The sequence below is a fragment of the Desulfobulbus elongatus DSM 2908 genome (assembly GCF_000621145.1).
Lineage (GTDB): Bacteria > Desulfobacterota > Desulfobulbia > Desulfobulbales > Desulfobulbaceae > Desulfobulbus > Desulfobulbus elongatus.
Map to the genome: position 1 here is coordinate 1 of NZ_KK211216.1, position 57,671 is coordinate 57,671.

50 protein-coding genes (1 of these 50 running past the window's edge) are annotated in these 57,671 nt (G+C 62.3%); 14 read left to right on the top strand and 36 right to left on the bottom strand.

Annotated elements, in window-relative coordinates:
* The first annotated feature begins 224 nt into the window (after positions 1–224).
* Complete coding sequence (locus Q362_RS0117850) at positions 225–1,370, top strand: DUF362 domain-containing protein (protein WP_028319708.1); 1,146 nt, start codon at positions 225–227, stop codon at positions 1,368–1,370.
* A gap of 171 nt (positions 1,371–1,541) precedes the next feature.
* A complete protein-coding gene (locus Q362_RS23965) occupies positions 1,542–1,709 on the top strand; it encodes a hypothetical protein (RefSeq protein ID WP_157470355.1) in 168 nt (55 codons plus the stop codon).
* A gap of 150 nt (positions 1,710–1,859) precedes the next feature.
* Here the strand turns inward: Q362_RS23965 and Q362_RS0117860 are convergent, their stop codons facing one another.
* The 14 genes from Q362_RS0117860 to Q362_RS0117925 form a co-directional block, all read right to left on the bottom strand.
* A complete protein-coding gene (locus Q362_RS0117860; RefSeq protein ID WP_028319709.1) occupies positions 1,860–4,220 on the bottom strand; it encodes an FAD-dependent oxidoreductase in 2,361 nt (786 codons plus the stop codon).
* Positions 4,221–4,250: 30 nt separating this feature from the next.
* Entirely contained in the window at positions 4,251–5,891 is a 1,641-nt protein-coding gene (locus Q362_RS0117865; protein WP_028319710.1) for a glutamate synthase-related protein, read from the bottom strand.
* On the bottom strand, positions 5,849–6,991 hold the full coding sequence (locus Q362_RS0117870; RefSeq protein ID WP_028319711.1) for a class II glutamine amidotransferase domain-containing protein: 1,143 nt from the start codon (positions 6,989–6,991) through the stop codon (positions 5,849–5,851). The genes Q362_RS0117865 and Q362_RS0117870 overlap by 43 nt, the downstream gene beginning before the upstream one ends.
* Before the next feature lie 236 nt (positions 6,992–7,227).
* On the bottom strand, positions 7,228–7,476 hold the full coding sequence (locus tag Q362_RS0117875; protein WP_028319712.1) for a Sec-independent protein translocase subunit TatA/TatB: 249 nt from the start codon (positions 7,474–7,476) through the stop codon (positions 7,228–7,230).
* Positions 7,477–7,521: 45 nt separating this feature from the next.
* On the bottom strand, positions 7,522–7,701 hold the full coding sequence (tatA, locus tag Q362_RS0117880) for a twin-arginine translocase TatA/TatE family subunit (RefSeq protein ID WP_028319713.1): 180 nt from the start codon (positions 7,699–7,701) through the stop codon (positions 7,522–7,524).
* Positions 7,702–7,773: 72 nt separating this feature from the next.
* Entirely contained in the window at positions 7,774–9,105 is a 1,332-nt protein-coding gene (locus Q362_RS0117885) for an amidohydrolase (RefSeq protein WP_028319714.1), read from the bottom strand.
* Positions 9,102–9,941, bottom strand: coding sequence for a purine-nucleoside phosphorylase (locus tag Q362_RS0117890; RefSeq protein ID WP_028319715.1), 840 nt, complete (start codon positions 9,939–9,941; stop codon positions 9,102–9,104). Before Q362_RS0117890 ends, Q362_RS0117885 begins: the two co-directional genes overlap by 4 nt.
* Before the next feature lie 30 nt (positions 9,942–9,971).
* Positions 9,972–11,363: a threonine synthase gene (thrC, locus tag Q362_RS0117895; protein WP_028319716.1), complete on the bottom strand. Its 1,392-nt coding sequence runs from the start codon at positions 11,361–11,363 to the stop codon at positions 9,972–9,974.
* A gap of 23 nt (positions 11,364–11,386) precedes the next feature.
* Positions 11,387–12,946: a 2,3-bisphosphoglycerate-independent phosphoglycerate mutase gene (gene gpmI / locus Q362_RS0117900; RefSeq protein ID WP_028319717.1), complete on the bottom strand. Its 1,560-nt coding sequence runs from the start codon at positions 12,944–12,946 to the stop codon at positions 11,387–11,389.
* Between the two features lie 18 nt (positions 12,947–12,964).
* The gene (rsfS, locus tag Q362_RS0117905) at positions 12,965–13,363 is read right to left on the bottom strand and encodes a ribosome silencing factor (protein WP_028319718.1); all 399 of its coding nucleotides are present in this window, start codon (positions 13,361–13,363) and stop codon (positions 12,965–12,967) included.
* Between the two features lie 61 nt (positions 13,364–13,424).
* Complete coding sequence (locus tag Q362_RS0117910) at positions 13,425–15,914, bottom strand: DNA topoisomerase III (protein WP_028319719.1); 2,490 nt, start codon at positions 15,912–15,914, stop codon at positions 13,425–13,427.
* A gap of 16 nt (positions 15,915–15,930) precedes the next feature.
* The gene (locus Q362_RS0117915; protein ID WP_028319720.1) at positions 15,931–16,530 is read right to left on the bottom strand and encodes an alpha/beta fold hydrolase; all 600 of its coding nucleotides are present in this window, start codon (positions 16,528–16,530) and stop codon (positions 15,931–15,933) included.
* Positions 16,531–16,760: 230 nt separating this feature from the next.
* Positions 16,761–18,455: a hypothetical protein gene (locus Q362_RS0117920; RefSeq protein WP_157470358.1), complete on the bottom strand. Its 1,695-nt coding sequence runs from the start codon at positions 18,453–18,455 to the stop codon at positions 16,761–16,763.
* A 298-nt stretch (positions 18,456–18,753) separates the two neighbouring features.
* The gene (locus tag Q362_RS0117925; RefSeq protein WP_028319722.1) at positions 18,754–22,029 is read right to left on the bottom strand and encodes a transglycosylase domain-containing protein; all 3,276 of its coding nucleotides are present in this window, start codon (positions 22,027–22,029) and stop codon (positions 18,754–18,756) included.
* Positions 22,030–22,772: 743 nt separating this feature from the next.
* Between Q362_RS0117925 and Q362_RS21725 the strand changes: the two genes are divergently transcribed.
* The 4 genes from Q362_RS21725 (at position 22,773) to Q362_RS21735 (ending at position 26,575) form a co-directional block, all read left to right on the top strand.
* A complete protein-coding gene (locus Q362_RS21725; RefSeq protein ID WP_051554476.1) occupies positions 22,773–24,455 on the top strand; it encodes a LysM peptidoglycan-binding domain-containing protein in 1,683 nt (560 codons plus the stop codon).
* Between the two features lie 215 nt (positions 24,456–24,670).
* Entirely contained in the window at positions 24,671–25,099 is a 429-nt protein-coding gene (locus Q362_RS24660) for an NAD(P)H-binding protein (RefSeq protein WP_245590276.1), read from the top strand.
* A 23-nt stretch (positions 25,100–25,122) separates the two neighbouring features.
* Entirely contained in the window at positions 25,123–26,160 is a 1,038-nt protein-coding gene (locus Q362_RS21730; RefSeq protein WP_245590272.1) for an SDR family oxidoreductase, read from the top strand.
* 31 nt (positions 26,161–26,191) lie between these two features.
* Complete coding sequence (locus tag Q362_RS21735) at positions 26,192–26,575, top strand: YhbY family RNA-binding protein (protein ID WP_051554477.1); 384 nt, start codon at positions 26,192–26,194, stop codon at positions 26,573–26,575.
* Between the two features lie 81 nt (positions 26,576–26,656).
* Here the strand turns inward: Q362_RS21735 and Q362_RS21740 are convergent, their stop codons facing one another.
* Positions 26,657–27,097 (bottom strand): gamma-glutamylcyclotransferase family protein, encoded by a 441-nt coding sequence (locus tag Q362_RS21740; RefSeq protein WP_084313000.1) that lies wholly within the window; start codon positions 27,095–27,097, stop codon positions 26,657–26,659.
* A gap of 594 nt (positions 27,098–27,691) precedes the next feature.
* Here Q362_RS21740 and Q362_RS0117950 point away from each other — a divergent pair.
* Complete coding sequence (locus Q362_RS0117950) at positions 27,692–28,942, top strand: serine hydroxymethyltransferase (protein ID WP_028319723.1); 1,251 nt, start codon at positions 27,692–27,694, stop codon at positions 28,940–28,942.
* Between the two features lie 73 nt (positions 28,943–29,015).
* On the opposite strand, the gene Q362_RS0117955 is transcribed toward Q362_RS0117950, so the two are convergent.
* From Q362_RS0117955 to Q362_RS0118015, 13 genes are all read right to left on the bottom strand, one after another.
* Entirely contained in the window at positions 29,016–30,431 is a 1,416-nt protein-coding gene (locus Q362_RS0117955; RefSeq protein ID WP_028319724.1) for an NADH-quinone oxidoreductase subunit N, read from the bottom strand.
* Between the two features lie 87 nt (positions 30,432–30,518).
* Entirely contained in the window at positions 30,519–32,036 is a 1,518-nt protein-coding gene (locus Q362_RS0117960; protein WP_028319725.1) for a complex I subunit 4 family protein, read from the bottom strand.
* Between the two features lie 12 nt (positions 32,037–32,048).
* Positions 32,049–33,839 carry a Na(+)/H(+) antiporter subunit D gene (locus tag Q362_RS0117965; protein WP_028319726.1) on the bottom strand — a complete coding sequence of 597 codons (1,791 nt, stop codon included), beginning with the start codon at positions 33,837–33,839 and terminating at the stop codon, positions 32,049–32,051.
* Positions 33,836–34,111, bottom strand: a complete 276-nt coding sequence (locus Q362_RS0117970; RefSeq protein WP_028319727.1) for a hypothetical protein — start codon at positions 34,109–34,111, stop codon at positions 33,836–33,838. Before Q362_RS0117970 ends, Q362_RS0117965 begins: the two co-directional genes overlap by 4 nt.
* Positions 34,108–35,604, bottom strand: coding sequence for a monovalent cation/H+ antiporter subunit D family protein (locus tag Q362_RS0117975; protein ID WP_028319728.1), 1,497 nt, complete (start codon positions 35,602–35,604; stop codon positions 34,108–34,110). Before Q362_RS0117975 ends, Q362_RS0117970 begins: the two co-directional genes overlap by 4 nt.
* Before the next feature lie 15 nt (positions 35,605–35,619).
* Entirely contained in the window at positions 35,620–35,946 is a 327-nt protein-coding gene (gene nuoK / locus Q362_RS0117980; protein ID WP_028319729.1) for an NADH-quinone oxidoreductase subunit NuoK, read from the bottom strand.
* Between the two features lie 3 nt (positions 35,947–35,949).
* Positions 35,950–36,504, bottom strand: coding sequence for an NADH-quinone oxidoreductase subunit J family protein (locus Q362_RS0117985; RefSeq protein WP_051554478.1), 555 nt, complete (start codon positions 36,502–36,504; stop codon positions 35,950–35,952).
* Positions 36,492–36,944 (bottom strand): NuoI/complex I 23 kDa subunit family protein, encoded by a 453-nt coding sequence (locus Q362_RS0117990; RefSeq protein WP_028319731.1) that lies wholly within the window; start codon positions 36,942–36,944, stop codon positions 36,492–36,494. Before Q362_RS0117990 ends, Q362_RS0117985 begins: the two co-directional genes overlap by 13 nt.
* A gap of 2 nt (positions 36,945–36,946) precedes the next feature.
* Complete coding sequence (nuoH, locus tag Q362_RS0117995; protein WP_028319732.1) at positions 36,947–37,939, bottom strand: NADH-quinone oxidoreductase subunit NuoH; 993 nt, start codon at positions 37,937–37,939, stop codon at positions 36,947–36,949.
* A gap of 15 nt (positions 37,940–37,954) precedes the next feature.
* Complete coding sequence (locus tag Q362_RS0118000) at positions 37,955–39,073, bottom strand: NADH-quinone oxidoreductase subunit D (RefSeq protein ID WP_028319733.1); 1,119 nt, start codon at positions 39,071–39,073, stop codon at positions 37,955–37,957.
* Positions 39,070–39,576, bottom strand: coding sequence for an NADH-quinone oxidoreductase subunit C (locus Q362_RS0118005; RefSeq protein ID WP_028319734.1), 507 nt, complete (start codon positions 39,574–39,576; stop codon positions 39,070–39,072). The genes Q362_RS0118000 and Q362_RS0118005 overlap by 4 nt, the downstream gene beginning before the upstream one ends.
* Before the next feature lie 19 nt (positions 39,577–39,595).
* Positions 39,596–40,093 carry an NADH-quinone oxidoreductase subunit B gene (locus Q362_RS0118010; RefSeq protein ID WP_028319735.1) on the bottom strand — a complete coding sequence of 166 codons (498 nt, stop codon included), beginning with the start codon at positions 40,091–40,093 and terminating at the stop codon, positions 39,596–39,598.
* Positions 40,063–40,470: an NADH-quinone oxidoreductase subunit A gene (locus tag Q362_RS0118015; protein ID WP_028319736.1), complete on the bottom strand. Its 408-nt coding sequence runs from the start codon at positions 40,468–40,470 to the stop codon at positions 40,063–40,065. The genes Q362_RS0118010 and Q362_RS0118015 overlap by 31 nt, the downstream gene beginning before the upstream one ends.
* A gap of 282 nt (positions 40,471–40,752) precedes the next feature.
* On the opposite strand from Q362_RS0118015, the gene Q362_RS21745 reads away from it, so the two are divergent.
* The gene (locus Q362_RS21745) at positions 40,753–41,757 is read left to right on the top strand and encodes a LysR substrate-binding domain-containing protein (protein ID WP_051554479.1); all 1,005 of its coding nucleotides are present in this window, start codon (positions 40,753–40,755) and stop codon (positions 41,755–41,757) included.
* 112 nt (positions 41,758–41,869) lie between these two features.
* On the opposite strand, the gene Q362_RS0118025 is transcribed toward Q362_RS21745, so the two are convergent.
* The 6 genes from Q362_RS0118025 to lon form a co-directional block, all read right to left on the bottom strand.
* Positions 41,870–43,078: a pyridoxal phosphate-dependent aminotransferase gene (locus Q362_RS0118025; protein ID WP_028319737.1), complete on the bottom strand. Its 1,209-nt coding sequence runs from the start codon at positions 43,076–43,078 to the stop codon at positions 41,870–41,872.
* 118 nt (positions 43,079–43,196) lie between these two features.
* Complete coding sequence (locus tag Q362_RS0118030) at positions 43,197–44,969, bottom strand: hypothetical protein (RefSeq protein ID WP_028319738.1); 1,773 nt, start codon at positions 44,967–44,969, stop codon at positions 43,197–43,199.
* A gap of 122 nt (positions 44,970–45,091) precedes the next feature.
* Positions 45,092–46,717 (bottom strand): NAD+ synthase, encoded by a 1,626-nt coding sequence (locus Q362_RS0118035; RefSeq protein WP_028319739.1) that lies wholly within the window; start codon positions 46,715–46,717, stop codon positions 45,092–45,094.
* A gap of 194 nt (positions 46,718–46,911) precedes the next feature.
* The gene (locus Q362_RS0118040) at positions 46,912–47,112 is read right to left on the bottom strand and encodes a cold-shock protein (RefSeq protein ID WP_028319740.1); all 201 of its coding nucleotides are present in this window, start codon (positions 47,110–47,112) and stop codon (positions 46,912–46,914) included.
* 276 nt (positions 47,113–47,388) lie between these two features.
* A complete protein-coding gene (gene mltG, locus Q362_RS21750) occupies positions 47,389–48,378 on the bottom strand; it encodes an endolytic transglycosylase MltG (protein WP_051554480.1) in 990 nt (329 codons plus the stop codon).
* A gap of 98 nt (positions 48,379–48,476) precedes the next feature.
* The gene (gene lon, locus Q362_RS0118050) at positions 48,477–50,903 is read right to left on the bottom strand and encodes an endopeptidase La (RefSeq protein WP_028319741.1); all 2,427 of its coding nucleotides are present in this window, start codon (positions 50,901–50,903) and stop codon (positions 48,477–48,479) included.
* A 199-nt stretch (positions 50,904–51,102) separates the two neighbouring features.
* On the opposite strand from lon, the gene Q362_RS0118055 reads away from it, so the two are divergent.
* Entirely contained in the window at positions 51,103–51,903 is an 801-nt protein-coding gene (locus Q362_RS0118055; protein ID WP_028319742.1) for an LbetaH domain-containing protein, read from the top strand.
* On the opposite strand, the gene Q362_RS0118060 is transcribed toward Q362_RS0118055, so the two are convergent.
* The gene (locus tag Q362_RS0118060; protein ID WP_028319743.1) at positions 51,857–52,222 is read right to left on the bottom strand and encodes a hypothetical protein; all 366 of its coding nucleotides are present in this window, start codon (positions 52,220–52,222) and stop codon (positions 51,857–51,859) included. The genes Q362_RS0118055 and Q362_RS0118060 overlap by 47 nt on opposite strands.
* A gap of 3 nt (positions 52,223–52,225) precedes the next feature.
* Between Q362_RS0118060 and Q362_RS0118065 the strand changes: the two genes are divergently transcribed.
* Positions 52,226–53,314, top strand: a complete 1,089-nt coding sequence (locus Q362_RS0118065; protein WP_028319744.1) for a hypothetical protein — start codon at positions 52,226–52,228, stop codon at positions 53,312–53,314.
* 46 nt (positions 53,315–53,360) lie between these two features.
* Here the strand turns inward: Q362_RS0118065 and Q362_RS0118070 are convergent, their stop codons facing one another.
* Entirely contained in the window at positions 53,361–53,846 is a 486-nt protein-coding gene (locus Q362_RS0118070; protein ID WP_028319745.1) for a universal stress protein, read from the bottom strand.
* Between the two features lie 300 nt (positions 53,847–54,146).
* On the opposite strand from Q362_RS0118070, the gene Q362_RS0118075 reads away from it, so the two are divergent.
* The 4 genes from Q362_RS0118075 to Q362_RS0118090 form a co-directional block, all read left to right on the top strand.
* On the top strand, positions 54,147–55,199 hold the full coding sequence (locus Q362_RS0118075; protein WP_028319746.1) for a radical SAM/SPASM domain-containing protein: 1,053 nt from the start codon (positions 54,147–54,149) through the stop codon (positions 55,197–55,199).
* A 64-nt stretch (positions 55,200–55,263) separates the two neighbouring features.
* Positions 55,264–56,289 carry a uroporphyrinogen decarboxylase gene (gene hemE, locus Q362_RS0118080; RefSeq protein ID WP_028319747.1) on the top strand — a complete coding sequence of 342 codons (1,026 nt, stop codon included), beginning with the start codon at positions 55,264–55,266 and terminating at the stop codon, positions 56,287–56,289.
* Positions 56,290–56,311: 22 nt separating this feature from the next.
* Complete coding sequence (locus Q362_RS0118085) at positions 56,312–56,887, top strand: HDIG domain-containing metalloprotein (RefSeq protein WP_028319748.1); 576 nt, start codon at positions 56,312–56,314, stop codon at positions 56,885–56,887.
* Between the two features lie 119 nt (positions 56,888–57,006).
* On the top strand, positions 57,007–57,671 hold the 5' portion of the coding sequence (locus tag Q362_RS0118090; RefSeq protein ID WP_028319749.1) for an MBL fold metallo-hydrolase RNA specificity domain-containing protein. Its footprint extends 724 nt past the window's final position; only the first 665 of its 1,389 coding nucleotides appear in the window; its start codon is at positions 57,007–57,009; its stop codon lies off the right edge, out of view.

Below are 57,671 nucleotides of genomic sequence, written 5' to 3' on the forward strand. Positions count from 1 at the left end.
CCGTTGCTTGGTTTCAACGGATATTAGCTGGAGGTGGGAAAATTGCGAGCAAATTATTTGTGGATAATCACTAAAGCTACTCAATCCGCAAGGACTGGAGTAGATTTTTCAAAGAGCGTGAAAATTCCGGGGATATGGCTGTCCCCGGCGCCATCGGTCGCGGCACGCTCGTCTGGACAATCTCTTTTTATCTCAAGCGTGAAGCGGCAAAGGAGAAGACACGCATGGCACCGGTACCCGTCTATTCCATGGATTTGAACGCGAAGCGGTCCCAGGGGATGCTTCCCAGGCTCCGCACCCTGATGCGCAAGGCCGGGCTGGAACACATCATCGCCAAGGACGACCTGACCGCCATCAAGCTGCACTTCGGCGAGTTGGGCAACACCGCCTTCGTGCGCCCCCTCTTTGTCCGCCCCGTGGTGGAGGCGATCAAAAAAACGGGCGGCAAACCCTTTCTGACCGATGCCGGCACCCTTTACGTGGGCGAGCGGGGCAACGCGGTGGATCATCTCAACACCGCCGTCTACAACGGTTTCGGCTACTCCTCGATCGGCGCGCCGTTGATCATCGCCGACGGCTTGCACGGCAGGGACGAGGTCGAGGTACCGATAGAGTCGGCCCATTTCGACACGGCCTATATCGGCGCGGCCCTGGTCCACGCCAATGTCCTTGTCTCGGTCGCCCATTTCAAGCTGCACGAGATGGCCGGCTTCGGCGGCGCCATGAAGAACGTCGGCATGGGCGGCGGCTCGCGACGGGGCAAGATGGCCCAGCACAGCACCGTCTCGCCGGTGGTCGCGGCGGAAAAATGCATCGGCTGCGGCCTGTGCCTGCGTCAGTGCATCCACGGTGCGCTCAGCCTCGTGGACCGGACCGAAGCGGAACGATCCCCCAATCCGAAAATCACCCGCCTGGCCCGCGTCGACAAGGAAAAATGCGTGGGCTGCGCCATGTGCCTGCACGCCTGCAAGCAGGGCGCCCTGAACGTGGACTGGTCCGGCGACATCCTTGGATTCCTGGAACGGATGGTCGATTATACCGCCGCCGTGCTCCACGGTAAGCGGGAGAAGTCGCTGTTCATCAATTTCCTCACCCAGATTTCTCCGGCCTGTGACTGCCATTCCTACGCCGACGCGCCCATTGTCGGCGATATCGGCATCCTGGCCGCCACCGACCCTGTCGCCCTCGACAAGGCCTCGGTGGACCTCATGAACAAACAGCCGGTCCTGTCGACCTCCTGTCTGGCGCGGGCCGCGGACACCACGGACAAGATCCGCGCCGTCTATCCCCATATCCCCTGGGAGCACCAGTTTGCCTATGCCGAGAAGATCGGCCTGGGGACGACGGACTATGTGATCGAGGCCATCTGACATCGGGGCACAGACACTCCGTTCGATTTGCGGCGGTGTGCGTCGAGGCGGTCACAAGAGCGTTGGCGCCGGACCGGGAAATGAATATGGCATGGCATCCGGAAACTGCGAGCACGAAACGATTTGTCAGGCCGTCAGGCTCATTTATTCTTTCTTTGCAAGGAGAACACCATGATGGAGGACAAGAACATCACCGTCACCTGCCCCAAATGCGGCATCAGGATGAACAACACCGCCGGTTGGTTCAAAAAGCCCGGTAACTGCTGCCCCGGCTGCCAGTTGCGCTTCTCGACCGAGCGTTTCAAACGCTCCATCGAGGAGGCCGAAAAGCTGGTCTGACCGGGCCTGCAGCTACCCCTGCCCCGAATTTTCGCTGAACCGCCCATTATTTTTTGGAAGCCACGGGCGGGAAAATCCGTTCGCTCAAAAAAAAACGCCCCCTGACCGCGATGCGATCAGGGGGCGTCGATTTTTAAGAATCAGACTGAATTAAAACGGTCGCATCACCCAGATGCCGCAGGGGCAGGTATCGGCGCAAAAGCCGCAGGCGATGCATTTGTCGTCGTCCGAGACATACTCGTAATCCACCTTGTCCGGACCGGGAACGACGTCCCGGCGGGAGATGGCGCCGGTCGGACAGACGGTCTCGCAGAGATGGCAATCACGGCAGGAGCCGCAGCTCAGGCAGCGGGCCGCCTGCTGGTCCTCGGTAAGCCCCCGATCGGCGACCGGATCGTAGTGGGCCAGGGTCAGATCCTCGTAGTTGATCAACCGCTGGCGGAAGGGCATCCAGGTCTCGCCCTTGAAGGTGGCCAACAGGTATTCGGCGGTGCGCTTGCCGGCCCCCAGGGCGTTGGTCGCCAGACCGGGCTTCTCGACGTCGCCCACCGCCAGGATTTTGGCATCGCTAGTCCGGCCGGCTTCGTCGGTCTTGATCCAGGCAGAACCCGCGACCTTGACCACTTCCACCGACTCCGGCAGGAAAGGCAGGCTGGGGATATCGCCGATGGAGATGATCACGGTCTGGGCGGGCAGCACGGTGCCGTCGGCCCCGACCACGCCCGCGGCGGTGACCTCGCGGGTCATGAACGGCCACTTGAAGGTGGCGCCCAGGGTTTCGGCCGCGGCGCGTTCCTTGCCAAAGGCCAGCGGTTTCTGGATATCGACCAGGGTCACCTGATCGGCGCCCAGGCGATAGGCCTCGGCAGCGACGTCGCAGCCAACGTTGCCGGCGCCGATGATCACCACCTGCTTGCCGGTGGCCAGCGGCTGCTCGCTCTTGGCCGCCTTGAGGTAGGTGAGCGCAGGGATGACCCGCTCATGGCCGGGAAACGAAAGCGTGCGCGGCTGATGGGTGCCCACCGCCACCACCACGTAATCGAACGCCTTTTTCAGTTCCTCGACCTTGTCCCTGCTCATGTCCACGCCCAGGTTGACATGCAGGTTCTTCGTCTTGAGGAAACGCTCGATCTCCACGTCCCACACGGCCTGGGACAGGCGTTCCCAGGGAATGGTCTGGGCCAGCTTGCCGCCCAGCCTGGTGTCGCGCTCGAAGATATGGGCCTCGACGCCGTTCAGCGCCAGATGCCAGGCCACGGCCATGCCCGCCGGACCGCCGCCGATGATCGCCACTTTCCTGCCGATGGCCGGTTTCGCCTCCGGCGGCGCCACCGCCTGCACCGAGCGGCCGAGCACCGAGGCGTCGATGGAATAGTCGATCTTCTCGCGGGAGCAGTTCTGAATGCAGAGATTGGGGCAGATGGTGCCGCACACCGAGGCCGGGAACGGGGTGTAGCGCAGCAGCATCTCGTAGGCCTCGTCGGTGCGGCCCTCGCGGATCAGACGCAGGCGGTCGATGGTCGGGATGTGGATCGGGCAGAAGAAGGTGCAGGGCGCGGCCGCGTCGCGGTTAGCCCAAAACGGCTTGCGCCGCCGGAATTCGCCGGTCTCGATCACGCCGATGGCATCGCGCTCCAGACCGGGGGCGATATCGCGCAGGGGATCGCCGCCGCCGAAGCCCTGGTCCCAGATGCGGCGGCGGAATTCGGCCATGGGCATGGGGCCGGCAAACATCAGCGCCCGCTCCTGCGGGGTGATGGCCGCCAGCACCTGCCATTCCTCGCGCACCGACAGCGCCGGCAGCAGCTCGCTCCGGTCGATGCCCGCCAGGAATTCGGGCAGCCGCTCGATCAGCCACTGCCATTCCTCGTCGTTCGGCGGCCCCAGCTTGGCGTTGTTTTGGGAATAGGAGCCGTCGGTCTCGCCGCGGAAATAGATCCTGCCGCCCACCATGCCGACGCAGGGCCGGTAGCCGAGCACGCTCCCCGGATTCTTGGGATCGACCCCGCACACCACGCCGATGCCGCCGCAGTTGAATTCGGCGAAGGTGTCGCCCACCGAACCGAGCACCCACATCTGCGGCCGGTCGTAGTCCGGGTTCCACTTGGTCATGGTAAGGCCGCGGGCGCCGATGGAGCCGCCGATCATCACCCGGCCGCCGGCCATGGCGTTGCAGACGCCGTTGGTGGCATCGCCCTTGACGATGACGTCGGCGCCGATGTTGAGGTAGCCGACATCGTCCGAGGCCGAGCCCTCGCAGATGATGGTCGCGCCGTGCATGCCCATGCAGCCGAGCCGCTGGCCGGCCGGCCCCTTGACCCGGATGGTCAGCGGCCGTTCCTTGGAACCGAGCCGCAGGCCGATGTTGTGCTGGCCGTAGGATTCGAGAATCAATTCGTCGGCAACGGCCGCCGCCGCCCGGACCTCTTCCTCGAAAATCTTGGACGAAATCCGCTTGTTATTGGCGTCGCGGCCGCGGACAGTGCGTGTGGTGGGTTGTGTTTCGCTCATAATGTCAAAAAGTCCTGTTGAAGACCTGGATCAGCAAACGTAGTTGATCTGCAACCGTTCCGCGATAGCCTTGTCGTCGATGCCCAACGCGTCTGACATGCCGATGGGCAGACTCTGGGAGCGGCCGAGCGGCGCCATGATCTTCTTGATTTCGGTGCGGATCGTCATGAACACGTCGACCACCCGCTGGGCGACCTCGTCCGGGTCGAGGCGGCGGTAGAGCTTGGGGTTCTGGCTGGTGATGCCCTTGGGGCACAGGCCGACGTTGCAGACGTTGCAGCGCCCCATCTCGTTGCCCAGACAACCGGCGCAGGACTGCATGATGTATTTGCCGATATGGACGCCGGAGGCGCCGAGCATGACTAGGGCCATGCCATTCTGGGCGACGTTGCCGTTCTTGCCGATGCCGCCGGCAGCGAACAGCGGGATCTCGTTCTGCCGGCCCTGGCGGACCAGATCGAGGTAGCACTCGCGCAGGTTGGAGGCGATCGGGTGGCCGGTGGCGTCCATACTGACGTTGTAGGCGGCGCCGGTGCCGCCGTCGATGCCGTCGATCAGCAGGCCGCCGGCATAGGGGTTGCGCACCAGGTTGTTGAGCACGGCTTTGGCCGAGGTCGAACCGGAAATCTTGGGATAGACCGGCACCCGGAAACCAAAGGCCATGGACATGGTCTGGATCATCTTCATGACGCTCTCCTCGATGGAGTAGAGCGTCTGGTGCACCGGCGGCGACGGCAGATCGACCCCTTCGGGCACGCCGCGCAGCCGGGCGATCAGTTTGCTGACCTTGAACCACATCAGCAGGCCGCCGTCGCCGGGCTTGGCGCCCTGGCCGTACTTGATCTCGATGGCGGCCGGATCGCACTGCATCTCGGGGATGGCGCGGATAATCTCGTCCCAGCCGAAGTAGCCCGAGGCGATCTGCAGGATGATGTATTTGAGGAAGGGGCTCTTCAGCACCCAGGGTGGGCAGCCGCCCTCGCCGGTGGCCATGACCACGGGGATGCCCAGCACCTCGTTGCAGTAGGCCACGCCCTGGAGCAGGCCGAGCCACATATTGGGCGACAGGGCACCGAACGACATCGAGCCGATGATGAACGGAAAAATTTCCCGGGTCGGCGGAATCCACTCGCCGGCCAGCTTGCGGCGGAGGAATTCCTCCGGCGGCAGCACCCGGCCAAGGATGGTGTTGATGTTGAACTCGTGCCGGCCGGCATCGAGCGCCGGATCGGTCAGCATGGATATGCGACCGAACTGCATCCGGTCGAGCACGGTCCTGCCGGGGGCATTGCGCCGACCGCCGCGCTTGTAGGCATCGCCCTTCTGGTTGATGTGGAAGACCGACCGGTGTTCGTTGTCGTTGGCGTGCGGGCCGATGGCCTCGTTGGGACACACCGAGGCGCACATGCCGCAGCCGATGCACCGCTTCTCAATCGCCGTGTTCTGGTGGATGCCGGTGAAATGACGGTATTCGTTGCCCCGCCTCTTCTGGAGAACGTCGAGTTTGGGCACCCGCTGACGGAAATGGGACAGTGAGATGGCCCCCACCGGACACACGGAGGTGCAGCGGCCGCAGAGCGTGCAGCGATCCTCCCGGTGCTCGATGATCCAGGGAAGATCGTGGTAGGTCAGGCTGCTTGGGGAAGTGTAAATTGATCGAACTGAGACCATACTATAAGTTCCTTGCGTTCGGGTGGAATGATAACGGTGTGCTCGCGCATGGGCTGGAAGTCGAGGGAGGGATCGCGGTCCGGCACCATGGCGTCGACCCCGCACATCTCCGAGGCGATGGCCCAGGCACCCGGCCGGCCGCCGACCGTGGACGGTCGCATCTTCTTCTGATCCATCACCAACAGGCAGGTTTCATCGGGCAGGGTGCCGATGACCGCGTTGGGGCCGTCGATGATCAGACGGCGGCAGGCAGTGCGCAGGCCTTTAAGGAAATCGCCGTTGGGGTGCGCGTCCAGCTCTTCGGTCTTCAGCGGGGTGATGACGTGTTTGTACAGCTCCAGCGGCAGCTTCAGCTTCCTGGTCACGTAGTGAAGAATATGGGTGAAGGTCTCGGAATCGGAATGATAGCCGAGATAACCGGGGATATTCTTGCCCAGCAGCCATTCCTTGATCGGCACGAAGGCGGTGTTCTCGCCGTTGGTCATGGTGGCGATGCCCTGGATGAAGAAGGGATGGCAGGCGTAGAGATTGATGCCGTAGTTGGTGTTCTGCCGCCCCTGGGCCATGACCACCCGCGCCTTGATGCGCCCGTCCGCAAGGCCGAGCGCGTCGCCGACTTCCAGCGGCCAGCCGACCTCCTTGATCATCACCACGTCGCGATACAGGGAAAACACGGTGACATCGCCGCCATGGGCATCGCCGTCCCGACGGATGGCCAGGCGGGTTTCGAGCAGCTTGTCGTCGATCTGCTCCGGGGTCAGGCTTGCCCAGGCCTCGGGCATCCGATAGACCCGGACCAGGTAGTTGAACCGGTCCTTGGCCTCGATCAACTGGGGTTTGCGGTCGAATTCGTGGGCATACTTGACCTGGAACCCCTGCGCCCCCATCCAGTCGGTGAGCCGGTGGAAGGCCGCCTCGGTGTGGGCAATGCCGGAGAGAACCACATGGTGCGGCTTGAGCTTGAATTCCTCGAACTCCACGCCCCGCAGCAGCAGGCCGAGGCCGCTGCCGTCATAGCCCTCCTGCATGGCCTCCATGGCGGTGAGCACTTCGTAGGGGGAAAAAGGGGTGTCTGCGCTTTTGAGAGCTAATCGGCACATGAACGGCTCCTGAACGGTCATTCGTGATCAGGGCATGACAATCACGAAGAGATATTAACAAAAATGTAAAATTAAATACATTTTTGCAACTACTGATTCACAGATTTGACAATTGGTGCGGAGAAAAGCATTTACTGAAAAGGGGGGTGGTTGTCAAGCGCTAAAGGAAAGGGTTTTCCGGGAAACCGGCGGGATTTCGCCGGGCCGGTCTCATGGTGCCGGGGGAACGCCGACGATCACTTGTCGGAAACGCCGGTGATTTTCCCGGCCTGGTCCAGCGATTTCTTAACCTCGGTGATTTCCTTGACTACGGGCAGGCTCTTGGCGAGGTCGTCCTTGGCCTCTTCAACCTCGTTCAGCCCCTTTTTGAAGGAGCCGATAGCCTTGCCGAGACCGGCACCGATTTCCGGCAGTTTTCTGCTGCCGAAAAGAAGAAAGGCAATCAACAGGATGACAATCAACTCAGGGGTTCCAAGTCCAAACATGGCGACACCGGGTGTGGAGAGAGGGGGGAAGGTGGGCGGGACGGTTCACGCCTCCTTGTCTTTGTCGTTGTCCAGAGATTTGGGCTCGTCTTTCTTGACCGATTCCTTGAAATTGCGGATGCCCTTGCCGATTCCGCTGCCGATTTCCGGCAGTTTGCCGGCCCCGAAGATAATGACGATAATAACCAGAATAATGATCAGTTCAGGCATTCCGAGTCCGAACATGGCGACACCTCATAGAAAAAGAAGCAAAGAAGAGCGAAAGAACCTGATAATAGCACTCCGGCCGTTCCCCTGTCAACCGCCATCGCGGCCCGGATGAAACCCGGCCCCGATCTCGGCGGCACGGGCCAGGATAGCCGGCTCGTCGAGGGTGAGCAGGCGGCGGTTTCGCATGACCAAGCGGCCGTTGATCACCGAATGGATGACATCGCTGCCCCGGGCGGCATAGACCAGATGGGATACAGGGTGGTAGAGGGGGATCAGGTGCGGCTGGTCGAGGTCGAGGACGATGCAGTCGGCCTTCTTGCCCGGCTCGATGCTGCCGATCAGGCGGTCGGCGCCCAGCACCCCGGCGCCGCCCAAGGTGGCGGCATGCAGCGTGGTCGCGGCACTCATCACCGTGGGGTCCATCCGGTCCACCTTGTGGATCTTGGCGGCAGTGTTCATCTCGCCGAACAGGTCGACATCGTTGTTGGAGCCGCTGCCGTCGGTGCCCAAGCCCACGCAGATCCCCGCCTCCAGCATCTGCACCACCGGGGCGATGCCGGAAGCCAGCTTCAGGTTCGATTCCGGGCAATGGGCCACCTTGACGCCCCGTTCTGCCAAAAGGGCGATCTCACCGGGCGTGAGCATGACGCAGTGATCGGCCACCAGCCGCGGTCCGAGCAGGCCAAGCGCCTCCAGATGCGCCACCGGGGTGCGGCCGTAGCGTTCGCGGCAGGTCCGCACCTCCTCCTCGTTTTCGCTGAGATGGATCACATAGAGCGCGCCCTCGTCCCCGGCCATGGTTCCCAGGCGGGTCAGCAGGTCGGGCGAGCAGGTGTAGACCGCATGCGGGTCCACGGTGACGGTGACCAGCGGATGGTCGCGGTAGCGGTCGAGCAGGTCCTTCGTGTAGGCGAAGCCGTTTGCCAGCTCGCCGTAGTTGGGTGAGGGGAAATCGTAGAGGACCTCGCCGATCCAGGCCCGCATGCCCGCCTTCTCGGCGGCCCTGGCCACATCCCCGGCAAAGAGGTACATGTCGCAGAACGAGGTGGTCCCGGACTTGATCATCTCGCAGATCGACAGCAGGGTGCCCTGATAGACCACCTCGCCGGTGAGGCCGGCCTCCACCGGAAAGATGTAGTCGTGCAGCCAGCGCATCAGGGGCAGGTCGTCGGCCAGCCCGCGGAACAGGGACATGGCCGCATGGGTGTGGACGTTGACCAGTCCGGGCATGATCAGCCCGTGCGGCTCGGCGATCACCTGCGCCCCCGGAAAGCGGGCCGTCAACTCGGCGGCCTTGCCCGCCGCCAGGATGGTGTCGCCGCCGATGGCCACGCCGCCCTCCTCGATGAGGGACTGCCCCTCGTCCATGGTCAGCAGATAGCGTCCAGTAAGAATGAGGTCCGCCGCGGTCTCGTTCATGGGGTCAACTCCGCCAGGGTCTGGATGATCAACTGCTGCAACCGCGGCTCGGCCCTGCGGGCCGCGGCAATGATGTCGTCGAGCAGGATCGGCTGAAAATGATCGGGGTCGTTGACGTTGGCCACCACCGACAGGCCCAGCACCCGCATGCCCGCATGCAGCGCCACCAGGATTTCGGGCACCGACGACATGCCCACGGCATCGGCGCCGATCATCCGCAAAAATCGGGTCTCGGCCGGCGTTTCCAGGCTCGGGCCGGGGATGCAGCCATAGGTGCCGCTGACCACCTCGTCGAGTCCCAGGCGTTTGGCCAGCCGGAGAACGAGTTGGCGGAGGCCGGGCTCGTACGGGGTGGACAGGTCGGGAAAACGCGGACCCCATGAGTCGATGTTGGGGCCGCGCAGGGGATTGTCGCCCAGCAGGTTGAGATGGTCGGCCAGCACCATGATGTGGCCGGGCCGGAAGGCCGGATTGAGGCCGCCGCTGGCGTTGGTGACGATGGCGGTGTGCGCCCCCAGCAGGGCCAGCACCCGGATGGGAAAAGCCACCTCCCGCGCCGCATACCCTTCATAGCAGTGAAAGCGGCCCTGCAGGATGGCGGTCCGCTTGCCGGCCAGTTGGCCGACCACCAAGTTGCCGGCATGGCTGGCGACCGTGGACCGGGGAAAATGGGGAATTTCGGCGTAGGACAGGGAGCAGTCCACGTGCATCGCCCGGACCAGTTCACCCAGGCCGGTGCCCAACTGGATCAGCACCTCGGGCGGTTCGGCCAGACGGGAACGGATGAAGGCGACCGCCTCCTCGACCTGCTGCCGGTATCGGCTCATGTCAATCATTGCCGCCGTGCTCCGGGTGCCTGCCAGCGCTCATTGCAGGGCATTGGCGGCAACGAAGTCCCTGATCGCGCCGAGGTCGGCGTCGAGCACGGTGCAGCGGCTGTCGCGGTTTTCCAGGTCGGCCAGAGCGGGCGGCAGCGGCGGCTGGCTGCCGATGGCCCGGCTCACGGCCGCGCCGAACTTGGCCGGATGGGCGGTGGCCAGGCAGACCACCGGCCGGGCCGGGTCGCGCAGTTCAAGCGCCGCCTTGACCCCGACCGCGGTGTGCGGATCGAGGAGGTAACCGTACTGCCGATGGAAATCGCCGATGGTGGCCAGGGTCTCCACCTCGGAAACCGAACGGGAGCGGAAATCCTCGGCCACCCGTTGCCGGCAGGCGGCGAGATCGAGCCGGCCGGTGGCGGCGAAGCCGTCCATGTCCCGTTTGACCGCACCGCCGTCCTCGCCGCGCAGATAGTAGAGGTAGCGTTCGAAGTTCGAGGCGATCTGGATGTCCATCGACGGGCTGCTGGTTGCCTGCACCTGGCCACGCGAGTAATCGCCCCTGGCGACGAACCGGGTGAGGATGTCGTTGGCGTTGGTGGCCAGGATCAGGCTATGGATGCAGCCGCGCGGCAACAGGGTGCGGGCGACGTAGCCGGCGAAGATGTCGCCGAAGTTGCCGGTGGGCACGGAAAAATCAACGCTGTCGTGGCCCAGCTTGCGCAGCTTGAGATAGGCGTAGACATAGTAGACCACCTGGGCCAGGACCCGGGCCCAGTTGATCGAGTTGACCGCGCCCAGGCGGTAGCGGTCGCGGAAGTCGAGGTCGTTGAAAATGGCCTTGACGATGGCCTGGGCGTCGTCGAAGGTGCCGCGCACCGCGATGTTGAACACGTTGGGGTCGAGCACCGTGGTCATCTGCAGGGCCTGGATCGGACTGGTGCGGCCGTGCGGATGGAGGATGAAGATGTCGATGTTGTTCTTGCCCCGCACCCCGGCGATGGCGGCGCTGCCGGTGTCGCCCGAGGTGGCGCCGAGAATGTTCATGAAGCCGCCGGTGCGGGCGAGCACGTACTCGAACAGGTTGCCGAGCAGTTGCAGGGCCACGTCCTTGAAGGCCAGGGTCGGGCCGTGGAAGAGTTCCAGGATGTAGACCTCGCCCTGTTTGGTCATCGGCGTCACCTGAGGATGGGTGAAGCTGGCATAGGCCCGCTCGATCAGGTCTTCGAGGTCGTTGTCCGGGATGTCGTCGATGAAGAGCGACAGGATCTCCCTGGCCAGATACTGGTAGGGCAGATGCTGCCAGCGGTCGAGCATGTCGGCGGCCACCGTCGGCAGGGTCTCGGGCAACAACAGGCCGCCGTCCCTGGCCAGGCCCATCATCACCGCATCCTGAAATCGCAGGGGCGCGATGCCGCCCCGGGTGCTGATATAGCGCATATTTTCTTCCTTCGATAGAAACGTCAGACCAGCAGGCACTCCCCTTCCATCTCCGCCGGAACAGGCAGTTCCATCAGGGTCAGGAGGGTGGGCGCGAGATCCTTGAGTGCCCCGCCCGGCCGCAGCGTCCTGTTCTTCAACCTGTCTGCGACCAGAACGCAGGGGACCGGATTGACGGTGTGGGCCGTGTACGGGCCGCCGGTTTCCGGGTCGACCATCTGCTCGGCATTGCCGTGGTCGGCGGTGATCAGCATGATCCCGCCCCGCTGCCGGACGAACTGCTCGATCCGGCCGACGCAGCCGTCCACGGTCTCACAGGCAATCACCGCCGCCGCCATCACCCCGGTGTGGCCAACCATGTCGCCGTTGGCGAAGTTGAGGATCACCAGGTCGTAAGGCGTGCCCGCCGCTTCCTTTTCGGCCAGGACCCGCAGCAGGGTGTCGGTCACCTCCACCGCGCTCATCTGCGGTTTGAGATCGTAGGTGGCGACATCGCGGGGCGAATTGATCAGGATCCGATCCTCGCCCTCGTAAGGCACCTCGTTGCCGCCGTTGAAAAAATAGGTGACATGGGCATATTTTTCGGTTTCCGCGATCCGCAGCTGGCGCCGGCCGTGCCGGCTGACCTCCTCGCCCAGGATCCGGGTCAGGCTGACCGGGGGAAAGGCGACGGGAAAGGTGAAATCGGCCTCGTATTCGGTCATGGTGGCGAGCACGAGCAGATGAGGCCGGCAGACGGGATCGAACCCGGCGAACTCGGCATCGCCGAAGGCGTGGCACAACTCGCGCACCCGATCGGCGCGGAAATTGAAGAAGAGCACCGCGTCGTTGTCCGCAATCCGGCCCACCGGCACGCCGTCGCCGTCGACCAGCACCGTGGGGGTAATGAACTCGTCGGTCTCGTTCCGGTCATAGGCCGCCCGGACGCAGGCCACCGCATCGACGGCCGTCGGCCCCTGGCCGCAGACCATGGCATCCCAGGCCTTTTTCACCCGGTCCCAGCGCTTGTCCCGGTCCATGGCCCAGTACCGTCCGGAAACCGTCCCCACCCGGCCGCAGCCGATGCGGGCCATGGCGACAATCAGTTCTTCCATGAATCCCAGGCCGCTGGTGGGCGGTGTGTCCCGGCCGTCCATGAAGGCATGGACCACCACCTCGATGCCCTTGGCGGCCGCCAGCTCGATCAGGGCGATCAGATGGCGGATATGACTGTGGACACCGCCGTCGGACACCAGCCCGCAGAGATGGAGCCGGGAACCGGTTGTCCGCACCCGATCCATGACCTCGTTGAACACCGGATTGGCGGCAAACTCGCCCAGGTCAATGGCCCGATTGATGCGGGTGTAGTCCTGGTAGACGATCCGGCCGGCACCGATGTTGAGATGGCCGACCTCGGAGTTGCCCATCTGTCCCTCCGGCAGGCCGACCAGGCCGTTATGGGCCGTGAGGGTGGTCGTGGGGAACTCGCGGCTCAGACGGTCCATGTTCGGGGTATGGGCGACGAACACCGCGTTGGTGGCGGTGGGGGCACCGACGCCCCAGCCGTCGAGAATCGTCAGAATGATCGGGACAGGGGCAGGCATGGTCCATCTCCGGGAACATTATGCGCACGATGCGCCGGCCAGCAACTCCGCCACATCGAGTTTGGGGGCGTCGTGCCACAATCCGTCAAGGTCGTAAAATTTCCTGTTTTCATGGTAGAAAATGTGGGCCACCACTGTGCCGAAGTCAAGCAGGACCCACAAGCCTTCGCGCAGCCCTTCGCTGTGCTTGCTGCTGACCCGCTTGGCGTGGAGTTCGTCGGCGATGGCTTCGGCCAGGCCCTGGACATGGCGGGTGGACCGGCCGCTCATGATGACGAAATAATCGGTGAAAGAGGCCAGGCCGCGCACATCCAGCACCACCAGATCCTCGGCCTTGGTGTCCAGGGCGATGCGGGCACAGGCGGCCGCCAACTCCCTTCCTTCTTTTTCCTCGTATTCTTTCTTTAGCTGTCGCATGGTTTCCTTGCCGGTTGCCGCCCGTGCCGAATGGCCCCGAACGGACAAGCCTGTAAAACGATCACTCCTCACGGCCGGTCGGCGGGGGAGAGCCTTTCCCGGCTCCCTTCACCCCGCCCTTTTTCTCCCGGGGAGGAAATTCAAAACTGAGTTTGCCCTTGGCATCGAGGAGCAGAAAGGCGTCAAACGGCTTTTTCTTCTTGGAAATGAAACCGTTGATCAACCCGGTGCGGCCGGTGGCCAGCAACTGGCTGACATGCTCCCGGTCCAGCCGGCGGCCCAGAATGATTTTCGATATCCGCAAACCGTTTTTCTGATCCCCTTCCAGGGCTGATTCCGAGAGAAATCCGGTCGGCGTCTCGAAAACCCTGGTCCGGTCGATGGGCGACTCGCCCAGCGGTTCCTGGCTGCGGATCGCATCCAGGTCGAAGTCGCCGGAATCGGCAAAGACAAACTCGACCTTGGAATCGACAATATGCACCGAAGCGGTAAACGGCTTGCCTTTTTTCGAACGAAAATCGCTGAAGGGCCCCAGGGTCTCCCCCTTGATCAGGCTGACGATCTCCTCTACGGTCATCACCCGACCGCCCAGCACCTTGCGGACGACCAGCTTCTTGTCCTCGGACTCGTAGGCCGAGGCGGTCTCGTAGAAGCGGCCCCCGTCAATCGGGGAAAACGGGGCCTCCTTCCGTTCGCCGCTGCCCCCCTGCTTAACCTTGGCCACGATGGCCCCAGTCATGGCCCGGATCTCGCGCATGAACTGCGGCCGGGTCATGACGCCTTTCAGGATCTGGTTGAGCTTGTACTCCCACTCGCCGGTCAGCTCGGGCGAGGCCAGCACATCGATCTGCCTGGCCTCCAGCAGGCTCAGCAGTTCGAAGGCCTTGCCGGTGGGGGTGAGTTCGCGGTGCTCGCGGACAATGTATTTCTCGTTGATCAGTTTCTCGATGATCGCCGCCCTGGTGGCCGGGGTCCCCAATCCCCGCTCTTTCATGGCCTCGGCCAGTTCCTCGTCGTCGATCAGCTTGCCCGAGTTTTCCATGGCCGACAGCAGGGTGGCCTCGGTGAACCGGGGGGGCGGCTTGGTCTGGTGCTCCTGCCGGTCGATCTCCTCGCACCGGACCGGGGTATGGGCCGGCAGGGCCTGCAATTCCTTGTCGCCGTCCTCCTCGCTGCTCGCCCCGTAAATGGCCCGCCAGCCCGGCTCCACCAGGATCTTGCCCTCGGTGAGGAAGGTTTCGCCCTCGACCAGGGACAGCCGCCGGGTGTTGTGATAGACCGCCGGCGGGAAGAAGACGGCCAGGAACCGCTGCACGATCATCTGGTAGATCTTCAGTTCGGGTTCGGACAGGGTTTTGGGCAGACCGGCGGTGGGAATGATGGCGAAGTGGTCCGAAATCTTTTTGTTGTTGAAGATCCGCTTGTCGTTCTTCAGGTATTTCTTCGTCAGGGCCTCGGCGGCGAAGCGGCCGAACTGCCACTCGGTCTGCCGGCGCACCACCTGCTCCACGGTGGGGAGGTAATCCTCGGGCAGGCAGCGGCTGTCGGTCCGGGGATAGGTGATCAGCTTGTGCCGCTCGTAGAGGGCCTGGGCCAGGGCGAGGGTGTTCTTGGCGGAAAAGCCGAAGCGGCTGTTGGCCTCGCGCTGCAGCAGGGTGAGGTCGTAGAGCGGCGGCGCCCCCTTGGTCGACTTCTTGCTCGTCTCCTCCACCGTGGCCGGCCGGCCGGTGCAGCGGAGAGCGATGGCCTTGGCCCGCTCCGCATCCCAGATGCGGTTGCGCCGGCCCTGGCTCTGCTCGTCGTCCTTGGCGAAATCGGGATCGATCCACACCCCTTCGTAGCTGACCGCGCCGCAGTCGAAACGGGCGTGCAACTCCCAGTAGGTCTGGGGCACGAATTCGCGCCGTTGAATTTCCCGCTTGACCAGCAGCGACAGAGTCGGGGTCTGCACCCGGCCGCAGGGGGTCTTGCGGAAACCGCCGAAGCGGGAATTGTAGCAGGTCAGCGCCCGGGTGGCGTTGATGCCGATCAGCCAGTCGGCCTCGGACCGGCACAGGGCCGTATCCTCCAGCGGCCGCATCTCGCTATCGTCCCTGAGGCGGCCCAGGCCGTCGCGAATGGCGTCCATGGTCATGGACTGCAACCACAACCGCTTGATCTTCTTGACTTCCACCGAGCGGTTGGCGGCCTGTCTGAGGATGTACTTGAAAATCAGCTCGCCTTCGCGGCCGGCATCGCAACCGTTGACGATCACGTCCACATCCTTGCGCCGGATCAGCTTGGTCAGGGCATTGAACTGGGCCTTGGTTTCGGGCAGCACCGCCAGGGGAAACGCCTCGGGCAGGATGGGCAGGCTGTCGAGCGTCCACTTGTGCAGCTCCGGATCAATCTCCTCGGGATAGGCAATGGAAACCAGGTGGCCGATGGCAAAGGAGATGATGTATTCGTCGCTTTCGAAATGGGTTTTGGCCCTGGTGAATTTTCCCGGAAGGGCCTTGACGATGTCGGCGGCAACGCTCGGTTTCTCGGCGATGATCAGTGTTTTTCCCATGGAGCCGGCGGTATCCTCAAGCATGCAGGGCGGTGAAAAAGGTGCGCAGGCTGGCGTGCCATCGTTCCGGCTCGGCCAGATAACAGGGATGCGGGGCACCGGGATAGATCTCCCGGCGGGCATCCTGCAATCCGGCCAGGAGGATCTCGCTGTTGGCCAGCGGCGAAACCTGATCCTCGCCGCCCCAGACGATCAGGCTCGGCACGGTGATTTCGGCCAGACGGGCCCGGTTTTCCTCCACGCCCACGGCACCGACCAGAACCAGGCCGGCGACCTTCTCGGGATGGCCGATGGCGAATTCGAGCGCGATGCGGCCGCCCATGGAAGGCCCGATGAGGACCGCCCGCTCCACTCCCTGCAGATCGAAAAAGCGGGTCAGCGCCTTGACCGGCTGAACATCGCCGGCCGGGCTCCTGCCGAAACCGGGCATGTCCACGGCCAGCACCCGCAGGCCCAAACCGGCCAGCACCTCCAGCGTGCCCAGTTCCCGCCAGGTTGCCGCCTGGAACTTCATTCCGTGCAGCAGGACGACCGCCTTGCCATCCGGTTTGCCGCATTCGAGGCAATGGAGCGTCCAGCCGCCGCAATCGATTGTTTTCTCTGTAATGGCATCCATTTCCTTCTCCGATGGCAGTTATCCATTGCCGCACTCTTGCCGGCACGCGCTTGCAAGCAGCCACAGAAGTAAGCGACCGGCGCGGCTTTGTCAACCGGGAGAAATGCGGTCCTTCAGCGTGCGAAAAAAAAAGGAACGCCCCGGCTTCTCCCCGGGGAAACCGTTCCAGGAGCGGGAGAGAGAAGAATTCCGGGCGGTTTAAAACAGGAGACCGGGGGCGAATGCCCCGGTCACAGTGTCGTCGCGGGAACGCCAGGCGTACCGCTCCCGCTTTTCGGCGGCACATAGGCGCCGCCGCTCGCGGCGGGGCGCGGCGCGGTATTGGTGGCGTCGACCGCCCGCAGTTCGGCCTCGATCCGGGCCAGATTCTTTTGCACCCTGTCGGTCAATCCCGACTGGGGATATTTCACCAGGATGCCTTGCAGCAAATCGCGCGAGGCAAGCAGCAATTTGCGCTTGTCCTCGGGATCGCGGCTGTTGCTCGCGCGGACGAACAACTCGGCGGCCTTCTGGCGCATCTCCTGGGCCGCGAGCCTGGAGGCCTCCTCGAGCTGGGGACGGGCCTTGGCTTCGTAGGACGTTCTTTGCAGACGACTGAACCGTTCGATCGCCTTGTCGTATTCCCTGGCCTGGAGATGGGCCACTCCCCGGTCGTATTCCTCCTGGAGGGTCCGCTCGTCGGCCACCGCCGTCACAAACCCGCCACCGGCCGACTGCCCGGTGGCCGTTCCCGTCGAATCGCCCGGCGGCAGCGCCGTTGTTCCGGGAACCACGGGTTGCGCCGCCGCCAATCCGCCGGCCTGTGCCTCGATCCGCCCGCCGCCCTGATTCACCCACCGGTCATTCTGTTCCCTCGTCATTCTCTTGATCAGGTTGACATTGGCCGCCAGGTGCGAAGTCGGATAGGTACGCAGGAATGTATCCGCCCGCTCGACTACATTGAAGCCGTCCCGTTTGGGCACATAGGCCAGGTAATTGTTGAGCAGGGAGCTGTATTCCTTCATTTCGGCCGGGGGAATGGCGCTCGTCGGCAGCAGGGCGGCGAGCTGCAGCCCGGCCCACTCATCCCGCTGCGCCCCTTTTTCGATGGAAAGCCGGATCAGGTCCTCATAATGCTTCCGCGCCTCGTCGTGCGCTTCCAGGCCGAAATTCAGATCGGCAACGCTTTGCAGCAGCCGGAGCAGCAACTCGTCCTGGCCTTGCTGCTGCCGTATCTGGCCGAGCAGTTCGCCCAGGACCCGGTTCGCCTCGGCTTCCTGATGATTTTTCAACAGCGCCTGGCCGTATTGAAAGGTGGTTGCCGGCGCGGGGACCTGGCCGGATGCCGCAACCTGACCGTAGAGATTGATGACCTGGCCGTAGTCGCCGCCGTCAAACGCTTCCTTGATCTGCGGATCGGGCGGCGCGGCAACCACCGTCTGGGCCGCGCTCTTCAGTTCGGCCTGGAACTTGCCGCAGCCGCTCTCGAGATAATCGATATCCTGCTGATTGAGCTGCAGCAGGGAATTGCCGGCGAGCAACTGGGCCGCCTCGATCCGGGTTTCCTGCTGAAGCTGCCGCTGGAGCGCATTGTATTCGATCAGGATGTGCTGGAGATGGGAGCGGCACTCGTCGATCCGGTTCAGTTTTTCCTGGGGCAGGTTCATGGTCGCGGTCTTCCGCTCGACCTCCCGCCACTCCTCCACCTTCTGTTCATAGGCACGGATACGGCCGTTGATGGAGCTCATCACCGGCATCAGCACATCCCGCCGCACCACCTCGGTCTGCGGCTGTCCCGTTTTTTCCCGCCCTGCCGCGGCTTCCCGCTGGGACCGGGCATCGTAGGGATCGACCATATCGCTGCCGGCGCATCCCGAAAGGATGAGGCCGCACAGACAGGAGAGGAGTACCAGCGATTTGCACGACGAAGAGAGTGAGGGCATCATAGATAGGTCTTGTCCATTACAGGAGGTCGTACGCGGGAGAACGGGTGGGGGCGTCCTGTCGTCCCAGAACCCCGCAGGCATTTCCGCGCATGCTCGGGCCCTGTGCAAACGGTTGCCGTCACTCGTACCGGCAAGGCGGGACGGCGCGGAGAGCGTGGCTGCTCTTCCCTCTTCCCATCGCGGGGTCGAACACCACGAGGGAAGAGAATACGGGTGGCAGGATAGCAAATAAGCCGCCGCCGGACAATTGCTTTCTCCACCTCGCCGGAAAAACGTGCCGCCGGAGCGATGCAGGCCGTCAGCGGTTTTTCCAGTAGGGCAGGAACAGACGTTCGGGTTCGAACCTGCCGCCGGCGCCCACCGCGCCGAAGCAGAGGCTGGCCGGCGAGGCCGGCGGCGTGGCCTGGCGCAGGCCTGCGGCGCCGGTCATCGCCCCGCCCTGGTAGGGGGCGACCGGCATGAAGACCTGCTGCACGTCGGGATACTGCAGGGTCAGGCCATTGAAGGTCAGGTCCACCGCATCGAGCCGGTCGGCGATTTTTTCCGTGTCGATGAGGGCCTGGGCAATGGCGCTCCAAGCCGGGAGCGCGCCCTGCGAACCGGTGCCCCGGAAGCCGCGTTTCGTCATGGGGGCGTTGTTGTCAAAGCCGGCATACACGCCCACCGTATACCCTCCTTGCAGACTGAGTCCCGACTGATCCGGCGCCAGAACCGGGACATACCCGACAAAGGCGGCGTTGCGGTAGTCGTTGGCCGTGCCGGTTTTGCCCAGCAGCGGGTAGGGCTGGTTCAGTTTGGCCAGGACCTTGCCGCGGGCGGGATCGTCGCTCCGGAGCCGGACGTGCTCCATGGCATATTTGCCGGTTCCGTACGGGATGACGTTCTGCAGGATGTTACTGATCGCCGCCGCGCTTTTGGGGTCGAGCACCCGCGTTTTGTAGACCTGGCGGGAATAGACCACCCGTCCCTCCGGCGTTTCGATCCGGTCGATGATGGCGGCGCCGTCGGGATCGACATGGCCGTCCAGTTCGGATTGGGCCAGGGTCGGGGCATCGGCGGCATCGTGGCGGCTGCCGGTGATCAGCGTCTCGTAGGTGCGGGTCAGTTCGGACAGCGACACCACGTTGGAACCGAGCGGCAGCGACAATACCGGCTCGAATCGACTGTTGATCCCGCATTCCCTGGCCAGCTGCACCAGATATTGCAAGCCGAGCATCACCCGGAAATCGCGGACCTCGCTGAGCACATCCAGCGAATAGAGTTTGTCCGGGTTCAGTTTGTCCCGCTCGCTCCTGAGCTGGGCGTCCACCTGCTGAACGGTCGCGGCGGAGACCATACCCTCGAGCTGGATCCGTTCCTGCCAGAAGGCATCAAACTGCCCGGAATCGAGGGCGATCAACTGATCGATCACCTCCTGGGTGCTCAGGGCGGTCCAGTTGGCGGGCAACTCCTGCCGCAGGGTGAAGATGAAACGGCCCGCCGTATCCCGGACCAGTCTGCCCGCGGCGTCCGGCGGCAGTGCTTCCGGATTGTCGAAAACGGCATCCAGGTCGAGTTGGCGTGGCGGGCCGGCAAGCCCCTGGCGATAGGCCATCATGGCCGGGACCAGCGCGCGCAGGTTCTGGAAATCGTCATATCGCATCTTGATCAACCGCTCGTACTCCTCGCCGCGGTTCTCGAAGACGAGATCGGGCTGCAAGGCCCTGACCGCGCCGCCAAAGGCGGCATAATCGAGATACTGGCGGGAGGGGAGGATGCCGAACCGATCCCGCATGCGCTCCTTATAGTGCCGATAGTCCTCGGCGACGCCGCTCTCGTCGACCCGCGGTGCCATGTCCACCTTGGCGGCCAGTTCACGGATCATCGGCGGGGTCAGATGGTCGGTGAGGTGGTAGAGCAGCCAGACCGCAGCCACGTTTTCCGAGGTGACGCCGGCCCAGCTCAACGACACCGAGTTGAAAGGGCTGTCATGATCGGGTTGCGGCGCATACGGACGGTTCATGAAGAAGAAGGTTCCCCGGGCGTTGCTGAGCATGTCCACCGGACTCCAGCCCAGTTGCAGCGCCGCCGCAAACAGGAAGGTCTTGAACGTCGACCCCATCAGCCGCTTGGCCGTGGTGGCCCGGTTGAAATTCAGATTGGACATGCCGCCACTCATGGCCCGGACCGCGCCTTCCTGGAGGACGAAGGCGGCACCTTCGACCTGCGGATACCGTTCCAGATCAAGCCGCATCTCCCCGTTCACCCCGCGTTCCCGGATGCTGACGTACACCTTGTCCCCGGTCTGCAACTGCCGAACCAGGGCCTTCCGGTCAGCGGGCGACGCGGTCCGGGCGCCCCGGCTGAATGTGGCCTGGGCGTCCGCCAGACGATCCAGTCCGGCGGCATCGATCGTCCCCTCGATGCGGCCGTCATCGAACTGGACCCGCACCTCCGCCCCCTTGTCGCGGGTTTCCGCCACGCTCCCGACCGTGCCGAAAACGAAGTTGCCCGGAAGCAGTTCTTCGTCCCCCTGATATTCCAGTTCCTTGTATTCGGCCTGCACCATGGCCCGGTCATAACCGCGCAGGCGCGCATCGAGCTGGGAAAGGTGCCGGCGCAGACCATGGAGCGTTCTGCGCTGGATCTCAGGATCGAGGGTGGTGACGATCCGGGCACCGGAGGTCGCGATGTTGGAAATGCCGTTTTGTTCGAGAATATCGTCGATGAACGGGGTGCCCAGCCCTTCCCTGACCAGATCCATGGCCGTGTCCTGGGCAAAGGACATCCTGCCTTGCTTGAACTCCAGGTCGCTGGTCTTCAGGCGGTTGTATTCCTCCTCGCCGATCATGCCGTGCTTGCGCATCTGGCCGAGCACGTACCGGACGCGTTCTTCATTCCGCGACCTGACCTCGTCGGCATTGGCCAAATTTTTCTTCAAAAAGGGATTGTAGTAGTTCGGGCGCTTGACGCTGCCGGCAATGAAGGCGCATTCCAGCAGGGTCAGGTCCTTGGGTTCCTTGTCGAAAAAATACCGGGCCGCCACGCCGAGCCCGTGGCCGTTGCCGCTGACGAAAAACTGGTTGGTGTAAAATTCGAAGATCTTTTTCTTGCTGTATCTGTGCTCCAGGCGAAGGGCGTACAGCAGCTCCTTGATCTTGGCCTGAAAGCTGCGCGATTCCCGTTTGAACAGATTCTTGGCGGTCTGCTGGGTAATGGTGCTGCCTCCCTGGACCACCTTGCCGGCCTTGAGGTTGACGAGCATCGCCCGAAGAATTCCCGGGACATCGACCCCGAAGTGACTGAAGAACTGATTGTCTTCGGCGGCGAGCAGGGCGTCGACGAAATGTTTCGGGATCTCCTCGTAGGTGAGATACTGGCGGTGTATCCCCTCGAACAACACCCCCAGCTTGGTCTGGCCATCCCGGTAATACACGGGGCTTTCCCGCCCCAGGATTTCGCTGATGGCCGACTCCTCGATCTCCGGGGCCGGCACCATGGCAACCACATAATACAGCCCGCCGGCGCCTATCGCGACGGCCAGCATAAAGAACAGCACCAGGACGACAAAACTGTATTTTATGAATTTCAGCATAATTCCGATGCCTTCCCCACAGCCGCCCCTCCATACCCATGAAGGACACCGCTGCTGGCTTCACATTTCAACCGTGTGATCTCAATAAAAAAAATGCTACAGCGACGGTCCGTGCCGCCGCCTCTTCCCCGCGCATGTGTCGCCGGCAAAAATGTGATGAGGTTTTTATCATGTTCCGCTAAAAAAAGTGCTTTTTTTTTCTGTCGCCAAAAACGAACGCCGTCTTCGACGAAACGAGGGGCGACCGAACAGCCGCACCGCAACTGGCGGGCAGGTATCGTTTGCCATGCCCCTGAATGAAAATTCATAATTTTTACTGTATAAATAAATAATTACAGAGAAAGAACCGATCAAGGCCCCGGAAGGACTTACCCGACGGCGAGCGATGCCGGCGCGACTGCACGGAAAACCGGAAAACACCATGTGTTGGACAAAAAATCAAAGAAAACAACAGGGGCTCAAAGGGGCAAAACAACGCAACCAGATACTTTTGCTTGTCATTCTTTCTGCTAAAAGTTAAAAAGAACGCATTGTTTGTTCTGACGTTGCGCCCAGTGTCAAATTGATCGCAGAAAAACAATATCATTTCAATGCAATATAAGGTTACACCAACCCGACTACTCCATATGAAAATATTGCCGACTCTGCTGACCCACGGTCTCGTCGTTCTTCTTTGCCTCTCCTTTTCAGCCTGTTCATCCCGCAATAAACAATCGGCCTTGCCCTCATCCCCGGCAGCCGAGGTGACCGCCACCGACCTCCAGGATGAGGAAATCTCCTCGGCCGAACCCGAAGAAACCGCCCAGGAGGAACTGGATGCCCTCAACGCCCCCGGCGCCTGGGAGTATGGCATCAGTACGACCTACTCCCTGGAAAGGCTGGGCATCGACCCCGCCAGGTACGATTTCCCCATCATGGTCAACAAGCAGGTGCTCTATTATCTTGAACTGTTTCAGGGAAAGCAGCGGAACTATTTCACCCAGTGGCTGGCCCGTTCCACGATGTACCGGCCCCACATCGAGGCCGAGTTGAAGAAGGCCGGCCTCCCCCGGGATCTGGTCTTCCTGGCCATGATCGAATCGGGATACAATCCGTCGGCGTATTCGCCGGCCAAGGCGTGCGGGCTGTGGCAATTCATCGAAGGGACGGGCAGCCGATACGGTCTCAGGATCGACTCCTGGGTTGACGAGCGCCGGCAGCCGGAAAAGGCCACCAGAGCGGCGGTGCGCTATCTTTCCAATCTCTATGCCCAGTTCGGCGACTGGTATCTCGCCGTGGCGGCGTACAATGCCGGCGAGAAAAAAATCGATACCGCCCTGAAGACGATCAATGCCACGGACTTCTGGGAGATAGCGGCATCCGAAGGGATTTTCATGGAAACCAAGCGGTACGTGCCGAAATTGATCGCCGCCATCATCATTGCCCGCAATCCGGAAAAATACGGTTTCACCGACATCTCCTACAGAAAACCGCAGGAGTATGAAACCGTCAGTATCCCCGGCGGGGTCAGCCTTGAGGTCGTGGCCGCCACCGCCAACACCTCGGCGAAAGAATTGCGCGCCCTCAACAACGAACTGAGAAAAGGTCAGACTCCACCCAAGAGCGAATACACCCTGCGCATCCCCACCGGCACCAGGGAGTTGATCGCCGGCAATCTCGACAAGCTCCGCCCGGTCACCACGACGGTGTACCTCACCCATACGGTCAAAAAGGACGACACTCTGGACAGCATTTGCAGCCTGTACAATATCAGCAAGACCACTCTGCTGAAGGCCAACAATCTGAGGTCCGCACGGTTGCCGAAAGGGCTGCGCCTCCAGATTCCCTCGACCAGCACCAAATATGTCCTTGCCAAGAACAGACAGCCCTCCGCGGAACGCGTGGCCAAAGGCAGCGGCAAAGACAACCGCCAGCAATTGGTGAAATATACGATGAAACCAGGCGAAACACTGGCCGCCGTCGCCAAGCAGTATCGTGTTTCGCCGCAGCAAATACTGCGGTGGAATAATATCGCCCATCCGAGCAAAGTGAAGCAGGGACAGCAATTGGCCCTGTATCCCACCCTCCCCACAGCAGCTCTTGCCGAGAAACCCGAGGAAACGGCGGCTGCCGCCAAAATCGCCGCTGTCAGCAAGGAAACCGCCGAAAAAAAGAAAACCGCCTCCGTTCCCACACTGGAGACGGCCAAAAAGCGAAGCGTTGCCAAGGCGCAGCCAGCCGGCAGCGGCTCGAAGACCTCCGTGCGGACGCCGGCAGTGGCCGCGCAGAAGGAACAGCCGCCTACGTGGTACGTGGTGAAAAGAGGCGACACCCTGACAACCATTGCCAAAAAATTCCAATCCTCTCCCCAGAATATTCGCGACTGGAACAAACTCAGCGGCAACTCCCTGCAAACGGGTGACAAGCTGATTGTCAAGAAAGGATAAGGGGCGCACAGGGGCCGGGAGCGGCCCTCTGATCCCCTCTTTTAAGATCGCCGAGTTTTCCCCTTCGCATTTTTCGTCCCGTTCCTTCCCATTTTCTCCGAAAAACCAACCGCGGTTTCGGTTCGCGGTGGCCGCCGCAGCCGACACAAGAGGAGCCCCCCTCCTTGCAACGAACGATTTTGCTTACCGGTGCCACGGGATATATTGGCCGGCGGTTGGAACAAAGGCTTCGAGAACGGGAGGATGTTTCCCTGCGGCTCTTTGTGCGCGACGCCAGGAAACTGACCGGCGAGACCCGGCAACGCGCGGAAGTCTTCGAAGGCGACGCCATGTGCCTGCCGGATCTCCGGCGGGCGCTGGCCGGCGTGGACACCGCCTTCTATCTCATCCGTGCCGGGGAAGACGGGCAGGATTTCCCCCATCCCGACCGAATCAGTGCAGAAAATTTTCTCCAAGCCTGCCTCGACCAGGGAGTACGGACATCGTCCATCTTGGCGGTCCCACCCATGCGGACGCAGCCTCGCTGCAGGCCGACACCCACAACTCCCCCGGTCGGATCCTCTCCAGCCGGCCCGACCGGATCCGCACCATCTGGTTCCGGACTGGAGTCGTTATCGGCTCGGGCAGTGCCAGCTTTGAAATGATCCGCTGCCTTCTGAAACGATCGATGGCCGTGTTCGCCGCCCGTTGGGCAGCAACTCCGGTACGTCCCATCGGCATTGACGATGTGACGGCCTATCTCACCGCAGCGCTGGCACCGGCGCCGGACGGCACCATGGCGGCGGTCGATATCGGCGCTCCGCCGATGACCTTCCTGGACATGCTCCGCCAAACCGCCAGGGTCATGAACCTCAGGCGCCTGATCCTGCCTGCCCCCTTTTCGGGCAGTTGTCTCAGTTCCCTATGGCTGGCCCTTATGACACCGGTGCCGTACAGAATGGCAGCGGCATTCGTCAAGAGCCTGCAATCGGAATCCCGCAACCAGATCATCGATTGTGCCGGGACATGTTTTCCCGGGATCCGGCCCGCGTCTTTTCCCCACGCTGTCCGTCAGGCGATCCACGAAGCGGAAAACGACCTGGTGCTCAGCCGCTGGTGTGATTCGGGTGCCAGTGCGCTTGGCGACATCGACGTCCGGTGCCACGCCGAGGCATCGATCCTGCGCGACAGGCGCGCGCATTCCCTCGCCGGCACGGCCCCGGAGCGGGTTTTCGCCTCACTCCTCGGCATCGGCGGCGAGAACGGCTGGCTTGCCTCCATGTTTCTTTGGCGACTGCGCGGCTGGCTCGACAAGGCAGTCGGCGGATGTGGCCTGAACCGGGGCCGCCGTCACGCCACGGAACTCCGGATCGGCGATGCCCTTGATTTCTGGAGAGTTGTTGATCTGGTCCCCAACAAGCGACTGTTGCTTCAGGCCGAGATGCGCCTGCCCGGCAAGGCATGGCTGGAATTCGATCTCCAACAGGACACACTGGTGCAGACCGCCCACTTTGTCCCCCACGGTCTTCCGGGCCGGCTGTATTGGTACGCGGTCTTTCCTTTTCACAATCTCATCTTTCCGAAACTGTGCCGGGCGATTGTGGCGCGGGCGGAATCCGGCCGGTTCCCTCCCCCTCCGAAGCCGGAGTCCTCGGACAGCAGGGCGCTCAGCGCCGGCCAATCCGACAGGCGTATCCGGGAAGAGCACACCACACCGTTCAACTGACGAAACGGTTTCTTCAACAACGAGGCAGAAAATGAGCGAACAGACCGACGTAGCGTTTCCGCTGACCAGTCGAGAAAGAAAAAGATTGCGAAGCATGGGCCACCACCTCGAACCGGTGGTGCATGTGGGCAGAGAGGGGGCGTCCCCTGCTCTGCTCAACTCGCTGCAGGCAGCGCTCAAGGCGCATGAACTGGTCAAGATCAAGATCGGACAGAACTGTCCATTGGAACGGAATCGGGCGGGGCAAGAGTTGGCCGGCAGCACCGGCGCCGCCTTGGTTCAAGTCATCGGCCGGATGATTCTTTTGTATCGGCCGAACCCGGATCTTCCCGAAGCACGGCGAATACTCCTGTCGTCCGGTCCATTCATCCGCTCGTCGGATGGAACCGTGCTAAAAGACAGGCCTTCCGACTAAACCGAAAGGCCATGACATCGGCACCCTCATCCGGTCGTCCCAAGTGTACTATCGGACATGCGGCCGGCAGGCGGACATGCATCAGAGATCACCCCGGTCGAACAAATCCCGGCGATCCTCGACAAACCAATGAATGAACTTCTCCAGTCCATACTGGAGGAAACGGTCAAAATCCCAGGGATCGTTCGACAGCATCTTGCGGCAATCGTTCCGGATCGCATACACATAGGCTTCTTCGCATGTTCCGTCGGCAATGGCCACCTGGACAATGACCCGTTCGTACTTCTCACCCTCAAAGGCGTCGAGTTTCTCCATTGCCTGTTCGTCCAGGCCCCAATACAGTTTTCCGGAAACGACCGAAGCCTCCTGACGGGTGATGCCGGGGTACTCGGAACCGCGGACGCGATACCGGGCCCAGTTGTTCAGGATCGCCTCCCTGCCTTCATACGCCTGGCCGGTAACGGCCTTCATCACAAGAGGCGACTGCAATGTTCCGTAACAAAATAACGCTCTCTTTTTCATTCTCCACCCTGCTGTTCATTCATATCTGTTGCCCACACACGTTTCCCCCGCACCGCCAACCCGATATTACTCTCATCACTTCTGGTGTCGCTTCTTGGTCACGGCAACCTGTACCCAGCCGTCTGTAAAACCCGGCAGAATTGCCCGTATGCCATTCCTCGATTCCAGCCGCCCTGCTTCAGCAGGCCCCCCAAGTGCTCTTCGGATCGTTCCAAGTTGGGTAGATTTACCGAGTCAAAATACCCTACCATCACCGTTTTTCCAAGAGCATAAGAGTATATCAAAAAAATCGAAAAATGGCCGGCGCGCGCCGCCGTCCCCTCATGCACCCCCGGCAGATACTCCGGGAGGATTCAGCCCGTCATCCGGGACATTCCCCGGAAAACCGGAAATCGCATCCATCATTTTCTGCTGTGCAACAGCAGACAGGTTGGGTATGATGCTTACTTTTGCAACGCGGCTTCACCGGCTTTCCCCCTGCGTGTCAACGCAAGCCGCGGCGAGACCGCATAACCGCATTATCCCCTTTCTTCGGGCCGCTGCGCGGATCAGACCGCGCCCAGCCGTCATACCTCAGCCATCCAAGGAGTCAAGATGAGCAGCCTACACCAATCTGATCCCGAACTCTTCACCCTGATCAAGCAGGAAGAGCAGCGCCAGAAAAACAAGATCCGCCTGATCGCCTCGGAAAACTACGTCTCCGGCGCGGTGATGGAGGCAACCGGCTCGGTGCTGACCAACAAATATTCCGAAGGATACCCCGGCAAACGGTATTACGAGGGTCAGCAATACATCGATCAGGTGGAAAGCTTGGCCATCCAGCGGGCCAAGGACCTGTTCGGCGCCGAACACGTCAATGTGCAACCCTATTCCGGCTCACCGGCCAACCTGGCGGTCTTTTTCGCCTTTCTCAACCCAGGCGACACCATTCTCGGCATGGCCCTGCCCCACGGCGGCCACCTGACCCATGGCGCCAAGGTGTCGATCTCCGGCAAGTATTTCAACGCCGAATCCTATTCCCTCGACCAGGAGACCGGGCGGCTCAACTACGATGCCATCCGCGAAAAGGCCCTGGCCTGCCGGCCGAAGATCCTCATCGCCGGACACTCCGCCTATTCGCGAATCCTCGACTTTGCCGCATTCCGGGAAATCGCCGACGCCTGCGGCGCCCTGCTCCTGGTGGACATGGCCCATTTCGCCGGCCTGGTGGCGGGCGGCGTCCACCCCTCGCCCATCCCCTATGCCGACGTGGTCACCACCACCACCCATAAATCGTTGCGCGGTCCGCGCGGTGCCATGATCATGTGCAGACAGGCGCACGCCGCCGCCATCGACAAGGCCGTTTTTCCGGGGTTGCAGGGCGGTCCGCACAACAACACCACCGCCGCCATCGCCGTCGCCCTCAGGGAGGCATCAACCGACGCGTTCAAGCAGTACGCGGCCCAGATCGTCAAGAACGCCCAGGCCCTGGCCGGCACCCTGATCGACCGGGGATTCAACCTGGTGACCGGTGGCACCGACAACCACCTGATGCTGATCGACCTGACCAACAAGGGCGTGACCGGCAAAGTGGCGGCCAAGGCCCTGGATGCGGCCGGCATCGTCCTCAACTACAATGCCGTCCCCTACGACACCCGCAAACCGTTCGATCCGAGCGGTATCCGCCTGGGCACCCCGGCGGTCACCTCGCGCGGCTTCAAAGAGGAGCAGATGGTCCAGATCGGCAAGTGGATCGACGCGGTGGTAGCCGACCCGACCAACACCGCGCTGCAGGCCGAGATCGCCGCCATGGTGCAGCAGCTCTGCGCCGGTTTTCCCGCTCCGGGCCTGGAGCACCTGAGCTGATCCGACCTGCCGCCACAACATTCGGCAATAAAAAAGGGGACGCTGGGCGTCCCCTTTTTTATTGCCGACTCCTTCACAGCAAGGTCTGCACCACGGTGCTGGCAAAGTCGATGAACCTGGCCGGCAGCGCGCCCAGCAGGGTGATGGCGAGCACCAGCACCACCCCGGCCAACTGGATGCTCGGATGCACAGTGACCGGAGGTCTCTCTCCGGGCTCAGCGGTATAGGCGGCCTTGACCACCGAGAGATAATAGTAAATGGCGATGGCGGTATTGATCGCGGCCAGGCAGACCACCACCACATGGTCGGCGCGCAGCGCCGAGGTCAAAATCATGAATTTGCCCATGAACCCGACAAAGGGCGGGATGCCGGCCAGGCCGAAGAGACCGACCGCGAGCACGAAGGCCAGCACCGGCTGCCTCTTGTACAAGCCGTTGACATCCTCGATCCGCACGTTTTCCCCTTCCCGCGAGACATTGCTGATCACCAGGAAACAGGCGAGATTCATCAGCACATACCCGGCGATATAGTAAATGGCCACGCCATACCCTTCCTGGTCAAGCGCCAGCAGCCCCAGAAGGACGAAGCCGGCATGGGCGATGCCGGAGAAGCCGAGCATCCGCTTGAGGTCCTTCTGCACCAGGGCGCTGAGATTGCCGTAAAACATCGAACAAAGCGCCAGCACCGCCATCAGTTCGATCAGAAACGAACTCTGGCCGGTCGGCACGGTGAGGAAACGGATCAGGAGGGCCACGGCGCCGAACTTGGGCAACGTGGCGATGAACCCGGCGGTTTCGTTCGATGCGCCCTGATAGACATCCGGTACCCAGAAATGCATGGGGAAGACGGCCAGTTTGTAGAAAAAGCCGGCCAGGACCAGAAGCACCGCCACCACCACCGTGGGCTGCAGATCGCCCTTGGCGAGAAAGGCGATGATGTCCTTGAGATAGGTGGTGCCGGTGAGGCCGAACAACAGACTCATGCCGTAGAGCATGAAGCCGGTGGCCATGACCCCGAAGAGGACGTACTTCATGCCCGCTTCCATCTGCACCCGGATGCCGGTGCGGTCGTCGCGCATGGGCACCAACAGGTAGAGGGCGAAGGAGGACAACTCAAGGGAGATGAAAATGGCGATCAGTTCCACCGAACTGACCAGCAGCATCAGGCCCAGCACGCTGAGCAGGAAAAAGAGGTAGTACTCCGGGCGGACATTCGGGCTGATGCCCTTGAGATTCTGGCCAAAAACCAGGAGCAGGGCCAGGGAAAAGCCGATGAGCGCCTTGAACAACTGCGAATACTGATCCACCGCATAGGCGCCGTAAAACAGGCTCCCCTGCGACTGGAAGGCGAACAGCGTGGCCGCGAAGGTGGCGAGGCCGAAAACCATGGCCACCGATTTCGCCGTCTGCGCCGAGGGCGTCTTGCTCAGGCTGACCAGGAAGAGCGCCAGTGCACCGGCGGCCAGCACCAATTCGGGAAGAATAACCATAGATGTTGCCTTTCTTCGTGTTGTCTCAGCATCGACCGCACGGAACGGTCGGAATAATGACGAAACGTATAACGGTGCCCCGCATACTCAATGCCAGGGTACGGCCGCGACCTGCTGGTGCTGCTGCCAGTGATGCAACTGGTCGATCAGCGTGCTGACCGAGGTGTGCATCAGGTCGAGAAACGGCTGCGGCCCCAGGCCAATCCAGAAGACAAAGAGCAAAAAGGGCGTCAGCACGGCAATCTCGCGCACACCGATATCGGTCAGATAGGACTGATCCGGATTGGCGGTGCCGCCCCACACAATCTTCTGCAGCATGCGCAGCATGTAAGCCGCCGCCAGGACAGCGCCGGGGATGGCGGCCAGGGCCAGGAAGGTATTGTATTCAAAGGTGCCGGCCAGCACCAGGAACTCGCCGATGAACGAATTGGTTCCCGGAAAACCGAAGGAGGAAAGGGAGAAAAAGGCCAGAAAGGTGACGAACCAAGGCATGTACTTGCCCACACCCGTGGCCAGGGCCAACTCCCGGCTGTGCGTCCGTTCGTAGATCATGCCCACGCAGAGAAAGAGGGCGCCGGTGGTGACGCCGTGGTTGATCATCTGCAGCAGGGCCCCTTCGATGCCCCGGCTGTTGAGGACGAAGATGCCTAGGGTGACGAAGCCCATGTGCCCCACCGAGGAATAGGCGATCAGTTTTTTCATGTCCTGCTGGGCGAGCGCGGTGAAGCCGCCGTAGAGGATGCCGGCGATCGACAGCCAGAGGATTGGCTGAGCCAGGAGCATGGTGGCGTCCGGCGTGATCGGCAGGCAGAAGCGAAGCATGCCGTAGGTGCCCATCTTGAGCAGCACCGAGGCCAGAATGACCGAGCCTGCAGTCGGCGCCTCGACATGGGCGGCCGGCAGCCAGGTGTGGAAGGGGAACATCGGCACCTTGATGGCGAAGGCCAGGAAAAAGGCAAGGAACACCAGCACCTGGAAGGTGAGGGAATAGGGCTGCCACATCATCTCCGGAATGAAGAAGCTGCCCGATTTAAGATACAGGGCGATGATGGCCACCAGCAGCAGCACCGAGCCGGCCAGGGTGTAGAGGAAGAACTTGATCGAGGCGTACGCCTTGCGCGGTCCGCCCCAGACGGCGATGAGGAGATACATGGGGATGAGCATGAACTCCCAGAAGATGTAGAACAGGACAAAGTCCAGGGCGACGAAGACCCCGATCATGGAGGTCTCCATCACCAGCAGGCAGAACATGAAAGGCGTCACCCGCTGCTGGATGTACTTCCAGGAGGCGAGCACGCAGAACGGCATGATCAACGTGGTCAGCAGCACCAGCAGGATGGAGATGCCGTCCATGCCGACGATATAGTTGATCTTCAGCCGGGGAATCCAGGTATAGAGCTCGGCGAACTGATACTTGCTGCTGGTCGGATCAAAGCCGAACAGCAGGGGCAGCGAGCAGACGGCGGTCAGCGAGGTGATCAGCAGCGCCCACAGCCGGGCAAAGGCCTCGCCGCGATAGAACAGCAGCACGAGCGCACCGGCCAGGGGCAGAAAGATGAGAAAACTGAGCAGGGGAAAACCCTCTTTGATAAGTAGCAGATCCATTCTCTTTTCCCCTTAGAGCAACTGGGAGACAACGAAGGTGACCAGGACGACCGCGGCGAGCGACGAGACATAGAACAGGGTGACCTGGATCTGACCGCTCTGGAGGACGCGCACCCTGCCGCCCAGCGCCCGCACCCCGCGGGCAATGCCGTCGACCACTCCGTCGATGCCGTGCCAGTCGAACCAGCTCCAGAACCGGCTGACCGTCATCAGGGAACCGAGGCCGACCACGCGGTAGGCCTCGCCCCAGGCAGTGTCGAACCATTGCAGCGGATGCCGGACCAGCCAGAGGAAGCCGCGGCCGGCCTGACGGTAGAGCCAATCGATGTCGAGGCAGACCCGGTCCACCGGCTCCACGTATTTCTTAAGCAGGAAAAAGGCCAGGGCGGCAAAGCCGAGCAGTTGCAGGGTCTCCATCAGATGGTAGACCGTGTGCGGCGTGTAGTCGACCGCGTGGGGCAGCAGGGCGTACAGGAAGCCGGGTGCGGTGCCCACCAGGACGCACAGGGTGGCGCCCAGGGTCATGGCGACCAGCATGTTCCACGTGGGATCGGCCGCCTTGTCCCAGGTGGCCTCACTGCATCTGTTGCTGCCGAAGAACAGGAAATAGGGCAGCTTGAGGCCGTTGTACATGAAGGTGCCGGTGGCGCCGAACATCAGCAGCCAGGCGGCCCAGTTGAGGTGCTGCTCGAAGCCGGCGGTGATGATCATCGACTTGCTGGCATAGGCGGCGAAGAAAGGAGCGGCGGAGATCGACAGACAGCCGATCAGGGTGAAGAAGAAGGTGGCCGGCATCTTGGCGTACAGCCCGCCCAATTCCGTGAATTTCGTTTTGCCGGTCATGTACAGCACCGCGCCGGTGCCCATGAACAAAAGGCTCTTGTAGAGAATGTGGACCACGGCATGGGCCACGGCGCCGTTGATGGCCATGTCCGTGCCGATGCCGATGCCGGCGACCATGTAGCCCACCTGGGAGACGATCGACCAGGCCAGCAGCTTGCGGATGTCGTTTTCCATCACCGCGTAGATGACGCCGTAGAGGGCCATGATCACCCCGATCACCACCAGAACGTCCATGCCGGCGCAGGCTCGGGCCAGGGTATAGACCGCCGTCTTGGTGGTGAAGGCGCAGAGGAAGACCGCGCCGTTGAACGAGGCTTCGCTGTAGGCCTCGGGCAGCCAGGAATGGAGCGGAACCATGGCGGCGTTGAGGCCGAAGCCGATCATGATCAGCCAAGTGGCGAGTCCGGGATGGGCGACGTCAAGCAGGTCGAAGGCGATGCTGCCCGTCGACTGGTAGCGGAGCAGGATCCCGGCCAGAAGAATGATGCCGCCGATGGTGTGGATGAGCAGGTAGCGGTAGCCCACGGCCAGCGAGTTCGGTCCCCGCCTGAACCAAACGAGGAAGACCGAGGCAAAGGCCATCATCTCCCAGAAGAAAAAGAGGCTCACGTAATCGCCGCAGTAGATGACGCCCAGGGAACCGGCCGCGTAGAACCAGGCGGCCATGTGCTCGCCGGCCCTGTCGACGTGCAGACCGTAGAGGGTGCCGATCACCGCCATCAGCGCCATGATCAGGGCAAAAACCGTCGAGAGTTTGTCCACCCGGCCGAAGACCAGCTGCCAGTCGAGAAAATCCACCAGGCCGAAATTGCCGGTCAGGGTGGTATTGGCGAGCACGGCACCCAAGGCCAGCAGTGGCACCAGGAACAGATAGGGCCGGCGCAGCGGACCCTGAATGAAGGGCAGGAGCAGTGCGCCCGCGATCAGGATGAGGGAGGGGTGGAGAAAACTGGAGGTCATTCTTCTTCCTCGCAGGGTAAAAGGGTACGGTCATAGACATCGGTCGGGGCCTGAATGCCGGAACCGCCGAACCACCGCGCCGCGCCGATGATCAGCGCCGCGGCAACGAAACCGAACAACGACCAGAAAAAGGGCACGTGCTGCTCGGCCCAGGTATGGGCGTGATGGGTGTCGATGAGCAGCGAGGTTGCGGCGATCACGGCCAGCAGCGCAAGGCAGATCGTCACCACGGTTTTCAGCCGGGCTTGCAGGTATGCGATCAGCGTGGTCATCCTGTCACCATCCAGACGAATTGCATCATAAAATTTGGGTAGATACCGATGATCACCGAAACGGTGACCGCGATCAGCAGGGGGATCAGCATGCTCAGCGGCGCCTCCTTGATCCCGGTCTCGGCCTGGCCGGCCGGCCGCTTGCCGAAAAAGGCCTTGTAGGTCACCGGCGCGAAGTAGCCGACATTGAGCACGGTCGAGGCGATGAGGATGAGCAGAATGCCCACCTGATGCGCCTCCATCGAGCCAACCAGCAGATACCATTTGGAGACGAAACCGGCCACCGGCGGCGCGCCGATCATCGACAGCGAGGCCACGGCAAAAGCACCGAAGGTGAAGGGCATGGTCCGGCCGAGGCCGCTCATCTCCGAGATATATTTCTTGTGGGCCGCGATGTAGATGGCGCCGGCGCAGAAGAACAGGGTGATCTTGGAGAAGGCGTGGTTGACGATGTGGATCAGGCCACCCTCGATGGCGTGCGGGGTCAGAAGCGCCACGCCCAGGATGATGTAAGAGAGCTGACTCACCGTGGAATAGGCCAGCCGAGCCTTGAGATTGTCCTTCGACAGGGCGATCATCGAGGCGACGATGATGGTGAAGCCGACGAAATAGGCGGTGGGGATGCCCAGGTTGAGCCGGTCCATGGTGTCGACGCCGAAGACGTAGAGCATGGTGCGGGTGGTGCAGAACACGCCGACCTTGACCACGGCCACCGCATGCAGCAGGGCCGAGACCGGCGTCGGGGCCACCATGGCGCCGGGGAGCCAGTGGTGGAACGGCATGACACCGTTTTTGGCGAAACCGAAGATGCAGAAGATATACAGCATGGTCACCATCCAGCCGGCGGCCGAGGTGGGGATGATGCCAGTGCTGATGTTATGCGGGAAATCCAGGGTGCCGGCCAGGACATAGATGAGGATCAGAGCCGGCAGGAGGAAGAACTTGGCGGTGGTGGTCAGGTAGACGATGTACTTGCGCGCCCCTTCGTAGGATTCCTCATCCTGGTGATGGGCGACCAGCGGATAGGTGCAGACCGAGACGATCTCGTAGAAAAGATAGAGGGTCAGGAGGTTGTCGGAAAAAGCCACGCCAATGGCCCCGAAGATGGCCAGGGCGAAACAGGCGTTGAACCTGGTCTGGCAGGGTTCGTCGTGGGCCCGCATGTAGCCCATGGAGTAGAACACGGCAATCACCCACAACGACGAGGCGACCAGGGCGAAGATCATGGAAAAGCCGTCGGCGCGCAGGGTGATCGACAGTCCCGGCAGGAGCTGGAAGATCGGGTAGACCAGGGTCTTGCCGGCCTTGAGGGCCGGGACGAAGGAGAGGACCATGCACAACAGCAGCACCGAGGCGCTGGCGGAGACGAACTCGCGCAGGTTCGGGTTGCGCTTCAGGGTCATGACCACCAAGCTGCCGAAGAGCGGGATGATCACCGCCAGCAGCAGGTTGGCGTTCTCGACGATGTCGGTGGTGGAGGCAACGATATCCATGGGCATTCTCTCCGCTTACCCTTGCAGATCGACCATGTCGTCGGTCTCGATGGATTTGTAGTTCCGGTAGACCGCGATCATGATGCTGACGGCGATGGCCGCCTCGGCCGCGGCGATGGCCATGATGAACAGGGTGAAGACCTGCCCGACCGCCGGATCGGGGGCCAGGAAACGGTTGAAGGCCATGAAGTTGGTCGAGGCCGCGGCCAGGATGAACTCCGAGGAGATCAGCATGCCGATCACCGTGCGCCGAACCACCATGCCATAGACCCCGAAGGCGAACAGCAGGGCGCCGAGCACCAGGTAGGTCGGCAGGCAGTTGTAGAGATTGAGCAGTTGCATCGGTTAGTTTCTCCCCCTCTGCGCCAGCACCAGGGCGCCGATGATGGCCAGGAGCAGGACGACGGAAATGAGTTCGAAGACAAAGCCGTGGGTGGTCAGGAGCGACATCCCCACCGCCTTGATGTCAAAGGTGCCCTGCCGGGGAAAGACCTGCCACTCGGTTTTCAGCCCGAGCACGGTCAGGGCGGCGAAGATCAGGGCAGCGACGCTGAAGGCCAGCGGACCGGCCAGGGTGGCGCGGTGCCGCATGCCCGCCGTCTGCTGCTCCTCGGGCGTGGCCATCATGATGCCGAAGGCGATCAGGATGGAGACCGCGCCGACGTAGATGAGCATCTGCATCATGGCGAGGAAGGGGCTGAGCAGGAAATAGTAGACGCCGGCCAGGCCGGTGAAGCAGACGGCCAGGCCGGACACGGCGCGGACCAGCCGCCGGGCGCTGACCGCGATCATCGCGCCCGCCACCACCAGGGCCACGGTGAGCAGGAACACCACCCCGACCATGCCCTCGGCGGAAAACAGGGCCGGGGCGCCCGCCGGCTGACAGACTAGCGTTTGCATCTGTTCTGCTCCTCCAGCCGTTTCATGAGATCCATGGTGAAGTCATTCTTGTCGAAGCTCGCCAAGTTGTAGTCCCTGGAAAAGCGCAGGGCGTTGAAGTTGCAGCTCTCCACGCAGGAGCCGCACAGGCTGCACTTGGTGAAATCGAGGATGTAGCGGGTCAGGACCTTGCCCTTGCCGCTCTCGTTCTTCTTGCCGTCCAGGCTGATGCACACCGAAGGACAGGCGCGCTGGCACATGCCGCAGACCACGCAGTTGGGCTCGCCGGTCTCCTCGTTGCCGATCAGTTCGATGTGCCCCCGAAAGAGCGGCGTCATCGTCGGCACTTCCCAGGGATACTGCTCGGTCACCACCGGCCGGAAAAACTCGCGGGCGGTGATGGCCAGGCCGGTCACCAGACTTTTGCCGCCGGTGACGATATCGCTCAAATACCCGCTCATACTCAGAACACCTTGATGAGGGCTGCCGTTACCAGGAGATTAACCAGGGAAAACGGAATCAGTATTTTCCAGGAAAGATTGAGAAGCCGGTAGATCTGGGTGCGCGGATAGGTCCAGCGGATCCAGATGAAGGTGAAGATGAGGATGTAGATCTTGAGCACGAACCACCAGACGCCGGGGGTCTTGCCAAAGGGGCAGTCCCAGCCGCCGAGGAAGAGGGTCGCGGTCAGGCAGGCGCCGACCACGATGTTCAGGTACTCGCCCATCATGAACAGGCCGAAGCCCATGGAGCTGTATTCGGTCATGAACCCGGCCACCAGTTCGCTCTCCGCCTCGGCCATGTCGAAGGGGGCGCGGTTGGTCTCGGCCACCGAGCAGATGAAGAAGATGATGAACGAAATCCACATGGTGAGGAAATGGCCGTTCTCCAGGCGGAAGATGTTCCAGTGCCAGAAGCCGCCCTGCTGGTCGATGGCGATCTCGCGCAGGTTCATCGATCCGGACAGCAGCACCACGGTGATCACCGTGAGCAGCATGGGGATTTCGTAGGCCAGGTTCTGGGAGACCGAGCGGGCCGCGGAGATGATGGCGTACTTGTTGCCCGAGGCCCAGCCGCCGAGCAGGATGGCGATCATGCCGATCGAGGCCAGGGCGAAGAGGAGCAGTACCGAGAGTTCCATGGCCCGGGCGCCGATGTTTTCCGAAAACGGGATCACCACCATGGAGGTGATGGCCGGAATCATGGCCAGCACAGGCGCCACCCGGAAAATGATGCCGTCCACGCCCTGGGGCACCAGCAACTGCTTGCTCATCAGCTTGAGGCCGTCGGCCAAGGGCTGGAGCAGCCCGGCGAAGCCGGCCTCGCAGGGCCCGATGCGCCGCTGGATGCGGGCCGCGCCCTTGCGCTCGCACCAGCCGAGCCAGGCGGCGTTAACACCGGCAAAGGCCAGAATCCCCACCAGATACAGCAGGGCGCGCCATATACTTGTTTCCATCTTCTCCTCTCCCGGTCAGCGGTCGATTTCGGGGATGACCAGATCCAGACTGCCCATGAACGCCAGGGCATCCGCCAGCAGCATGCCTTCGGCCACCTCGCCGAACAGGCTCAGGTTGGAAAAGGTCGGCGACCGCAGCTTGAGCTTGTAGGGATTCTTGTCGCCGTTGCAGACCAGCCGGTGGCCGAGCGAGCCCCGGGCGGTTTCCACGGCCGAGTAATAGTAGCCGGCCTCGGGCTTGAGCACCTTAGGCGCCTTGCCCATCACCGGGCCGCCGGGCAGTTTGTCCAGGGCCTGCTCGATAATCCGCATCGACTGTTCCATTTCGTGCATGCGCACCATGTAGCGGGCCATGGAATCGCCCTCGGTGAAGACCGGCACGTCGAAATCGAACTCCGGGTAGACCGAATAGGGCTCGTTTTTGCGGATGTCGTAGTCGATGCCGGAGCCGCGGGCCACCGGGCCGGTGGCACCGTAACGGCGGCACTGCTCGGCGGTGACAAAGCCGATGTCCTTGATCCGCTTGATCAGGATGATGTTGTGGGTCACCAGATCGTGGTAGAGGCGGGGCATACGGCCGCGGAGGCGCTTGATAAAGTCGCGGGTGCCGGCGACGAACTCGTCGTCGATATCGTTGTAGACGCCGCCAAAGCGCAGGTAGCAGTAGGTCAGGCGGGAGCCGGTGACGCGTTCCAGCAGATCGATGATCTTCTCGCGGTCGTCAAAGGCGTAGAGCAAGGGGGTGAAGCCGCCCAGATCGAGCAGGAAGGCCGCCCACCAGAGCAAATGGCTGGCGATGCGGTTGAGTTCGACGGTGATGACCCGGATGTACTCGGCCCGCTCGGGCACCTCGATACCGGCCGCCTTCTCCACCACCAGGGCCCAACCGTGGTTGAAGGCCAGGGCGTGCAGATAGTCCATGCGGGCGGTATTGGGCATGAACTGGGCAAAGGTCCCGTTCTCTGCCATTTTTTCATGCATGCGGTGGATGTAGCCCAGCACCGGTTCGGCCTTGACGATGTATTCGCCGTCCATGGTGAGCTTGACCCGGAGGACGCCGTGGGTGGCGGGATGCTGCGGCCCGAGGTTGAGGACAAAGGTTTCATCATGCCGCAGATGAACGGGTACGGTCATGGCATATAGTCCTTGCGAAGGGGGTGGAAATCGGCATCTTCCGGCAGGAGAATGCGGATCAGATTGGGATGATCCTGGAAACGGATGCCATAGAAATCGAAGGTTTCGCGCTCGTGCCAGTCGGCGGCCGGGAAGACGCCGGATATGGTCGGCACCGCCGGTTCGTTGCGGTCGACCAGGGCGCGGACCGTCACCCGACAGTGCTCGTCGCCCAGGCGGTTGTAATCGTAGATGACCTCGAATTGTCCCTTGTCCAGCCAGTCGACTCCGGAGATGGCCTCCAGGAAATACCCATCCTGGTCCAGCACGCGCGCCACCGCCACCACCTGGTCGGGACGGCAGAGGACATCGAGATGGCTGCCATGCCTGGCCGCATCGGTGACCACCACCCCGGCCTGCCTCGGCGGCGCCTCCTGGTCGCCCTCCCCTGCCGGTGCGGCGGGAAGAGCCGGCTCCGGGAAGAGTTCGGCCAAGGCCGCCTGCGTTTGTTCCACTAGGCCCATTGCGTGCGTCCCCCCTCTCTCAGCCCGGCTGGACCCGAGGCCAGCGGCGTTTGCCGGTGATCTTTTCCTCAAGCATCATGATGCCCTCGAGCAAAGCTTCGGGGCGCGGCGGGCAGCCGGGGATGTAGACATCCACCGGGAACAGCTTGTCCGCGCCCTCGACCACGTTATAGTTTTCCTTGACCTTGAACGGACCGCCGCAAATGGCGCAGTTGCCCATGGCGATGACCCATTTGGGCTCGGGCATCTGGTCGTACAGGGTCTTGACCGCCAGTTCCAGCTTCTTGTTGATGGTCCCGGCCACGATCATGACATCGGACTGGCGGGGCGAGGGCCGGAAGACCTCGGCGCCGAAGCGGGAGATGTCGAAGCGGGAACCGCCGGTACACATCATCTCGATGGCGCAGCAGGCCAGCCCGAAGGTCATGGGCCACAGCGAGTTGGCCCTGCCGAGGTTGAGCAGTTTATCGAGCTGGGCGAACTGCACTATTGATGCAGGTACGTTTTCTTCTCCCACGTGAACACTCCTTTACGCCAGGCATAGACGATGGCTAATGAAAGTATGGCGACGAACAGCAAAATCTCGTAAAAGTCCCGGAGGCCCAATTCCGGGCTGTTGTAGGCCACGGCCACCGGGAACAGGAAGAGGACGTCGACGTCGAAGGCAAGAAAAATCAGGGCGTAGAGATAATAAATGATACCGAACCGGATCCAGGCGCTGCCGATGGGCTCCATGCCGCACTCGATCAACTGGTCGGTCCGGCCGGCGGTTTGCCGGGTGTGGGAGGAAGGGCTGAGCAGCTTGACGATGATGATCGGTCCAAACCCGAACAACAGGGCGCCGATCAAAAAGATGGTGACATATATGATATTCGTGAGAACAACCTGATCCATCCTCTTCTCCCCAGGCAACGGCCACCGAGTGGCATCAATCATACTGATGCGTTTTATCAGCACATTTTATCCAAGCTACTGAAAAGCACCTTTGATGTCAAGGACAATTCCGGCAATCGATTCGGAAAAATATGCGCGGTTTCCCAGGCCGGAGCGCCCATCCCTTCGGGAAATAATGCCCCCTGATTTCGAAAATTGATTGACCTATTTCCCGAAAGTGTTAGTTTGGGCTTCAATTTCAATCATGTATATATTCAGCAAAGCTGATACTGGCGTTTTTTCATGGCCATTACGTTTAGACAACTTGAAATTTTCATCGCGGTCGCCGAAACCCAGCAGGTGACCAGAGCCAGCAAGAAACTGCTGCTGACCCAGTCGGCGGTGAGCATGGCCCTGGGCGAACTGGAAAATCAATTGGGCGGGCCGCTCTTCGACCGGCACGGCCGGAGCCTGCTCCTCAACGACCGGGGCCGCTACCTGCTGCCGCTGTCCAAGAACATCCTCCACCAGGTGGCCAACATCGAGACCATCCTCACCGAGCAGCAGGGTGCGGTGGCGGGCGTTCTCGAGATCGTTGCCAGTTCGACCATCGGCAACTATGTCCTTCCCTATCTCATCGGCGCCTTCATGCGGCTCCACCCCGAAGCCCACATCAACATGCTGGTGGTCAACACCATGACCGCCGAAAAGCTGGTGGCCAGCGGCCAGGCCGACCTGGGATTCGTCGAGGGCGACATCAACGTCGATTCGCTGGTGGCCACCTCCTGGTTCGCCGACGAACTCGGCATCATCGTCAGTTCCACCCACAAGTTGGCCGAACGCGAGACATTCCAGATTCCGGACGATCTCAAGGAAACCAGTTGGGTCATGCGCGAGGAAGGATCGGGCACCGCCGAAATTTTCACCAAAAAGCTGGGCCGATATACATCTCTGCTCAAGGTGGTGACCAAGACCGGCCACACCGAGGCGATCAAGAAAGCGGTCGAATCGGGAGTCGGCGCGGCCTGTCTGTCCATGCTGACCGTTTGTCGGGAGGCGGAGGAAGGCTGGTTGAAGATCCTGCCCATCGAAGGCATGGACATGAGCCGCCAGCTCTGGATCATCCAGCACAAGGACAAGATCATCACCCGCCTCATGGCCGAATTTCTGAAGTTCTGCGAAATGGTGGCGGAAAACCACCTCGGTCGGGAATGTCTTTCCTCCCCCTGGAAGTTGCAGTCGCTCCTGATGAAAAGCAGACTCAACCAGGAAAATGGCAACGGCGCGCTCGCCGGGGCAGGAAAGTAGGCAGACCATTTAACCGGTTAAGACGGGAAAAACAACACAACCGGGCAGGGCGGCGACACGCTCTGTCCGGTTGTGTTGTTTCTGGCGCCAGAAGTTGTCGTGGCGGCGATGATTATCGCAAGGCGGCCAGGGCCTGTTTGATCCGCGCCATGCCTTGCTTGATGGTATCGAGCGAGGTGGCGAAGGAAAACCGGATGAAGTCGTCGGCGCCAAAAGCGGCTCCGGGCACGGAGGCCACCTGGGCCTCGCTGAGGAAGTAGTCGGCCAGAGCGACGGAGCCGTCGATCACCCTGCCGTTGAACGTTTTGCCGTAATAGGCGGAAAAATTGGGGAACACGTAAAAGGCCCCCATCGGCGCCACGCAGCTCACCCCGGCAATGGCTTCCAGGGCGTCGACAAAATAGGCCCGCCGGGGCAGGAAGGCCTCGCGCATCTGCCGGGGAAAATCCTGCGGCCCGGTCAGGGCGGCCAGCGCCGCATATTGGGAGGGGGCCGCCGGGTTGGAAGTGGACTGGCTCTGGATTTTATTCATGGCCCTGATCACCTCCCGCGGACCGGCGGAATAGCCGATGCGCCAGCCGGTCATGGCAAAGGACTTGGACACCCCGTTGGACAGCACCGTCTGCCCCTGCAAGCGCGGATCGGCATGGAGGATGTGCGGCACCCTGCCCTCGCCATAGAAAAGTTCCTCGTACATGTCGTCGGTGATCACCAGCCAGCCGCCGGCAAGCGCCATCCTGGCCACCTCGGCCAAGGCTGCCAGCGAATAGACCGCGCCGGTCGGATTGGACGGACTGTTGAGGACGATGGCTTTGGTCTTGTCGGTGATGTATCGGGCCACCACGTCCGGATCGATGTCGAACCGCCGCTCCTGCCGCAGGGGGACGATCACCGGGGTGCCGCCGGCCAACTGCACCATGGGCGGGTAGGAAACCCAATACGGCGCGAAAATGAGGACTTCATCCCCCGGATTGAGGATGGCCTGAAAGATATTGTACAGTCCGTGCTTGCCGCCGCAGCTGATCTGAACATCGTCCGGCTGGTAGTCCCAGCCCTGCTCTTCCTTCAGCTTGGTGCAGACCGCCTGCCGCAGTTCGAGAATGCCCGCGGCCGGAGTGTACCGGGTACGCCCCTCCTCAATGGCTCTCTTGCCGGCTTCGCAGACATGGGCAGGCGTGGACAGGTCGGGTTCGCCCACGCTGAAATTGAGAATATCCGCACCTGCGGCCCTGAGGGCCTTTGCCTTGGCATTGACCGCCAGCGTCGGCGAAGGCGCCACATTCAGCACGCGATCCGCAAGCACAAATCTTTCAGAAAACATCTTCGACTCCTTCCTCGTATCCTTATCAAAAGACAAAAAACAGTGCGCTGTAACGCTTTCGTTCGATTTTCACAAGTGCAAACAGGGCGCGCGGCGAACATTTTTTTACGACCGCCGCTCACGGCTCCTTGAATACCGGGCAGGGGCGTCGCCGGTCATAATCGCGGTACACCGGATCATCGGCCGCGCTGTGGCAATCCAGGCAGAGACCGATGCGGAGGATGCGCCGCAACTCCTCGCCGTTGAACGGTCGCAAATTCGACCGGGAACCGTGTTGCAGCGGCGTGCCGTCGATGGTCACGAAGGTGTCGAATCCCGGCGTTCGCCCCTGTTCGCCCGCCACGCCCCGGTCCACCGGGAAAAACCGCCATTGCCCGTCCTGGAGCGCCACCGTGCCCTCTCCCAGCCCGACGGTCTTCGGTTCGGCATGGCAGTCCTTGCAGGAACGTCCCTTGGCCTGGATCGTGTGCGGATTGATTGCGGCCATGGTGAACCGGTTGAAGCCGCCCTCGGCCTTGCCCTGTTCGTCGATCAGCGTCACCAGGTCCTGACAGCCGGGCGTCACCACCACCACCTCGTCCCCCCACACCGCCAGCATCGGTTTTTCGTAGCGGATATAGGAGCGTCCCTCTTCCCACCAACCCGGCGTTTCCTTGAGGGTCAGCTTGTCGAGATGGGTTTCCCGCTTGTCCCGCTTGACATGGCAGCCGTAACACTGCGGCACCCAGGTGGAATGGCAGGCCGCGCAGGTCAGGCGCTGGTGGCCGGGAGCCAGACAGGCCTCCGTGTCCGGCGGCCGCAGGGGATGCCGCTTGCCGTCGCTCTTGCCGGTCAGCACGAGCTGTCCCTGGTGTTCGCCGACATTGGTCAACGATTTCCCCCTGCGGGACAGGCCCGGTTTGGCGTCATGGCAGCTCCGGCAGGTGATTTCCACCTGCTCCTCGTAGTGGGCATACCGGGTGCCGTCACCCATGATCTCGTCGCGGATGTGGCAGTCGATGCAGGTCATGCCCTTGGTGTGGTGAATATCTTCGGCGATCTTGAGATAGAAGCGGTCACCGGGTAGCCGTTGCAAGGAATGCTGTCCCTGCTCGTAGGGGGTCCCGTACCCTTCCGACTCGTATACTCCGACGTACGACAGCCCGAGGCGGCCGGAACGGTTATGGCAGCGGATGCAGTTCTCCTCGGGCACCTGTTTGACCACCAGGGGATGCGGCCGGTTTTTGTCGGCCTCCTCCTGAGCGGCCTGCGAAAGCTCCAAAGTGACCGTGTTGCGCGGCGTGCCCGGCGGCAGAATATAGTGGCAGGCAGAGCAGCCGCCGCCCTTTTCGTTGAAGAAGGCCGGAGCGCCGGGCAGGTCGCCCTTCTGTTTCCACAGGTGGCAGGTGGCGCAGAGCTTGCGGAAATAATCGAGCGCCAGCGAGGTTTCGCCGCTGGTCAGCAGGTGTTCGACCGTGATGTCGGCGTGCTGGTCGTCCCGCTCGCCCCAATAGTAGAGCAAGGTGGCCAGGATGCCGCGGTTGGTGGCCATCAGGGAATTCTTCACCTTGTGAATGTCCGCCGGATGACACCCCTCGACGCCGCAGGTCTTGGCCGCCCAGCGCAGATCGCCGGGATTGAGGACCATGCCCTTGTGCGCCTTGTCCTTGTCAATGGCCAAGGGATCGCCCAGATGGCACGGCGAACAGCCGACTACCTGATTGTCATGGGCGCCGTCCAACTTCTCCTTGGTGTGGCAACTCAGGCACATCTCCACCATACCCGCCGTGGTGACGGCCAGTTGCTTGGGACGCTTGGTGGTCTGCTCACGGAAAACGAGGTAGCCGATCAGCAGGATACTGACCGGGAGGAAAATGAGGAGAGAGATGAGACTGCGGGGCGGCCGGGCCATGACACGTGCTGATTGCTTCGGATAGAGTTGCTTTCAACCAGGCGGGTCAGGCCAGGATAACGAAAAAAAAGAACGCCGTCAAAAGAACTTTCGCGACACAAGCCGGCAGACCGGGACCCCGCTCATTCGACGAATCCCTGGACTACGGGATAGCGGCGCCCCGGTCCGAACGCCTTGCTGGTGACCTTGATGCCGAGCGGCGCCTGCTTGCGTTTGTACTCGTTGAGCTTGATCCGGCGGACGATATCCCGCACCATGCGGGCGTCCACGCCGCCGGCGACGATTTCCTCGATACGCTTGTGCTCCTCGAGATAGGCGTGGAGCACGGCATCGAGCACGTCGTAGGGTGGCAGATCGTCCTGATCGAACTGGTTCGGCTTGAGTTCGGCGGTCGGCGGCCGGACGATGATCCGCTCCGGGATGATTTCCCGCTCGCGGTTGATCAGTCGGGCCAGGGCATAGACCATGCCCTTGGGCACGTCCGCGATCACGGCCAGGCCGCCGCTCATGTCGCCGTACAGGGTGCAGTAGCCGACCGCCATCTCCGACTTGTTGCCGGTGGACAGTAACAAGCGGTTGAATTTATTGGAGAGCGCCATGAGCAGGTTGCCCCTGATCCGCGCCTGGATATTCTGCTCCGTGGTGTCTTCCGCCAGCCCGGCAAAGTAGGGGTCCAGGGCCGCCCGATAGGCGTCCATGGCGGCGGCGATGCCGATGACCTCGAAGTCGCAGCCGAGGTTTTCGGCCAGTTGCCGGGCGTCGTCGACGGATTGCTGCGCCGTGTACGGGGAAGGCATGGCCACGCAGAGCACGTTCTCCGGCCCCAGGGCCCTGCAGCCGATCACCGCGGTGACCGCCGAATCGATGCCGCCGGACAGGCCGAGCACCGCCTTGGCATGGCCGGTCTTGTGCAGGTAATCGCGCACCCCGAGCACCAGCGCCGCCTCGACATCGGCGATACTGTCCTGCAACTGCTCCCCGCCCGTTTCATACCACTCCTCGCTGTCGACAACCAGCATGTCCTCGGCGAAACCGGTCGCGACCTTGCACAGGGTGCCGGCCGGCGTCATCACCATGGAATGGCCGTCGAAGATCAGGCCGTCCTGGCCGCCGACCTGATTGGCATAGAGCAGGGGGAGATTGTTCTGCCGGCAGACCCGGCCAAAGACCTGCTGGCGTGTCTCCAGCTTGCCGTGATAGTAGGGCGAGGCGGAAATGTTGATCAGACAGTCGGGCATCACCGGTCCCACGGCCAGGCCTGCCAGGGGATTGGCGCGGTAGGCCTCGCTGCTCCACCAGATGTCCTCGCAGATGGTCAGGCCGCAGTGCAGCCCCTGGAAGGGAAACACCGTGGAGGCGTCGCCGGGCTCGAAATACCGGGTTTCGTCGAAAACGTCGTAGGTGGGCAGCAACTGCTTGCGCGCCCGGCAGACGATCCTGTCGCGCTCGATGACACAGGCGGCGTTGTACAGCGGTTTCCCCGGTCCCTGTCGCCGCTCCAGCGCCCCGACGATGCAGGTGATGCCGTCCAGCCCCCTGATCAGGTCCGCGAGGGCGCGGTCATGGGCTTCGAGGAAGGCGGAGCGCTCCAGCAGGTCCTGGGGCGGATACCCGCACAGGGTCAGTTCGGGAAAAACCGCCAAGGCGCAGCCGGCCTGTTTCGCCTGCTCGATCCAGGCGACGACGTGCCGGAGATTGCGCTCAAAGGCGCCGATAATCGGGTTCGTCTGTACAAGGGCTATCTTCACGATACGTTCAACCGGCGGGAAGGATTCGGCGTACTGTTTGCCGGGGGGCACGCGCCGGACAAGGGCACCGCCCCGGTGAACCGGCGATGGAGCAAACAACAGGGAGAACGGAGAAAAAGGAACAAAACGGGCCGTATTGTTGGCAAAAAAAACCCGGCAGAGGTCTCCCGCCGGGCAAAAACAACCGGTTTGAATTACTGCTTGGTGACGTTGGCGGCCGCCGGCCCCTTGGGCCCGTCAACGATTTCAAACTGGACCTTGTCCCCTTCATTGAGTGTTTTGAAGCCCGATCCCGCGATCGCAGAGTAATGGACAAAAACATCCTTCCCTGATTCCTGCTCGATGAAACCGAACCCCTTCGACTCGTTAAACCATTTGACCGTTCCTTTCAGCATTATTTCCTCTTGCTCCTTGTCGTGAACTGAATGTTCCATCCATGCGATATTACAGGTTGTCTCCACCAAGAACAGTCCATGGAAAATCTAACCTGCGAACAGAGCGCACGTTCTACTCCTGGCCGCGAACATACCATTAATTGCGTCAAAAACAAGGAAATTGATGGCGTTTCGCCCGTTCAGCACGCTTTTCTCACCCGCCCGCGGCGACGGCATACCTCCGGGAAAGGCCGGCCGCCGGATGAACGGATGAGCAGCGCCCTTGCGGCCAAGCGATTACCGTCCGCGCTGGTAGCGCTGCACGGCCCGGTTGTGATCGGCCAGGTTGGTGGAAAAGACGTGGGTGCCGTCGTTTTTCGAAACGAAATAGAGGGCGTCGGATTCGGCCGGCTGCAGGACCGCCTCCAGGGCGGCGCGCCCCGGACTGCAGATGGGACCGGCAGGCAGGCCGGGGATGACGTAGGTGTTGTACGGCGTCTCCCTCTGCAGATCCGCCCTGGTCAGGTTGCCGTTGAAATCGGCGATGCCGTAGATCACGGTCGGATCGGACTGCAGGCGCATCTTCCTGGCCAGCCGGTTGTAGAACACCCTGGCGATGAGCGGCCGCTCGGTCGCCACGCCGGTTTCCTTCTCCACCACCGAGGCCAGGGTCAGGAGCTGATGGCGGTTCAATCCGTTCGATTCCGGCACGCGCAGGGTCTGCCACACCTGCTGGAAACGGTCCACCATCATCCGGATCACCGTTGCCTCGTCGGCCTCGTTGCGCACCAGGGTATAGGTTTCGGGAAAAAGATAGCCTTCCAGGCTGCCGGCCTCGATCCCCAGTTGGCGGATGAAGGCGGCGTCCCCGACCAAGACGAGAAAACGATCCCGCTTGACCCAGCCGTCCTGCGCGAAAATGGCGGCGATCTGGGTTGCGGTCAAGCCTTCCGGGACGGTGACGTGATGCCGGAGAGTGCGGCCCGAGGCCAGCAATTCCAGGACCTCGGGCGGCGTCAGGCCGAGGGGGATGCTGTATTCCCCGGCCTTGAGCCGGGTCCTCAGGCCGGAGAAAGACACCAGGGCGAGATAGCGGATATCGTTGCCCAGAATGCCCTGAGCCGCCAGTTGGGCGCCGATGCCCCGCACGCCGGCCCCCCTGGGGATGGTGACGACGACCTCGCCCTGTCCCGGAGCGGGGGTGGTCAGATACGACCGGTACCACAGCCCGGCCCCGCCGAGGGAAACGGCGGCGAACACGGTCAGAACGAGCAGAAGGCGGCGCATGGCAGGACAAACGGGAAGAAGAAAGAGCGGGGAGGCGAAGCGAAGGGAGCGTGCTGCCGGACGGCCACGGCATCACCCTGCCGTCCGGCCTGCTTCGCCTATTTCTCCGCTTTGACGCTCTGTTTGACGGGCTCTTTGTGTTTGGGGATCTTGCCCAGGGTCAACTCGATGACCTCATCCATGTGTTTGACCGGGAAAAAGGTGATCTTCTTGCGCAGCTCTTCCGGAATCTCGACCAGATCCTTCTGGTTTTCCTCAGGGATGATCACCTTGGTGATGTCGGCGCGCAGGGCGGCCAGGGCCTTGTCCTTGAGCCCGCCGATGGGCAGGACCCGGCCGCGGAGGGTCACCTCGCCGGTCATGGCGATGCCGCGCTTGACCGCCTTGCCGCTGATGGCGGAGAACAGGGCCGTGGTCATGGTGATGCCCGCCGAGGGTCCGTCCTTGGGAATGGCCCCGGCCGGAACATGGATGTGGATGTCGACCGTATCGAAATACTCGGGTTCCACCCCGAGCACCTTGTTGCGGCTGCGGCAATAGCTGAGCGCGGCCTGGGCCGATTCCTTCATCACCTCGCCCAACTGGCCGGTCAGCAGCAGCTTGCCCTTGCCGGGCAGCACCGAGGTCTCGATGTGCAGCAGTTCGCCGCCCACCTCGGTCCAGGCCAGGCCGATCACCAGACCGGGCTGGCCGCTGGTGTCGAGATCCTCTTCCGGCATGTACTTCGGCGGCCCCAGGTATTTCTCGATGGTCTTGTCGGAGACCACATACGGTCCCCGGCCACCCTCGGCCACCTTGCGGGCGATCTTGCGGCAGACCTTGCCCAGGGCGCGCTCCAGGTTCCGCACCCCGGCCTCGTGGGTGTATTTGCTGACGATGGTTTCCAGGGTGGCGTCGTCGAGCTTGAGCTGACCGGGCTTGATGCCGCTTTCCTTGATCTGCCGGGGCAGCAGGAATTTGTTGGCGATCACCGTCTTCTCCTCCAAGGTGTAGCCGGAGAGCTGGATCACCTCCATGCGGTCGAGCAGGGGGCCGGGAATGGTGTCGGTGCGGTTGGCCGTGGTGATGAACATGACCTTGGAAAGATCGAAGGGCAGGTTCATGTAGTGATCGGAAAAGGTATTGTTCTGCTCTGGATCGAGCACTTCCAGCAGGGCCGAGGAAGGATCGCCCCGGTAATCGTCGCCGATCTTGTCGATCTCGTCCATCATGAACACCGGATTGTTGGTGCCCACGCTCTTGAGCCCCTGAAGAATCCGGCCCGGCATGGCGCCGATATAGGTGCGGCGATGCCCGCGGATTTCGGCCTCGTCGCGCATGCCGCCCAGAGACAGCCGGTAGAACTTGCGGCCCATGGCCTTGGCGATGGCCTGGCCGAGCGAGGTCTTGCCCACGCCGGGAGGGCCGGAGAAGCAGATGATCGGTCCCTTGGTGTCGGCGTTGAGCTTGCGCACCGCCAGGTATTCGAGGATGCGCTCCTTGATCCGGTCCAGGCCGTAATGGTCCTCGTCGAGGACCTCGGCCGCCACCTTGAGATCGAGCACGTCGGTGGAGGACTGCCGCCACGGCAGGTCGAGAAACCAGTCGAGGTAGGTGCGGACGATGGTCGCCTCCGAGGCGTCGGGGTGCATCATCTCCAGCCGCCGCAGCTGCTTGCGCGCCTCTTTCTTGGCGTACTTGGGCATCTTCTTCTTGCGCAGCTGCTTGCGCAGGTCCTCGATCTCCTGGGAGTAGCCGTCCTCGTCGCCCAGCTCCCGCTTCAGGGCCTGGATCTGCTCGCGAAGGAAGTATTCCCGCTGGCTGCGCGACATCTCCTCCTTGGCGTCCGACTGGATCTTGGCCTGGACCGTGGACACCTCCAACTCCTTGTGGAGCAGGTCGGCCACCAGACGCAACCGCTCGGACGGGTCGACGGTTTCCAGGATTTTCTGCGATTCCGATATCTTCAGCCGCAGATTGGAGCCCACCAGATCGGCCAGCCGTCCCGGTTCCTCGATGTTGTTGATGATCATCATCAGGTCCGAGGAGAGGAGACCGCGCAGCGACATGATCTTCTCGGTGTGCTCGCGGACGGTGCGCATCAGCGCCTCGGTCTCGACCGTGACCTCCGGTGTCTCCGGCTCTTCGATCAGATCGATCGCCACCCGGTAAAACGGTTTCTTTTGCAGAAAAGAGCGGATTTTCGCCTTGGAGAGGGCCTGCACCAGCACCTTGAGCCGGCCGTCGGGCAACTTGAGGGTCCGCATGATCATGGACACCATGCCCACCTCATAGAGATCCTTTTCATCGGGATCGTCCTTGGTCGGGTCCTTCTGGGTCACCAGCATCAAGAGCTTGTTGTTGTTCAGGCCGTCGTTGACCGCCTCGATCGAGCCGGGCCGGCCGACAAACAGCGGGATGATCATGTAGTTGAAGACAACGACATCCCGGACAGCCATCATGGGCAGAGATTCGGGAATCTCCAGATCCTGAGTCTGCTCGCCGAAATCCCCCATGCTGGTCGATAATGAATCGTCAAATTCCACCTTTTCCCTCCTTAAAACCGCCTGATGCGGTGACGCGTCCGCTGAATTGTCCCACGACAGTAAACACAACCCCAGCCGAAGTCAAGGCGACGCCCCGCCCGCGGCTGAAGAGAAGATTTCCCTTGAATAATTGCCGGGCCGCCAATATAGAAAAGCAGTTGTCCGACCTCCTGTCCATACCGCTTTTCTGGAGCCGACCATGCTGACCATCGGGTCGTTTTTCGATCTCGCCGATTTCCCTGACCGGGATCTCTTCGCCGACTGTCCCTATGTCTGGGTGCCCCTGAAAAAACTGAAGGCCTATATCGCCAGCCAGACGGCCCCCACCTTCCAGCACCTCTGCATCACCGACGGGGTGCCGCTGGACAGTCCCTACATCTGGTACAACGGCCGGCTGCGCAATGCCCGCGAGTGCATCATCACCTACGGCGACGCCACCAAAGGCGGCCTCACCGTCTGGGAGAACGGCCAGTTCCTCGAAGGAGCGTCGGTGCTCATGGCCGGCGCGGTCATGGTGGGCAAAAACATCAGGATCGGCAGGGGCGTGCTGATCGAGTCGGGCGCCATGATCAAATCCCCGGCCATCATCGGCGACCGGTCGGAGATCCGCCAGGGGGCGTATCTGCGCGGCAACTGCCTGATCGGCAAACGCTGTGTGGTGGGCCATACCACCGAGGTCAAGCACTCCATCTTTCTCAACGACGCCAAGGCGGGCCATTTCGCCTACCTGGGCGACTCGATCCTCGGCAACAACGTCAACCTCGGCGCCGGAACCAAGTGTGCCAACCTGCGATTTTTCTCCGGGAACGTCAAACTGCGCCAAGGCGGGGTCGCCCTCGACACCGGGCTGAAAAAGCTGGGGGCCATCATCGGCGACAACTCGCAGACCGGATGCAACGCCGTGACCAGTCCCGGCACCCTCATGGGGCCGGACAGCCTGCTCATGCCCAACACTACCGCACCTGCCGGAGTACATCCTCGAAAAAGCGTGCTGCGCTAGAGTCCGAGTGCAGCTTGCGGTCCTCCAGTGGCTTTCCCTGGCCGGCGTATTCGTAAAGGGCGAAAAAAAAGGCGAAAAGGATGCCGACGGTGAAGAAAATCCGGCACAACCGGTCCCAGGGCAACCAGCCCTTGCCGGTCATCCGCCGGAACACCACCGCGACAATGTAGGTGAATCCCAGGGCATAGGGCGCGGTGAGCAGGATCTGGTAGGTGGTGCCCCGCACCATGGCACCGGCATCAGCACCCAGGCGCAGATGAAAGAGCAGATAGGCCAGGGCCGTCAGAATAAAGGTGATTTTTTCCCGTACTGTACTCATATCATGAACAAAAGCATTGCCTGCGTGTTTCCGGAAACCCTGCCCGACGAGGGTTTCCTGCTGCCCCTTGTACAGGTTTTCGGACAGGTTGTCCACATGCAAGCCGTTGAAAACGCGCCGCCCGACCGGAGCACCGCAAGCGCGTTCATAAAATGGTGCCGGCAGCAGGACCGGCTGCACCCCTTCACCCCCGAGCCCCTGGGCGACCAGCGGGAGCGGTTTCTCGCCCTGGTGCGGGACATCCGCCGCCGCGGCGACACCTACCTCAGCCAGTTGAGCATGCTGACCCTGGCGGATTTGAGCCGCCGGGACAATCCGGAACCGCCCCGCGCCATCCTGGCCGACCTCCTGCACGGGGCCGACATCCGGGAACGCGAAGCAACCGGGCTGATGCTCTGGCAATCGCGGCTGATGCTGGAATTGGGGGAAGCGTACGATATCGAGCAGGCCGAACTGAACGACGCCCTGCACGCCATCGCCCGGAGGCAAGAAAGCCTGTTCGCCGAGCTGTGCGAGGAAGAGGAAAATCCCTTTGTCCTGCCCGCTGCCGGACAGGACGACAGCCCGGAGGCGGACACCATCCTCCGCCACCGGCTCAAGGCCTGGACCCGGCTTTGTTTTCACGGCGACAGGCCGGCGCCCGGTCTCCTCGTCACCCGTCACCGGACAGCCATGGACCTGCTGCAGGAGGTGTATGAGAGAAGGTGGCGGCAGAGCGCGCGCCTGCTGGCCTCGCTGGAGCTCCCCGTGCCCGCGGCGGGACAAGCGGGGGGTGCCGAAGAGCCGCCTCCTGGAGGGGAGTGCCCCGCTCTTGACCGACTGCTGACGGAGATCAGCGCCAGCGGGTCCCGCCTGCGGCTTACCGATGCGCACGACCGGCTCCTGCGCACAGGACTGGAGGAATGGTCGCGGGCCACGGCCGGCCCGGCGGCATCATTGCGGACCGAACCGGCCATTCTTGACCTGTTCCTTTTTCCCGGGGAAAATCCTGCCCGGTTATGGTCAGAGACTTTCGTGGGCGCCGTTGCCGGCCCTCCCACTGAAAGGGAAGAAAACGCGGGCTGTGTCGCCGGCCTGCTCAGGAGGCGCTGACCAGACCGTCAATCCCTTCCCTGCCGGTCTCCCGGCAGAGAAGCGTTCATACCGCATGGCCCTCGCATTCCTCCCGGTAAGGATTGATGGTCATCACCGGACAGCAGGCGGATTTCACCACCTTGTCGGCCACACTGCCGAACATGATCCGTTCCACTCCCTTGTAGCCGTGGGTTCCCATGATGATCAACTGCACCTTCTTCTTGGCCGCATAGTTCAGGATTTCCTCGGCAATGTCGCCGGACAGGACCTTGCCGGTCACATGCGCCACCCCGGCTTCGGCAAACATCGCCCTGTTTTCCTCGACATAGGTCTCCATCTGCTGCTGGGCCGATGCGAACAGCTCTTCCTCCAGATTGGGGAGGTTGATGGGCGGGACGAAGAAACCGCTGTAATCCTCGAAGGTCTGGGCCACAAACACCAGATGGAGCTCCGCCTTGAACGTTCCGGCCACATAGGCGGCCGCCTCAATGATCTTGCCGGCATTGTCCGAAAAATCCACCGGGGTCAGAATGCTGTTGATCGCCTGCATATGAACCTCCCTTGCTTGAAAGAAGATGAAACGCCCTACCGCTTGATGCCGTAGAGTATATCGTTCGGGCATTTTTCACCATGAATAACTGCATCGACACCGCCGCGCCGCTCCCCTGGGATCGGACAAAGCAGTTGACCATGCTCCCCATCGTGCCTATACTGCTCCCCACTTGTCTGCCTCCATAAAACGTGGCGTGCAGTACCGCTGCCTCCTGCCGGAACGGGACACCGTTTCCCGCTCCGCCTGTCCGCAGCACCACCCGGGTCTTCTGCTCCCCGGCTCCAGCCGGACATCAATATGGAATTCACCCCGAAATGGATTGCCTGGGAGATCACCCGCCGCTGCAATCTCAACTGTGTGCACTGCCGGTCTTCGTCCCAACTCGAAGTCGAGGGCCATCCGGACTTCTCCCTGGCCGAGGCCAAACGGATCCTGGACGATATCCGCAGCTATGCCGATCCGGTCATGGTCCTGTCGGGCGGCGAACCGTTGGTGCGGCCGGATGTCTTCGACATCGCCGCCTACGGCACCGGCCTGGGCCTGCGCATGTGCCTGGCCACCAACGGCTTCCTGGTCACCCAGGCCGTGTGCCGCGCCATCAAGGAAGCGGGCATCAAAATGGTTTCCCTGAGCCTCGACGGCGCCACCGCCGAGGTGCATGACGATTTCCGCAATCAGCCGGGAGCCTTCGCCGGCGTAATGCAGGCCATCCGCCTCTTCAACGAGCACAAGATCGACTTTCTGATCAACTCCTCTTTCACCAAGCGCAACAAGGACGAAGCGCCGAAGATCTATCAGCTCGTGAAAAGCATGGGTGCCACCGCCTGGTACCTGTTCATGATCGTCCCCACCGGCCGGGGCGAGGAGATCATGGACGAATTGATCCCGGCCGAAGAGTACGAGGACATCCTCAACTGGCATTACGACATGGAAAAGGAGGAGCACGACCTCCTGGTGCGCCCCACCTGCGCGCCTCAGTACTACCGCATCGTTCTCCAGCGCGCCAAGGCCGAGGGGGAACGGTTCCAGCGGCGCTCCCTCAAGTTTTCCACCGGCGGATCCAAGGGATGCCTGGCCGGCCAATTGATCTGCCTGATCGACGTCGACGGCAATGTGCTGCCGTGCAGCTATTTTCCCCTGGCGGCGGGCAACCTGCGCACGCAGCCGTTCCGGGAAATTTGGGAACATTCGAGACTTCTGCTCGACATGCGCGACTTTGCCGGCTACAAGGATCATTGTGGCCGTTGCGAGTACCTCCAGGTCTGCGGCGGCTGCCGGGCCAGGGCCTATGCCGTGACCGGCGATTACCTGGCCGGCGAGCCGTTCTGCACCTACCGGCCCGGCCATTGAGCGGAACGGCCGGAACGGACCGGCCGGCACCGGGGCGCCAACCTCCAACCAAACATATTCCCCAATGAACGAGACCTTTCTCCAGGCCTGCCGGGGCGAGCACACCGCCTACACCCCTGTCTGGTTCATGCGCCAGGCCGGCAGATATCTCCCCGAATACCAGAAAATCCGCGGCAGGGTCAGTTTCCTCGAACTGTGCAAGACGCCGGACCTCGCCGCCGAAGTCACCCTTCAGCCGGTCGACATCTTCGGTTTCGACGCCGCCATCCTGTTTTCCGACATCCTGATTCCGATGGAGGCCATGCGGCTCGACCTCGAGTTCCACGAGGGCAAGGGCCCCCTCTTCGCCCGGCCGGTCCGCAGCCAGCAGGCGGTCGACGACCTGGTGGTGCCGGTTCCGGAGGAATCGCTGTCTTTCGTGCTGGAGACGATCCGTCTGCTGCGCAGCCGCCTGCAGGTGCCGCTCATCGGCTTTGCCGGCGCACCCTTCACCCTGGCCACCTACCTCATCGAGGGCGGCAGTTCCAAGGTGTTTTTGCACACCAAGAAGATGATGTACCAGGAGCCGCAGCTCTACCACAACCTGCTGGCCAAGATCACCGCCTGCACCAGCGCCTATCTCCAGGCGCAGGCGCGGGCGGGTGCCCAGGCCCTGCAATTGTTCGACTCCTGGGTCGGGGTGCTCGCACCCTGCGATTACGAGGAGTTCGCCCTGCCCTATGTCCGCTCGATCATTTCCGATCTGCGGGCCGTGACCGATGTGCCGATCATCTATTTCGCCAACAACGGCGCCACCCTCACCCGGCTGACCACCACCGTGGGCGCCGACGTGCTCGGGTTCGACTGGCGGCTGCCCATCGGCGAAGTCGTGGCCCGCGCCGGCCAGCATGCCGTGCAGGGCAACATCGATCCCTTGGCGCTTTTCCTGCCCAGGGAACGCCTGGAAGAGCGGATCAGAACCATGCTGGTCGAGGCCCGCGACGCCCGTGGCTACATCTTCAACCTCGGCCACGGCATCCTGCCGGAGACCCCGCCGGAACAGGTGCGGATCGCCGTCGACGCCGTCCACCGGTTCAGCGGCAAGGCCTGAGCAGTCCCGCCGGGAACACGCCATGGATCGAGCCGGCACCGCCATTCCCTCGCTCGCCGAATGCATCGGCTTGATGGAAGAGTACGGCATGCTGGCCAACATCCGCCACCATTCGCTGGTGGTCGCCCGCCTGGCGGAACAGCTGCTGGAGGGCCTTTGCGCCGTGACCCCGGACCGCCCTCAGGCCGACCGCCGCCTGGTCATCAGCGGCGCCCTGCTCCACGACATCGCCAAGACCCCCTGCCTGAACGGCGCCTGCGACCATGCCAGGGTCGGGGCCGAGATCTGCCGCCGCCACGGCTACCCCGAGATCGCGGCCATCGTCGAGCAGCATGTACTCCTGTGGGACTTCGATCCCGCCCGGTACGAGAGCGGCGCGTTTTCCGCCCGGGAAATCGTCTATTACGCCGACAAGCGGGTGCGGCATAACGTGGTGGTCCATCTCGACCAGCGCCTGGAGTACATCCTCGACCATTACGGCAAGGGCAACCCGGAGCGGCAGGGGCTGATCCGGGAAAACTTCAGCAAATGCGTCACCCTGGAACGCCACCTTTTCCGCTGGCTGCCCTTCGCCCCGGCTGAACTGGGTCGATTCTGAGCGGCTGCCTTTTTCTTTTTCAACCGAGGCCCTTGCCATGTCCGCCGCGCCTTTTGACCGGATGGAGCGCCATCCCGCCGCGGTCACTATCCAATAATCCGAAAACACCGGAGGTATCCATGCGCATCGCCTTTCACGGAGCCGCCCGCAACGTCACCGGTTCCTGCCATCTGATCGAGTGCCGCGGCACACGGATCCTGATCGACTGCGGCCTCTACCAGGGCAACCGGGAAATGGACGAGGAAAACCGCAACGATTTCGGTTTCGACCCGGCCTCGATCGACTATCTTCTGCTCACCCACGGCCATCTCGATCATTGCGGCCGCATTCCCCTGTTGAGCCGGCTCGGGTTCAAAGGCACGATTCTGACCACTTCAGCGACCCGCGAACTCGCCCGCCTGGTTTTGCTCGATTCGGCGAGAATCCAGGAGGAGGAAGCGCGCTACCGCAACTACAAGGCGAGCAAACGCCGGGACCGGGGCGCGCCGGCCGAACCGCTCTACGACACCCTGGACGCCCTCAACAGCCTCGACGCCTTCGTCGACATCGCCTCCTTCGCCCAGCCCCACGATCTCTGTCCCGGCATCCGCACCACCTTCTACGACGCCGGGCACATTCTCGGCTCGGCGTGCATCCTGCTGGAGTTGGAGGAAGGGGGCCGGCAGCGCCGGGTGCTGTTTTCCGGCGACCTCGGCTGCGACGGCCGGGCCATTCTGCCCGATCCGGCCCCGCCGCCCCAGGCCGACACGGTGATCATGGAATCGACCTACGGCGATCGGCTGCA

Coding starts and splice junctions, on each gene's coding strand:
- Q362_RS0117850 (WP_028319708.1), top strand. CDS start 225: ATGGCACCGGTACCCGTCTATTCCATGGATTTGAACGCGAAGCGGTCC.
- Q362_RS23965 (WP_157470355.1), top strand. CDS start 1,542: ATGATGGAGGACAAGAACATCACCGTCACCTGCCCCAAATGCGGCATC.
- Q362_RS0117860 (WP_028319709.1), bottom strand. CDS start 4,220: ATGAGCGAAACACAACCCACCACACGCACTGTCCGCGGCCGCGACGCC.
- Q362_RS0117865 (WP_028319710.1), bottom strand. CDS start 5,891: ATGGTCTCAGTTCGATCAATTTACACTTCCCCAAGCAGCCTGACCTAC.
- Q362_RS0117870 (WP_028319711.1), bottom strand. CDS start 6,991: ATGTGCCGATTAGCTCTCAAAAGCGCAGACACCCCTTTTTCCCCCTAC.
- Q362_RS0117875 (WP_028319712.1), bottom strand. CDS start 7,476: ATGTTTGGACTTGGAACCCCTGAGTTGATTGTCATCCTGTTGATTGCC.
- tatA (WP_028319713.1), bottom strand. CDS start 7,701: ATGTTCGGACTCGGAATGCCTGAACTGATCATTATTCTGGTTATTATC.
- Q362_RS0117885 (WP_028319714.1), bottom strand. CDS start 9,105: ATGAACGAGACCGCGGCGGACCTCATTCTTACTGGACGCTATCTGCTG.
- Q362_RS0117890 (WP_028319715.1), bottom strand. CDS start 9,941: ATGATTGACATGAGCCGATACCGGCAGCAGGTCGAGGAGGCGGTCGCC.
- thrC (WP_028319716.1), bottom strand. CDS start 11,363: ATGCGCTATATCAGCACCCGGGGCGGCATCGCGCCCCTGCGATTTCAG.
- gpmI (WP_028319717.1), bottom strand. CDS start 12,946: ATGCCTGCCCCTGTCCCGATCATTCTGACGATTCTCGACGGCTGGGGC.
- rsfS (WP_028319718.1), bottom strand. CDS start 13,363: ATGCGACAGCTAAAGAAAGAATACGAGGAAAAAGAAGGAAGGGAGTTG.
- Q362_RS0117910 (WP_028319719.1), bottom strand. CDS start 15,914: ATGGGAAAAACACTGATCATCGCCGAGAAACCGAGCGTTGCCGCCGAC.
- Q362_RS0117915 (WP_028319720.1), bottom strand. CDS start 16,530: ATGGATGCCATTACAGAGAAAACAATCGATTGCGGCGGCTGGACGCTC.
- Q362_RS0117920 (WP_157470358.1), bottom strand. CDS start 18,455: ATGATGCCCTCACTCTCTTCGTCGTGCAAATCGCTGGTACTCCTCTCC.
- Q362_RS0117925 (WP_028319722.1), bottom strand. CDS start 22,029: ATGCTGAAATTCATAAAATACAGTTTTGTCGTCCTGGTGCTGTTCTTT.
- Q362_RS21730 (WP_245590272.1), top strand. CDS start 25,123: ATGGCCGTGTTCGCCGCCCGTTGGGCAGCAACTCCGGTACGTCCCATC.
- Q362_RS21735 (WP_051554477.1), top strand. CDS start 26,192: ATGAGCGAACAGACCGACGTAGCGTTTCCGCTGACCAGTCGAGAAAGA.
- Q362_RS21740 (WP_084313000.1), bottom strand. CDS start 27,097: ATGAAAAAGAGAGCGTTATTTTGTTACGGAACATTGCAGTCGCCTCTT.
- Q362_RS0117950 (WP_028319723.1), top strand. CDS start 27,692: ATGAGCAGCCTACACCAATCTGATCCCGAACTCTTCACCCTGATCAAG.
- Q362_RS0117955 (WP_028319724.1), bottom strand. CDS start 30,431: ATGGTTATTCTTCCCGAATTGGTGCTGGCCGCCGGTGCACTGGCGCTC.
- Q362_RS0117960 (WP_028319725.1), bottom strand. CDS start 32,036: ATGGATCTGCTACTTATCAAAGAGGGTTTTCCCCTGCTCAGTTTTCTC.
- Q362_RS0117965 (WP_028319726.1), bottom strand. CDS start 33,839: ATGACCTCCAGTTTTCTCCACCCCTCCCTCATCCTGATCGCGGGCGCA.
- Q362_RS0117970 (WP_028319727.1), bottom strand. CDS start 34,111: ATGACCACGCTGATCGCATACCTGCAAGCCCGGCTGAAAACCGTGGTG.
- Q362_RS0117975 (WP_028319728.1), bottom strand. CDS start 35,604: ATGGATATCGTTGCCTCCACCACCGACATCGTCGAGAACGCCAACCTG.
- nuoK (WP_028319729.1), bottom strand. CDS start 35,946: ATGCAACTGCTCAATCTCTACAACTGCCTGCCGACCTACCTGGTGCTC.
- Q362_RS0117985 (WP_051554478.1), bottom strand. CDS start 36,504: ATGCAAACGCTAGTCTGTCAGCCGGCGGGCGCCCCGGCCCTGTTTTCC.
- Q362_RS0117990 (WP_028319731.1), bottom strand. CDS start 36,944: ATGAGCGGGTATTTGAGCGATATCGTCACCGGCGGCAAAAGTCTGGTG.
- nuoH (WP_028319732.1), bottom strand. CDS start 37,939: ATGGAAACAAGTATATGGCGCGCCCTGCTGTATCTGGTGGGGATTCTG.
- Q362_RS0118000 (WP_028319733.1), bottom strand. CDS start 39,073: ATGACCGTACCCGTTCATCTGCGGCATGATGAAACCTTTGTCCTCAAC.
- Q362_RS0118005 (WP_028319734.1), bottom strand. CDS start 39,576: ATGGGCCTAGTGGAACAAACGCAGGCGGCCTTGGCCGAACTCTTCCCG.
- Q362_RS0118015 (WP_028319736.1), bottom strand. CDS start 40,470: ATGGATCAGGTTGTTCTCACGAATATCATATATGTCACCATCTTTTTG.
- Q362_RS21745 (WP_051554479.1), top strand. CDS start 40,753: ATGGCCATTACGTTTAGACAACTTGAAATTTTCATCGCGGTCGCCGAA.
- Q362_RS0118025 (WP_028319737.1), bottom strand. CDS start 43,078: ATGTTTTCTGAAAGATTTGTGCTTGCGGATCGCGTGCTGAATGTGGCG.
- Q362_RS0118030 (WP_028319738.1), bottom strand. CDS start 44,969: ATGGCCCGGCCGCCCCGCAGTCTCATCTCTCTCCTCATTTTCCTCCCG.
- Q362_RS0118040 (WP_028319740.1), bottom strand. CDS start 47,112: ATGCTGAAAGGAACGGTCAAATGGTTTAACGAGTCGAAGGGGTTCGGT.
- mltG (WP_051554480.1), bottom strand. CDS start 48,378: ATGCGCCGCCTTCTGCTCGTTCTGACCGTGTTCGCCGCCGTTTCCCTC.
- Q362_RS0118055 (WP_028319742.1), top strand. CDS start 51,103: ATGCTGACCATCGGGTCGTTTTTCGATCTCGCCGATTTCCCTGACCGG.
- Q362_RS0118060 (WP_028319743.1), bottom strand. CDS start 52,222: ATGAGTACAGTACGGGAAAAAATCACCTTTATTCTGACGGCCCTGGCC.
- Q362_RS0118065 (WP_028319744.1), top strand. CDS start 52,226: ATGAACAAAAGCATTGCCTGCGTGTTTCCGGAAACCCTGCCCGACGAG.
- Q362_RS0118070 (WP_028319745.1), bottom strand. CDS start 53,846: ATGCAGGCGATCAACAGCATTCTGACCCCGGTGGATTTTTCGGACAAT.
- Q362_RS0118075 (WP_028319746.1), top strand. CDS start 54,147: ATGGAATTCACCCCGAAATGGATTGCCTGGGAGATCACCCGCCGCTGC.
- hemE (WP_028319747.1), top strand. CDS start 55,264: ATGAACGAGACCTTTCTCCAGGCCTGCCGGGGCGAGCACACCGCCTAC.
- Q362_RS0118085 (WP_028319748.1), top strand. CDS start 56,312: ATGGATCGAGCCGGCACCGCCATTCCCTCGCTCGCCGAATGCATCGGC.